47 protein-coding genes (1 of these 47 running past the window's edge) are annotated in these 57,671 nt (G+C 68.3%); 25 read left to right on the top strand and 22 right to left on the bottom strand.

Annotated features, from left to right (window positions below):
* Together VED21_RS33920 and VED21_RS33915 are read left to right on the top strand one after the other, a co-directional pair.
* Positions 1–424, top strand: partial view of a hypothetical protein gene (locus VED21_RS33920; RefSeq protein WP_324890339.1) — the 3' portion only. Its footprint begins 6,968 nt before the window's first position; only the last 424 of its 7,392 coding nucleotides appear in the window; its start codon lies beyond the left edge, outside the window; the stop codon is at positions 422–424.
* Positions 425–776: 352 nt separating this feature from the next.
* Entirely contained in the window at positions 777–1,796 is a 1,020-nt protein-coding gene (locus tag VED21_RS33915; RefSeq protein WP_324890338.1) for an NAD-dependent epimerase/dehydratase family protein, read from the top strand.
* Between the two features lie 7 nt (positions 1,797–1,803).
* Here VED21_RS33915 and VED21_RS33910 read toward each other — a convergent pair whose 3' ends face one another.
* The gene (locus tag VED21_RS33910) at positions 1,804–2,805 is read right to left on the bottom strand and encodes a class I SAM-dependent methyltransferase (protein WP_324890337.1); all 1,002 of its coding nucleotides are present in this window, start codon (positions 2,803–2,805) and stop codon (positions 1,804–1,806) included.
* Between the two features lie 254 nt (positions 2,806–3,059).
* Between VED21_RS33910 and VED21_RS33905 the strand changes: the two genes are divergently transcribed.
* The 13 genes from VED21_RS33905 to VED21_RS33845 all read left to right on the top strand — a co-directional run bounded on the left by VED21_RS33905 (position 3,060) and on the right by VED21_RS33845 (position 18,225).
* Complete coding sequence (locus VED21_RS33905; RefSeq protein WP_324890336.1) at positions 3,060–4,172, top strand: CgeB family protein; 1,113 nt, start codon at positions 3,060–3,062, stop codon at positions 4,170–4,172.
* Positions 4,173–4,207: 35 nt separating this feature from the next.
* Positions 4,208–5,245, top strand: a complete 1,038-nt coding sequence (locus VED21_RS33900) for a Gfo/Idh/MocA family oxidoreductase (RefSeq protein ID WP_324890335.1) — start codon at positions 4,208–4,210, stop codon at positions 5,243–5,245.
* Positions 5,246–5,258: 13 nt separating this feature from the next.
* The gene (locus VED21_RS33895; RefSeq protein WP_324890334.1) at positions 5,259–5,750 is read left to right on the top strand and encodes an acyltransferase; all 492 of its coding nucleotides are present in this window, start codon (positions 5,259–5,261) and stop codon (positions 5,748–5,750) included.
* A gap of 53 nt (positions 5,751–5,803) precedes the next feature.
* Complete coding sequence (locus VED21_RS33890; protein WP_324890333.1) at positions 5,804–6,895, top strand: DegT/DnrJ/EryC1/StrS family aminotransferase; 1,092 nt, start codon at positions 5,804–5,806, stop codon at positions 6,893–6,895.
* A 14-nt stretch (positions 6,896–6,909) separates the two neighbouring features.
* Positions 6,910–7,641: a hypothetical protein gene (locus VED21_RS33885; RefSeq protein ID WP_324890332.1), complete on the top strand. Its 732-nt coding sequence runs from the start codon at positions 6,910–6,912 to the stop codon at positions 7,639–7,641.
* A gap of 10 nt (positions 7,642–7,651) precedes the next feature.
* Positions 7,652–9,229 carry a hypothetical protein gene (locus VED21_RS33880; RefSeq protein ID WP_324890331.1) on the top strand — a complete coding sequence of 526 codons (1,578 nt, stop codon included), beginning with the start codon at positions 7,652–7,654 and terminating at the stop codon, positions 9,227–9,229.
* 158 nt (positions 9,230–9,387) lie between these two features.
* The gene (locus VED21_RS33875) at positions 9,388–10,536 is read left to right on the top strand and encodes a radical SAM protein (RefSeq protein ID WP_324890330.1); all 1,149 of its coding nucleotides are present in this window, start codon (positions 9,388–9,390) and stop codon (positions 10,534–10,536) included.
* Between the two features lie 7 nt (positions 10,537–10,543).
* Positions 10,544–11,395, top strand: coding sequence for an NAD(P)-dependent oxidoreductase (locus VED21_RS33870; RefSeq protein WP_324890329.1), 852 nt, complete (start codon positions 10,544–10,546; stop codon positions 11,393–11,395).
* Positions 11,396–11,420: 25 nt separating this feature from the next.
* Positions 11,421–12,602, top strand: coding sequence for a methyltransferase domain-containing protein (locus VED21_RS33865; RefSeq protein ID WP_324890328.1), 1,182 nt, complete (start codon positions 11,421–11,423; stop codon positions 12,600–12,602).
* 247 nt (positions 12,603–12,849) lie between these two features.
* On the top strand, positions 12,850–14,478 hold the full coding sequence (locus VED21_RS33860) for a radical SAM protein (protein WP_324890327.1): 1,629 nt from the start codon (positions 12,850–12,852) through the stop codon (positions 14,476–14,478).
* A gap of 5 nt (positions 14,479–14,483) precedes the next feature.
* A complete protein-coding gene (locus VED21_RS33855; RefSeq protein WP_324890326.1) occupies positions 14,484–15,344 on the top strand; it encodes a hypothetical protein in 861 nt (286 codons plus the stop codon).
* An 8-nt stretch (positions 15,345–15,352) separates the two neighbouring features.
* Complete coding sequence (locus VED21_RS33850) at positions 15,353–17,083, top strand: hypothetical protein (RefSeq protein ID WP_324890325.1); 1,731 nt, start codon at positions 15,353–15,355, stop codon at positions 17,081–17,083.
* Positions 17,080–18,225 (top strand): NADH:flavin oxidoreductase, encoded by a 1,146-nt coding sequence (locus VED21_RS33845; RefSeq protein WP_324890324.1) that lies wholly within the window; start codon positions 17,080–17,082, stop codon positions 18,223–18,225. Before VED21_RS33850 ends, VED21_RS33845 begins: the two co-directional genes overlap by 4 nt.
* On the opposite strand, the gene VED21_RS33840 is transcribed toward VED21_RS33845, so the two are convergent.
* From VED21_RS33840 to VED21_RS33795, 10 genes are all read right to left on the bottom strand, one after another.
* Positions 18,210–19,157 (bottom strand): transketolase family protein, encoded by a 948-nt coding sequence (locus tag VED21_RS33840; RefSeq protein ID WP_324890323.1) that lies wholly within the window; start codon positions 19,155–19,157, stop codon positions 18,210–18,212. The genes VED21_RS33845 and VED21_RS33840 overlap by 16 nt on opposite strands.
* Positions 19,148–20,008 (bottom strand): transketolase, encoded by an 861-nt coding sequence (locus VED21_RS33835; RefSeq protein ID WP_324890322.1) that lies wholly within the window; start codon positions 20,006–20,008, stop codon positions 19,148–19,150. The genes VED21_RS33840 and VED21_RS33835 overlap by 10 nt, the downstream gene beginning before the upstream one ends.
* On the bottom strand, positions 19,998–21,017 hold the full coding sequence (locus tag VED21_RS33830; RefSeq protein ID WP_324890321.1) for a hypothetical protein: 1,020 nt from the start codon (positions 21,015–21,017) through the stop codon (positions 19,998–20,000). Before VED21_RS33830 ends, VED21_RS33835 begins: the two co-directional genes overlap by 11 nt.
* On the bottom strand, positions 21,001–21,609 hold the full coding sequence (locus VED21_RS33825) for a hypothetical protein (protein ID WP_324890320.1): 609 nt from the start codon (positions 21,607–21,609) through the stop codon (positions 21,001–21,003). The genes VED21_RS33830 and VED21_RS33825 overlap by 17 nt, the downstream gene beginning before the upstream one ends.
* 18 nt (positions 21,610–21,627) lie before the next feature.
* Positions 21,628–22,635 carry an NAD-dependent epimerase/dehydratase family protein gene (locus tag VED21_RS33820; RefSeq protein ID WP_324890319.1) on the bottom strand — a complete coding sequence of 336 codons (1,008 nt, stop codon included), beginning with the start codon at positions 22,633–22,635 and terminating at the stop codon, positions 21,628–21,630.
* Between the two features lie 5 nt (positions 22,636–22,640).
* Complete coding sequence (locus VED21_RS33815) at positions 22,641–23,255, bottom strand: SIS domain-containing protein (protein ID WP_324890318.1); 615 nt, start codon at positions 23,253–23,255, stop codon at positions 22,641–22,643.
* A gap of 13 nt (positions 23,256–23,268) precedes the next feature.
* Entirely contained in the window at positions 23,269–24,834 is a 1,566-nt protein-coding gene (locus VED21_RS33810) for a PfkB family carbohydrate kinase (RefSeq protein WP_324890317.1), read from the bottom strand.
* A 40-nt stretch (positions 24,835–24,874) separates the two neighbouring features.
* Entirely contained in the window at positions 24,875–25,864 is a 990-nt protein-coding gene (locus VED21_RS33805; protein WP_324890316.1) for an SDR family oxidoreductase, read from the bottom strand.
* A 99-nt stretch (positions 25,865–25,963) separates the two neighbouring features.
* Positions 25,964–27,433 carry a hypothetical protein gene (locus VED21_RS33800; RefSeq protein WP_324890315.1) on the bottom strand — a complete coding sequence of 490 codons (1,470 nt, stop codon included), beginning with the start codon at positions 27,431–27,433 and terminating at the stop codon, positions 25,964–25,966.
* Positions 27,430–28,554 carry a DegT/DnrJ/EryC1/StrS family aminotransferase gene (locus VED21_RS33795; protein ID WP_324890314.1) on the bottom strand — a complete coding sequence of 375 codons (1,125 nt, stop codon included), beginning with the start codon at positions 28,552–28,554 and terminating at the stop codon, positions 27,430–27,432. Before VED21_RS33795 ends, VED21_RS33800 begins: the two co-directional genes overlap by 4 nt.
* A 230-nt stretch (positions 28,555–28,784) precedes the next feature.
* Between VED21_RS33795 and VED21_RS33790 the strand changes: the two genes are divergently transcribed.
* A complete protein-coding gene (locus tag VED21_RS33790) occupies positions 28,785–29,501 on the top strand; it encodes a methyltransferase, TIGR04325 family (protein ID WP_324890313.1) in 717 nt (238 codons plus the stop codon).
* Between the two features lie 17 nt (positions 29,502–29,518).
* Here VED21_RS33790 and VED21_RS33785 read toward each other — a convergent pair whose 3' ends face one another.
* Positions 29,519–30,520, bottom strand: a complete 1,002-nt coding sequence (locus VED21_RS33785) for a replication initiator protein A (protein ID WP_324890312.1) — start codon at positions 30,518–30,520, stop codon at positions 29,519–29,521.
* A gap of 985 nt (positions 30,521–31,505) precedes the next feature.
* On the opposite strand from VED21_RS33785, the gene flaF reads away from it, so the two are divergent.
* Complete coding sequence (flaF, locus tag VED21_RS33780; RefSeq protein ID WP_324890311.1) at positions 31,506–31,937, top strand: flagellar biosynthesis regulator FlaF; 432 nt, start codon at positions 31,506–31,508, stop codon at positions 31,935–31,937.
* 74 nt (positions 31,938–32,011) lie between these two features.
* Here flaF and VED21_RS33775 read toward each other — a convergent pair whose 3' ends face one another.
* Together VED21_RS33775 and VED21_RS33770 are read right to left on the bottom strand one after the other, a co-directional pair.
* Positions 32,012–32,200: a hypothetical protein gene (locus VED21_RS33775; protein WP_324890310.1), complete on the bottom strand. Its 189-nt coding sequence runs from the start codon at positions 32,198–32,200 to the stop codon at positions 32,012–32,014.
* 26 nt (positions 32,201–32,226) lie between these two features.
* The gene (locus tag VED21_RS33770) at positions 32,227–32,682 is read right to left on the bottom strand and encodes a hypothetical protein (RefSeq protein WP_324890309.1); all 456 of its coding nucleotides are present in this window, start codon (positions 32,680–32,682) and stop codon (positions 32,227–32,229) included.
* Between the two features lie 182 nt (positions 32,683–32,864).
* Here VED21_RS33770 and VED21_RS33765 point away from each other — a divergent pair, with 182 nt between their 5' ends.
* A complete protein-coding gene (locus tag VED21_RS33765) occupies positions 32,865–34,022 on the top strand; it encodes an exo-alpha-sialidase (protein ID WP_324890308.1) in 1,158 nt (385 codons plus the stop codon).
* Here the strand turns inward: VED21_RS33765 and VED21_RS33760 are convergent.
* Complete coding sequence (locus tag VED21_RS33760) at positions 34,006–35,253, bottom strand: tetratricopeptide repeat protein (protein WP_324890307.1); 1,248 nt, start codon at positions 35,251–35,253, stop codon at positions 34,006–34,008. The genes VED21_RS33765 and VED21_RS33760 overlap by 17 nt on opposite strands.
* Before the next feature lie 205 nt (positions 35,254–35,458).
* Here VED21_RS33760 and VED21_RS33755 point away from each other — a divergent pair, with 205 nt between their 5' ends.
* Positions 35,459–36,403: a UDP-glucuronic acid decarboxylase family protein gene (locus tag VED21_RS33755; RefSeq protein ID WP_324890306.1), complete on the top strand. Its 945-nt coding sequence runs from the start codon at positions 35,459–35,461 to the stop codon at positions 36,401–36,403.
* Positions 36,404–36,689: 286 nt separating this feature from the next.
* Here the strand turns inward: VED21_RS33755 and VED21_RS33750 are convergent, their stop codons facing one another.
* From VED21_RS33750 to pseC, 3 genes are all read right to left on the bottom strand, one after another.
* On the bottom strand, positions 36,690–37,262 hold the full coding sequence (locus VED21_RS33750) for an SIS domain-containing protein (protein WP_324890305.1): 573 nt from the start codon (positions 37,260–37,262) through the stop codon (positions 36,690–36,692).
* A gap of 11 nt (positions 37,263–37,273) precedes the next feature.
* A complete protein-coding gene (gene fcl, locus VED21_RS33745) occupies positions 37,274–38,230 on the bottom strand; it encodes a GDP-L-fucose synthase (protein ID WP_324890304.1) in 957 nt (318 codons plus the stop codon).
* Positions 38,231–38,316: 86 nt separating this feature from the next.
* A complete protein-coding gene (gene pseC / locus VED21_RS33740; protein ID WP_324890303.1) occupies positions 38,317–39,462 on the bottom strand; it encodes a UDP-4-amino-4,6-dideoxy-N-acetyl-beta-L-altrosamine transaminase in 1,146 nt (381 codons plus the stop codon).
* 161 nt (positions 39,463–39,623) lie between these two features.
* Between pseC and VED21_RS33735 the strand changes: the two genes are divergently transcribed.
* Entirely contained in the window at positions 39,624–40,895 is a 1,272-nt protein-coding gene (locus VED21_RS33735) for a tetratricopeptide repeat-containing glycosyltransferase family protein (RefSeq protein ID WP_324890302.1), read from the top strand.
* Between the two features lie 6 nt (positions 40,896–40,901).
* Positions 40,902–41,288 (top strand): DUF6165 family protein, encoded by a 387-nt coding sequence (locus tag VED21_RS33730; protein WP_324890301.1) that lies wholly within the window; start codon positions 40,902–40,904, stop codon positions 41,286–41,288.
* A 23-nt stretch (positions 41,289–41,311) separates the two neighbouring features.
* Here VED21_RS33730 and VED21_RS33725 read toward each other — a convergent pair whose 3' ends face one another.
* Positions 41,312–43,324, bottom strand: coding sequence for a tetratricopeptide repeat protein (locus VED21_RS33725; protein ID WP_324890300.1), 2,013 nt, complete (start codon positions 43,322–43,324; stop codon positions 41,312–41,314).
* 122 nt (positions 43,325–43,446) lie between these two features.
* Here VED21_RS33725 and VED21_RS33720 point away from each other — a divergent pair, with 122 nt between their 5' ends.
* The 3 genes from VED21_RS33720 to VED21_RS33710 all read left to right on the top strand — a co-directional run bounded on the left by VED21_RS33720 (position 43,447) and on the right by VED21_RS33710 (position 48,181).
* Positions 43,447–44,466 (top strand): AAA family ATPase, encoded by a 1,020-nt coding sequence (locus VED21_RS33720; RefSeq protein WP_324890299.1) that lies wholly within the window; start codon positions 43,447–43,449, stop codon positions 44,464–44,466.
* The gene (locus VED21_RS33715; RefSeq protein WP_324890298.1) at positions 44,456–45,370 is read left to right on the top strand and encodes a ParB/RepB/Spo0J family partition protein; all 915 of its coding nucleotides are present in this window, start codon (positions 44,456–44,458) and stop codon (positions 45,368–45,370) included. Before VED21_RS33720 ends, VED21_RS33715 begins: the two co-directional genes overlap by 11 nt.
* A gap of 213 nt (positions 45,371–45,583) precedes the next feature.
* On the top strand, positions 45,584–48,181 hold the full coding sequence (locus tag VED21_RS33710) for a tetratricopeptide repeat protein (RefSeq protein ID WP_324890297.1): 2,598 nt from the start codon (positions 45,584–45,586) through the stop codon (positions 48,179–48,181).
* A gap of 2 nt (positions 48,182–48,183) precedes the next feature.
* Here the strand turns inward: VED21_RS33710 and VED21_RS33705 are convergent, their stop codons facing one another.
* From VED21_RS33705 to VED21_RS33695, 3 genes are read right to left on the bottom strand one after another with little or no spacing between them, the layout of a single operon-like run.
* On the bottom strand, positions 48,184–49,533 hold the full coding sequence (locus VED21_RS33705) for a Calx-beta domain-containing protein (RefSeq protein ID WP_324890296.1): 1,350 nt from the start codon (positions 49,531–49,533) through the stop codon (positions 48,184–48,186).
* A gap of 6 nt (positions 49,534–49,539) precedes the next feature.
* Positions 49,540–50,868, bottom strand: a complete 1,329-nt coding sequence (locus VED21_RS33700; RefSeq protein ID WP_324890295.1) for an HlyD family type I secretion periplasmic adaptor subunit — start codon at positions 50,866–50,868, stop codon at positions 49,540–49,542.
* Between the two features lie 7 nt (positions 50,869–50,875).
* The gene (locus VED21_RS33695) at positions 50,876–52,612 is read right to left on the bottom strand and encodes a type I secretion system permease/ATPase (RefSeq protein WP_324890294.1); all 1,737 of its coding nucleotides are present in this window, start codon (positions 52,610–52,612) and stop codon (positions 50,876–50,878) included.
* Between the two features lie 393 nt (positions 52,613–53,005).
* Here VED21_RS33695 and VED21_RS33690 point away from each other — a divergent pair.
* A partial coding sequence (locus tag VED21_RS33690) for a hypothetical protein (protein ID WP_324890293.1) occupies positions 53,006–57,671 on the top strand: 4,666 nt, incomplete at its 3' end.

Raw genomic sequence — 57,671 nt, 5'->3', positions numbered from 1 at the left:
GTTCGCCCTAAGCGACAATGCCAATCTCGACGTGTATGGCGGCACCACGGTGAAGTATGCCGAGGGCACCTGGAGCGGTACGGCCTTCACCATCACCGAGGCCAGCGGCAGCGGTTTGGCGGCGGGGCAGAGCTACACCTCCGCCTCACTGGACGCCAACGTCATCGTCATCACCGATATGGTCGGCACGGCAACTTGGACCGGGGCCACGGTGGTTGATGGTGCCCTTACGAACTTCGTGAGCCCCTCGGCGACGACTGGTGTTCTCGTGGTCTTCCACTCGACTACCGGTGGCGATTACGAGGTGGTGTTCGATATTGAGGCCGGCGCGAGCAATGGCTCCAGCGACATCTTCCACCTCACGACGCTGAAGGATAAGAGCGCCATCACGTCGCTCACGGCGAGCAACTTCATCATCTTCTGATCATCTTCTGATCATCTTCTGATCAAGTTCTGATCAAGGGGGGGCGGTTCACAGGGACCGCCCCCGCTTTTTATCGGCTTGGGCGCGGCGCTTCCAATGGGAGCGCCGCGCTCGTCGTTGATGGCGTTGTCACCAGAGGGACCAGGCGGGCGGGGAACCGGCGGATTTTCGGCACCGCCAGCGGCAAGAGGTCGGCCGTAGCACCTTCCGCCTTCTTCTGGCTCAACTGACGACACGCCCTGGCGAAGAGGGCGGGATCGTGCTTTCGGCCCAGAAAAGTGCCGTGTTCACCTCAACTGATAGTGTTAACCTTTTCGGTGGGAAAACTTACGAGAGGAAGGATATCCCTGCCATGACGGATGCGACGCCACGGCACGAGGACCGCCTCGCTCTGCGCCCGGACTGGCAGAAGCGACGGGTGCTGATCACCGGAGGGCTGGGGTTTATCGGGGCCTCTCTGGCTCACCGTCTGGTTGCCTTGGGCGCCGACGTGCTGTTGGTGGACAGCCTGGTGCCGGAATACGGTGGCAACCCCTTCAATGTTCAGGAGATCGCGTCACGGGTTCGCATCAATATTTCCGATATCCGCGATCCCTACAGCATGCGGCATATGATCGAGGGGCGCGAGGTGATCTTCAACCTTGCGGGTCAGACCTCGCATATGGATTCGATGACCGACCCGTTCAACGATCTTGAGATCAACGGCCTTGCCCAGTTGCGCCTGCTGGAGATCTGCCGCCACCACAATCCCGGTGTGCATATCGTCTTTGCCAGCACTCGCCAGATCTACGGCAAGCCCGACTACCTGCCGGTGGACGAGAGGCATCGCCTCAATCCGGTCGACGTCAACGGCGTCAACAAGGTGGCCGGCGAGCACTATCACATTCTCTACAACAATGTGTACGGCCTGCGCTCCAGCGTGCTGCGGCTGACCAACACCTACGGGCCGCGCATGCGCGTCAAGGATGCCCGCCAGACCTTCTTGGGCGTCTGGGTGCGGGCCGTGGTCGAAGGTCGGCCCTTCGAGGTGTGGGGCGGAGCGCAGCTGCGCGACTTCACCTATGTCGACGACGCGGTGGACGCGCTGCTGGCGCTGGCGGAAACCGACGGGGTGGACGGGCAGGCGTTCAACCTGGGCGGCGACTGCGTCATCAGCCTGCGCGACACCGCCGCCCTGCTGGCCGAAGCCGGCAACAGCCGCTTCGAGATCCGGGAGTTCCCCGCCGACCGCAAGCGCATCGACATCGGCGACTATTACGCCGACGACTCCCTGTTTCGCCGGCTGTCAGGCTGGCAGCCCCGTGTGCCGCTGGCCGAGGGACTGCGCCGGACGGTCGCCTTCTACCGCGACCATCTCCGGCACTATCTGTGAACGACGATCAGTAGGCGATGCCGATGCCGCCGCCGGGATACCAGTGATCGCGCGGTTCCTCCCGGTAGAACAGGAAGCGCCGGCCGGTGACCTGGGCAAACTCCATGAGGGCCGGCGAATGGCCGCTGTTGTCGCCCAGGATCATCGACCCGGGCGCCAGCTTCGACTGGATGGTCGCATACTCGCGCCGCTCATACTCGACACTGTGGTCGCTGTCGTTGATGAAGATGTCGATCGGCTGCTCCAGGCGGATCAGGCTTTGGATCGAATCGCCATAGAGGATGCGGCCATGCTCGGCATAGGGCGCGGTCAGCAGGTAGCCCGCCGCCGGATTGATGTCCGTGCCGTAGTAGACGCCCGCCCGGCCCTCGGCGGCGTTGCGGCGCAGGGCGGCGCACAGCAGCACCGACCCCATCCCCTTATCGACGCCGGTTTCGACCAGAACGGCGGGCTTGCGGGCGCGGACGATGGCGTACCAGCCGAGACGGCGGCCGAACTGCGGCCGGTCGTCGGCGCACCAGCGCAATGAATGGGCGGTGGTCAGGCGATGAAGATGGTCGAGCAGTTCCGCATCGGCCAGCGGCTCCTTGATGTAGGCCAGGGCGGTCGGCTGGTCGATACCGGCGGTGACGGCCACGACATGCGACAGGTATCCCAGGCTGATGTCGGTCAGGCCGTAGGTGAAGTTGGTGGTTTCGCGCGAGGAAACCAGCCAGCCGGCGATCCGCTGCAGGCGCTCGGTGTAGTAGGACATGGCCAGCTTCAGCCGCACCGGCATGGCCCGGAAGTGGACGGTGCCGATATCGTCGGTCGAAACCGGCTGGCTGGCCCGGGCGGCGGCATCGATCCGGTGCAGATACGCCTCGGTGAAGTCGTCGACGGCCCCGAAGTCGGAGACGCAGTTCACTTCGATCCGCTTGGCCGCGTCCCGGAACGTCACGGAAACGGTTCGGGCCTGCACATCGACTTGGACCTTCACGCCGTCATCGGCGGTATTGATGCTGATCATCCGGGACCTTGACCGTTGGTGCCGCGACCGGGGCGGAGCGGCCCACCCTTTCCCGTATGTATCGGGCATGTGGGAGAGTGGTGCAAGAGAACTCCTTCGCCGGCCGTCGAGATCCAGTACTGACTGTTGCTTGTCACACAAGCTGTCCCTGATTCGTCCTTTTGTCTTGAAATTTCCCCGTGCCGCCAATCGATAGGGCGGATATCATTCGTTGCGGCTGCCCGCTTCAGCCGGCCCGGCTTTGGAGATTTCCGGTGCGTTTTCTAGTCGTCGACACGATCTATGAAGGCTTCCTGCACTGGCTTTACCAGCAGCGGGAGCCGGGGCTGGCCGGCAAGTCGTTCCAGGAACAGTACGAGACTCAGGAAAAGGCGTTCTTCCACAGCGCCAGCGCGTGGGCCGCGCCCCTGCGCGCCTTGGGGCACGAGGTGCTGGATGTCAGCGCCAACAACGCGGCGATGCAGGTCCGCTGGATGGTCGAGAACGGCCTGGCCGACGAGCTGCGCCGTTGCGCCGACACTTTCCAGTTCGGCGGTTTCCAGGTACGCCAGCAGGTCGCCCTGGGCAACTGGCAGCGCGCCATCGTCGCCGCGCAGGTCCGCGCGTTTCGGCCCGACGTGCTGCTGTGCGCCAATCTCTACATGTTCGAGGACAGTTTTCTGGACAGCGTGAAGGGGTTCTACGGCAAGGCGGTGGGGCAGCACGCCGCCCCCATGCCGAAGACCAGCCTCAGCCGCTACGACCTCATTATTTCCGCCGGCCCCGCCCAGATCCAGGAATTCCGCGCCCGTGGCCTGCGCTGCGAGAAGGTGGCGCTGGCCTTCGACGAGCGCCTGCTCCCCCATCTTGAGGAGCGCGGCAAGCGCTACGAGGTCGGCTTCACCGGCCAGCTGTCGGCGGCCCACAGCGAACGGGTCCGCCTGATCGTCGAGTTGGCGCGGGCGGTGCCGATCGACCTGTGGGGCGAGGTGGCGTGGCCCGAGGGGTTCGACGCCGCCAGCCTCAAGCTGACCGTCCGCCCGCCGGTCTGGGGCCTGGACATGTATCAGGCCCTCAAGGATTGCCGGATGGCGCTGAACAAGCACATCGACGTCGCCGGCCCCTACGCCGTCAACTTGCGAATGTACGAGGTCACCGGCGTCGGCAGCCTCCTGGTAACCGACAACAAGTCCGACATCCGCGAATACTTCCAGCCGGATGAGGAAATCGTCGTCTACGACGATGTCCGAGACGGCGTGGCCAAGATCCGCGACCTGATGAGCCGCCCCGAGGACGTGGCCCGGCTTGCCGCCGCCGGCCAGCGGGCGACCCTGACGCGCCATTCCTACCGGCATCGGGTGCAAGACCTGCTGGCGCTTGCCGCCTGATCCCGCCGGCAACGTTTTTTCCGGGAGAGTTCGTCATGACGGTGGTTGGTCAGATCGGCTGCGGTTACTGGGGGCCGAACCTGTTGCGCAACCTTTCCGCGCAGCCCGACTGCCGGGTCAAGTGGGTCGCCGACGCCAGCGAGGCGCGCCGGCAATTCGTCGGCCAGAATTTTCCCCGCACCGAGGCAACGCCCGACTGGCGGACGGTGCTGGACGATCCGGAGGTGGAGGCCGTGGTGATCGCCACCCCTGCCTCTACCCATTTCGAGCTGGCCCGCAACGCCCTGTTTGCCGGCAAGCATGCCCTGGTCGAAAAGCCGCTGGCCATGACCCGCACCGAGGCGGAGGATTTGCGGCGGCTGGCCGCTGAAACCGGCCGGGTGTTGATGGTCGGCCACACCTTCCTGTACAACTCCGCCGTCCATTACATGAAAAAGCTGGTGGACGACGGCGCGCTGGGCGACCTTTTCTACATCTATGGCCAGCGCCTCAACCTGGGCCAGGTGCGCACCGACGTGAACGCCTGGTGGAACCTGGCGCCGCACGACGTCAGCATCCTGCTGCACCTGATGAACGGCGAGATGCCGGTGCGGGTGGCGGCGCAAGGCGCGGCCTTCATCCAGAAGGGCATCGAGGACGTGGTGTTCGCCACGCTCACCTGGAAGAGCGGCATCGTCGGCCACGTCCACGTCAGCTGGCTCGACCCGGGCAAGGTGCGGCGCTTCACGGTGGTCGGCAGCCGCAAGATGGTGATCTACGACGACGTCAACGACGACAAGATCGCCATCTACGACAAGGGGGTGGACCGGGTGCCCCGCATCGGCGAGCGGATGGACTTCGACGATCCCCGCACCTTCCAGTTCCTGCACCGCGCCGGCGACATCCTGCTGCCGCGCGTCAAGCTGGTCGAGCCGCTGAAGGCCGAGGTGGAGCACTTCCTGGACTGCGTGCGCCGCGGCGCCACCCCGATAACCGGCCCGGATCACGCCGTCGCCGTGGTAACGGTGATGGCGGCCGTCCAGACCGCGCTCAAGACCGGTCAGGTCCAGACGATCGAGCCGATGACCGCCTGAAGGAGAGAGAGTGATGACGGAGAGTTTGCCGGCATCCCCCGGCCATGCCCCGACCATCCGCCAAAGCGGCATCGTCGATGTCACCTTCGGCCCGGATGTCACCGTCGTCGCGCCCGTCAACCTGTACGGCTGCGCCATCGGCGGGGGCACCTTTATCGGCCCCTTCGTCGAAATCCAGCGGGGGGCGGTGATCGGAGCCCGTTGCCGCGTCCAGTCGCACAGCTTCATCTGCGATTTGGTCGAGATCGGCGACGATTGCTTCATCGGTCACGGCGTCATGTTCATCAACGACCCCTTTCGGGTCGGCGGTCCGGCCCGTGGCCGCAAGGAGCTGTGGCAGGCCACCCGGATCGGGGATAACGTCAGCATCGGCTCCAACGCCACCATCATGCCGGTCAGCATCTGTGACCGGGCGGTCATCGGCGCCGGCGCCGTGGTCACCCGCGACATCGCCGAACCCGGCGTCTATGCCGGTAACCCGGCCCGGCTTTTGCGTCGGTTGTGACGGATCACGGCTCCTTTTCCACGATTACTCCCATCAAACGCGCCGAGTGCTCCATGAACATCCCCTTCGTCGATCTCAAAGCCCAGTACCGCGCCATCAAGGCCGAGATTGATCCGGCCATCGCCCGCGTTCTGGAGAGCACAGCCTTCATCGGCGGTGAGGAGTTGAAGCGGTTCGAGGCCGAGTTCGCCGCTTACTGCGGCACCGCCGACTGCGTGGGCTGCGGCAACGGCACCGACGCCCTGTACATCGCCCTGCGCGCGCTGGGCATCGGCGCGGGGGACGAGGTGATCACGGTGTCCCACACCTTCATCGCCACCGCCGAGGCCATCAGCCAGACCGGGGCGCGGCCGGTGTTCGTCGACATCCGGCCCGACACCATGCTGATGGACGCCGACGCCTTGGAAAAGGCCGTCACGCCGCGCACCAAGGCCGTCATCCCGGTGCATCTCTACGGCCAGGTCTGCGATATGGACCGCATCCTGGAGGTGGCGCGCCGCCATAACCTCAAGGTGGTGGAGGACTGCGCCCAAGCCCACGGCGCGCGCTGGCACGGCCGCAAGGCCGGCACCTTCGGCGACCTTGCCAGCTTCAGCTTCTATCCCGGCAAGAACCTGGGCGCCTACGGCGACGGCGGCGCCATCGTCGGCGATGATCCCCAGGTGATGCGGCGGGTACGCATGCTGGCCAACCATGGCCGGCTGGAGAAGTATACCCACGAGCTCGAGGGGGTGAACAGCCGTCTCGACGGGCTGCAGGCCGCCATTTTGCGCGTCAAGCTGCGTCACCTCGACGCCTGGAACGCCGGCCGCCGCCGTGCCGCCGACCTTTACCGGGAGAATCTGGCGGGCCTCGATCTCGTACCGCCGACCGTCCGCCCCGAGGCCGAGCCGGTCTGGCACCTGTTCGTGATCCGTGTCAAGGACCGCACCGCCGTGGAGAGCACGCTCAAGGCGGCGGGGATATCGACCGGCGTGCACTATCCCATCCCGCTGCACCGCCAGCCCGCCTACGCCCACCTGGGGATGGCGGAGGGAAGCCTGCCGGTGACCGAGGCGGCGGCGGCGGAAATCCTCAGCCTGCCGATGTTCCCGGAACTGGCCGAGGCGCAGATCAAGGTGGTGGCGGCGGCGCTGCGGAACTGATTCAAGAGCTCTAGATGCTGCTAATGGAAGATGTAAAAGGGGTTGAAATGCTGACGCGCCGGGACTGGAATGGAGAAAAGCAGAATATCATCGATAATCTGCGGTCGTTTGTTGAGATTTATCAAAAGCGTCCCTTCGAAAACAGCGGCGGCGTGGGAGCTAGCGCGGCTTTTCACCTTTATTACTTCCTGAAGGAGCTTAATCCAGACGCCGTTATCGAGTCCGGCATCTGGCGGGGGTTTTCCACCTGGGTCATCGGGCAAAGCGTCCCCAAGGCCAAGATCATCTGCCTTGACCCGGTGATCGCCCTGCACGAGCACATCGCGCCGGAAAGCTACAACCCCTTCTATCGCCATCCCGGCGCCGCCTACAGCCACCAGGACTTTTCGTCGACGCGCTTCGGCCCGTTCGATCCCGAGAAGGTCTGCGTGATCTTCGACGACCACAACAACAAGTTCGAAAGGCTCTTGCTGGCGCGGTCGCGCGGCATCCGCCACGTCATCTTCGATGACAACATGCCCTACCCCTACACCCACCATACCCTGGAAATGATGGTGAAGCAGGGGGGAGAGGCCACCCTGTCGCAGATCGTCGAGCGCTACGACCTGTTCCCCGCGCTGTGGGACATGGTGAAGGAAGGGACATTCTGCCCCGGTCTGAACCTGCCGGAGCTTGAGGATTTGAAAGAGCAGTTCCCCTGGGCCGAAACCTATTCGTGGATGACCTATGTCCGCCTCAAGGGATGACGCCGGGGCCATGACCACCACCCTGTCCCTTGAGCAGGCCTTCGCCCTGTCCGTGCAGCACCAGCAGGCCGGGCGGCCGGCGGAGGCCGAGGCGCTGTTGCGCCGGATTCTCCAGGCGGTGCCGGAGCATCCGTTCGCCCTGCATCATCTCGGGGTGGCGTTGCACCAGCTTGGCCGTGGCGACGAGGGGGTGCCGTTCATTGTCCGCTCGCTGGCCCTCCAGCCCGGGGCGGCCGAATGGCACGTCAATGCGGCGACGGTGCTGGCAGACCTCAAGCGGCGCGACGAGGCGGCGGAGCATCTCCGGCGCGCCCTGGCGTTCAAGCCCGATCTGGCGGTGGCGCGGGAGCGTCTGGCGGACCTGGAGCGGCCCGTGGCGGCGGCGCCGGCCGCCCCGCCGCCGCCCGGCATCCCGCTCGTTCCCGAACTGGCGGCCCTGTGCCGGCAAGCCTTCAGCCGGCCGCGCCGCCACGATCTGGTGGTCTTTGTCGCCAACAATCCCTTCGGGCGGGTGGCGAAGGCCGCCCTGGCCCTGCGCGCCCAGGGGATATCGACAGTCCTCCTCCACCACCAGCCGCCCAAGTTCAACGCCGCGCGCTACTTCGTCGAAACCCACGCCTACCGCTCGCCGCAAGAGGCCGTGGCCCTGGCCTGCCGCTACGCGCCGCTGGCCTACCATCTGTTCGTCAGCTGGGAACACGTCACCCCGGCCTTCTTCATCCGGCATCGGCCGGGGCCGGTGGTGTTCGACGATTACGACGTGCTGGCCGGCATCCTCCAGCCGACCCACCCGGCGGCGGCCGTCATCCCGCTGGAGCGGTTTTCCCTGGAAAACGCCGATGGCCTGTGCTGCCGGTCGCTGGAAGCCCAAGTCGCCAAGCGGCACCTCGGCTACCGCCTCAAGGGGCCGAGCCTTCTGTTCCTTGACGGCTGCTGGAACCGGAGCGACCTGCCGGAGCGTCCCCGGCGCGATCCGGCGGAAATCCACATCGCCTATTGCGGCAACTTCGGCGTCGAGAAGCTGGCGGCCAACGACGCCACCGCCATCCATCTGGGGCTGGCCCGCCAGTGGGCGACGCAGCGCATCCACTATCACCTCTATCCGGCCCCGATGGGACAGCAGACGGCCTTCGAGGAGGTCTACTCCGATTATCTGGCGCTGGAAGCGGCCACCCCCTACTTCCACCTGCACCGCCCCGTCCCGGCCGAGCGGCTGCTTGAGGAACTCAGCCAGTACGATTACGGCATCCACCTGTCCTCCCGGAAGCTGGATACCCTGGCCGACGACGCCTATAACGAGCACAAGCACCCATATTGCACAACCAACAAGCTGTTCGACTACTTCGATGCCGGCCTGCCTGTGCTGGGTCCGTCAACCGGCTTCATCTCCTTTGTCGCCAACCGTTACGGCGCCGGCGTGATGCTGACGCCCGCCCATCTTCCCCGCCTGCGCCGCTTCCTGGAGGCGCTGTCCCACGAGAACTTGCGCCGACGGGCGCTGGAGACGCGGGCGCGGTACGCGGTAGCGGCGCACGGCGGCCGTCTGGCCCGGTTTTACGAGAAGGTGGCGGCCTCGGCGCTTCCTTAAAATGATCCAGAAGGGGGGGAGATGGCGCGATTGAACCCCTTCGGAAAGGGTTCTAAGTTGCTGGATGATGAATGGATCCACCCCTATCTCGCGGCAAGGTCACGGCGGGTTGGGGCTGGATCGGGTGTTGCCGTCAACCAGCCGGAAAGTGGGCGCCGATGACAGACGAGGCCAAGCCGGAACTCTCCGCCGCTCCGCCGGCAGCCGAGACCGCTCCCCGCGACAGGTACAACATGGATGGCCACAAGCTGTTCTGGCACCTCGACCGCGTCGTCGAGTGGCAGCAGGGCCGGCGCATCGCGCCCTTGCACATCGACATGGGCATCACTACCGGCTGCAACATGGCCTGCACCTATTGCTACGGGGTGATCCAGGGGCGGTCGGGTTACGGTACCGACAAGAAGGGCCGCTTCAACATGCCCAAGGAGGCGGTGATGCGCACCTTCTCCGACGCCAAGACGATCGGCGTGCGCTCCATCGCCCTGATCGGCGAGGGCGAGAATACCCTGCACCCCGATTTCCACGAGATTCTGGCGCACGCCCGCACCATCGGGCTGGACATCAGCCTCGCCACCAACGGCATCCGCATCGACCGCGAGCCCGACAAGCTGGAGAACATGCTGACGGCGCTGAAGTGGCTGCGCGTCAACATCTCCGCCGCCTCGGATGAGTCGTTCCAGAAGATCCATCAGGTGCCGCAGTTCGAGCGGGTGATCGGCAACGTCGAGGCCCTGGTCGCCGCCAAGCGCCGGGGCGGTTTCCCCTGCACCATCGGCCTGCAAATGGTGGTGACCAAGGAGAACATGGGCGAGATCGTGCCGCTGGCAAAGCTCGGGCGCGATCTCGGCGTCGACTATCTTGTGGTCAAGTCCTGCTCCGACACCTACGACGGCCTGCTCGACGGCCCGCGCGAGGAGTACAAGGACATCACCGGCCTGTTCAAGGAGGCTGAATCCTACGGCACGGCCGACTACACCGTGTCGATCAAATGGCACAAGCTGACCAACGCCGGCTGGAAGGACTACGGCACCTGCTTCGGCACCCAGTTCCTGCTGGCGATTTCCGGCAACGGCGGCGTCTTCCCCTGCGGCCACTGGTTCGACGTGCGGCGCGACGAGTTCCGCATGGGCAACGTCATCGAGCAGTCATTCCGCGACATCGTCGAGAGTGAACGCTACTGGGAGGTCCAGAAGCGGGTGCAGACGGTCAACGTCAACCACGACTGCGAAAGCAACTGCCGCCAGCACTACATCAACCGCTTCCTGTGGCAGGTCAACCAGACGCCGACCCACATGAATTTCATCTGAGGCCCGCATGAAGGTACTGCTGTTCGGCGCCACCGGCTGCTTCGGCACCGAGTTTGAAACCGCCTGCGCCCGGCGTAACGTGACGTTGGTCGGCCTGTCGCACCAGGACATCGACATCACCGACCATGGCGCCGTGCGGCGGGCCATCGCCGGCCATGCCCCCGACGCGGTGGTCAACGCGGTGGCGCTGATCGGCATCAACCTGTGCGAGGAACAGCCCGACCGCAGCTTCGCCGTCAACGCCTCGGCGGTGCTGCCGATGGCCAAGACCTGCGCCGGGCGCGGCATCGTCCTGGTCCAGGCCAGCACCCACGCGGTGTTCGACGGCGCCAGGATCGAGCCCTATACCGAGGCCGACGCGGCCAACCCGGGCAACATCTACGGCATCTCCAAGCTGGCCTCGGAACTGATCGCCGCCCACCAGTGCCCGAAGCACTACGTCGTGCGCTTTCCCACCATGTTCGGCCGGCGGCGCAACAACGCGCCGGGCTTCGTCGACAAGATGATCGAACGTCTGCGGCAAGGGCTGGAGGTGAGGGTCGCCGACGATAAGATCGACAGCCCGACCTACGCGCTCGACGCCGCCGACGCCGTGCTCGGCCTGCTGCTCGACCGGCGCCCTTACGGCCTCTACCACGTCGCCAACGCCGGGGAGGTCGGCTACTTCGAGCTGATTGCCGCGCTGAAGGCGATGCTGGGCTCGACCAGTCCGCTGGTCGCCGCCAAGGACGCCGATTTCCCCACCCTGGCGCCCAAGGCCCAGCGCACCGCCATGCGCTCCGTGAAGCTGCCGCCGTTGCGTCCATGGCGCGAGGCGCTCCAGGACTACGTCGACAACGGCCTCCAGGCGCCGGCCTGAAGCCTCCCCATTCCGGAATCCCGCCATGGACATTCTTCCCCGTAAGACGCGCTGCTCGGTGTGCGGCGGCGGCAACCTCGAAACGGTTTTCGAGCTTCCTAACTTCCCCATCACCGGCATCTTCGTCGAACGGCCCGTCTCCGGCCCGGTTCAGGGATACGATCAGGCGCTGCTGTCGTGCCCCGACTGCGGCCATGCCCAGCTTCAGCGCACGGTGCCGCCGGCCCGGCTCTATGGCGAGGGCTATTCGCATCGCTCGACCATTTGCCACCTCATGCCGGCGGCCACCCGGTTCTTCATCGATTACGTCGATCGGCTGACCGGCGGGCGCGTGTTCGACTGTATCCTGGAGATCGGCTGCAACGACCTGATGCTGTTGAAGCGGATGGCGCCGCGCGGCCGTACGGTGGTGGGCATCGATCCCATCTGGAAGGGCCGCGATCACGAGGCGCCGACGCCGATCCATATGATCGGCAAGTTCATCGAGGAGGTGGATTTCGCCCGCGACCTGCCGGCCCGGCCGCAGCTCATCTTCTCCACCCACAACCTGGAGCACATCGACGAGCCGGCCGAGCAGTTCGCCCGGCTGATGGAGGCCGCCGCCGACGACGCGCTGTTCGTCATCGAGGTGCCCGACATCGACATCATGACGCGCAACCTGCGCTTCGATCAGGTGTTCCACCAGCACGTCCACTACTTCGGGCTGGCCTCGTTCATCGCGTTCATTGAGCGCATCGGCGGCCACTATGTCGACCACGCCTTCGATTACCGCAACTGGGGCGGCTCGCTGATCGTCGCCTTCCGCAAGGGGCAGGGCGAGCGTCCGGCGATCCAGGCGCCCCAGCCGACGCCGGCGCATCTGGCCGAGCACTACGGCATGTTCCGCCGCCGCATGGCCGACGTCATGCGCCAGGCCACCCGGTTCGACGGCCCGCTGTGGGGCTACGGCGCCGGCCAGATGGTGCCGGCGGTGGCCTACCACCTGGACTCCGACCTGTCGTTCCTTGAGGGCGTGTTCGACGACAACCCGCAACGGGCCGGGCTGGTGTGGCCGCACCTCGCCCCGGTGATCCGGACGCCGGCCGAGGACACCCGGCTGGACGACGCGGGCGCGATGATTCTGGCGCTGGACGGGGTGCGGCCGATCATGAACCGGCTGCGGGCCTTGAACCCGCGCCAGATCTTCGTGCCGATCAACGCCTTCTGATCCAAAGGGAGGCACCGTGGCGACGGTCCTGCTCATCGGCGCCGGCCTGGGGCGGGCGGCCCCCGCCGTCACCTTCGTCGAGCAGACCGGCGACGGCTGCGGCAAGACTTCGGCCCCCAAGTCCTTACCGCCTATGAAGCCTTCCTGCCGGCCATGGCCCGCTGGTATGGCGAGAGATGATGGATCACGATATCTTAGGTGGTAGCCGTCCCACGCGGTGGGCCGGCTTTTTAAGGAAGATCGAGCGATGGCTCACATTCAGCTGATCGGGATCGTCGAGCCCAAATGCGAAGACGGGAAGATCTGGAAATTCCCCTACGCCTTCCCGGTGATCATCCGCGAGCTTCAGAAAACCTCCCATACTTTCGATCTGGTCGACACGCACCTGCACAAGAAGACCCGCCGGGAGCTTCTGGATCATCTCGCCGCCTGCGAGGCCAAGGTCTACGGGATCAGCGCCTACTCCGAGGGCTACAAGTTCGCCAAGGAAACCGCCCAGGCCATCCGGGCCAGGCATCCCGATGCCGTCATCATCGCCGGAGGGCTGCTGGCCAAGTCGGACGAGACGCTGCTGAAGTGCACCGAGATCGACATCGCGGTCACGGCGGCGGACGGCCAGTTCGTCCTGCCGGAACTGCTCGACGCGCTTGACCGGGGACCCGACGCCGACTTGTCCGGCATCACCGGTATCTCCTACCGGCGGGACGGGCAGGTGATCCGGACGCCCGTGCGTCCGACCATGTCCAAGGAGGAATACCAGAACAGCGAGCGGCCGGCGTACGAGTACTTCGACAAGGAACTGACCGAACTGGCCCGCAACGTCGCCAGTCTGGACGGGATTCCGGTCAAGGGCTTCCCGCTGCTGGTGACGCGCGGCTGCCCGTTCGAATGCACCTTCTGCGGCCACATGTACGGGCGCAAGTTCCTGCGCCGCAAGTGGGACGACTTCTTCGACGAGGTCGAATTCCTGGTGAAGCGCTATGGCCTGGAAGGCGTCTACAGCTACGACACCAACCTGTTTCTCAATGAACGGGAGGTGGAGGAATACTGCCGGACCTACCGCGAACGCGGCTGCACGTTCAAGATCGTCGCCGAGGTGCGGCCGACCTTCGGCAACCTTGAGATGTTCTGCAAGCTGAAGGAGCACGGGGTCGAGGTCATCATCTTCGGCTGGGAGTCGGGCAGCCGCAAGATGCTGAACGTGATGCGCAAGAAGACCGACATCGACACGGTCCTGCGGGTCGCCCGCGACGCCGCCGCCGCCGGCATCGTCATCTACGGCAACTTCCTGTTCGGCATGCCCGGAGAGAGCAAGGAAACCATCCGCGACACCCGGCGCTTCATGTTCGAACTGGATAAGGTCATCACCCGGCAGGAGGCCGACTTCCGCGCCCGCGGCATCCACTACACCGCCGCGTCGGGCTACAGCTACAGCGTGCTGATGGCGCTGCCCACCTCGGAGGTCTTCGACCGCATCGTCGAAAAGGGTCTCATCCCCGACATGGACCTGTACCTGTCGCGCCTGGATCGCGAGGCCTATTCCCATTACTTCCTGAAGAACCATTCCAAGCACCACGGCTCGGACATCAACCTCACCGACTTTTCCTCCAAGGATGCCTTGCGGGCGTTCATCCGCTACAGCATGGCGCTGACCAAGGTGAGGGCGTGGTGGCTGAGCCCCGGCCTGTCGGGCCGCAAGCTGGGCGAGCTTGGCCGCCAGCTGCGCGACACGGCAGTCAACGGCCTGGGCTATGTCCTGCTGGCCGCGCGTGACCGCGTGCTGGGCGTTCCCGGCGCCATACCGCGGGACCAGCGGCACGCCCTGGCCGCCATGCTGGCCAAGCAGTCCGAGATGAAGGGCAGCCTGCTCCACTGACCGCGATGCCCGCTCCCCTCCTTTGCGCCGGTCGATCCGTCCTGCTGGTGGCCGGCGGCGGGCCGGCGGCCTCTGCCGCCCTCGGCCTTGGCGACCTCCTGCGTGTGGTGATGATGGTGCCGGTGCTGGGCGCCCGCGCCGTGGCCTGGTGCTCGGACCCGGCGCTGTTCGCGCTGGTGCGCGACTGCGCCTTCCTGTCGGAGATGATCCCGGGCGGCGAACTGACCGCCGCCCTGTCCCGCTTCGAGCGGATCATCAACCTGACCTTCGCCGACTTGCCGGGAGCGCCGCCGGAGCAAACGGTCGAGATCCGCGCCCTGCTGGCCGGCAACGGCACGATGAAGGAGCGCACCTTCGACCTGCCCGGCCTGCTGGCCGGGCGTCTTGGCATCGGCACGGTGGAACCGCTTCCGGTCGCCCGGGCGGGAGCGGCGCGTTGCGACATCGGCTTCAACCTGCGCCTGCCGCCGGCCTGGGGCATCAAGGCTCTGCCGCCCGAACACTGGCAGGACGTGGCGCGGCGGCTGCCCCCCGGCGTAACGGTGACGTGGCAGCCCGAGGACGGCGGCCTCGACGCCTATGTGGCATGGGTCAAGGGCTGCCGGGTGCTGGTGTCGGTGGTCGGCCTTGGCTGCCATATCGCCATGTTGTACGGCCGGTCGCTGGTGATGCTGTCCGGTCCCACGGATTTCGCGGAAATTCACCACTACGCGCGCGCGCGCGTGCTCTACCCTCCCGTTCCCTGCCCGTACCGTCCGTGCCAGCAGTCTGCCGGGGTCGAGGATTGCGGCGGCTGCATGCCGCATTTCCGGCCGCAGGACATCGCCGCCGCCGCCCTGGCGCTGCTGGAGCGCGCCGACCTGTGAGGATCGTCATGACGCAAGACGCCGCCGCAACCTACGTGGATTTCGCCGAGTTCCGGGACGGGCTGAGCGAGGCCGACCGCGAGACCTTGCGGCGGACCCGCGTGCTGTTCTGCTATCCCGTGCTGAGCGCCAACGAGTACGAACTGGCCGAGCATCCGGTGTCGCAACGCCTGCTGATGGCGGTGGCCCGCGCCGTCGGTTGCGCCGTGGACAGCGGGATGGCCCAGGTGGTGGACGGCACCGCCGTCTTCTCCGCCGAACCGAAGATGGCACCGGACGTCGTGGTGATCCACCCGATGATCAACCTCCTGGAACATCTGCCGACCCTGGTGGCGGCGTACAAGGCGCGGTTTCCCGGCTGCCGGGTGGTGATGCAGAACTCCGACCAGCACCAGCACGAAAAGCTGGTGGGCGGCCCGCGCAGCGCCGAGCTGGCCCGCGCCCTGATGGCGCGGGTGCCGGGAGTGGACTGGGTAGTGCGCGGCTTCGCCGAGCACGCGCTGCTGGCGCTGCTGCTCGGCCGCCCCAACGACGCCACCGAGGGCCGCGCCGGTCCGGGGGGGGAGCCCGCCCGCTTCTTCACCATGGCCTCGCTGCCCCCGGCCGAGCCGCCATCGGGCGGCATCAACCGCGACCGCTCCATCCGGGTGCAGCGGGCGCGCGGCTGCCTGTCGTCCTGCACCTATTGCATCGAAGGCCAGGCCAACAAGGCGACCACCGCCGAGCGCAGCTGGGACGGCATGCCGGTGGAGCGGTTCGTCGATCAGCTCGCCGATCTGGCCGCCCAGGGGTATTTCTTCATCAACGTCATCGATTCCAGCTTCGAGGACCCGGGGCGCAAGGGGCTGGCCGATCTCGGGAAATTCTGCCGGCTGGTGGTCGAGCGTGGGCTGAGGCTGTCGTTCAAGCTGCACCTGCGCGCCGAGAACGCGTTGCGCCTGACCCCGGACGAGCTGCGCACCATGAAGGCCGCCGGCGTCGACGTGCTGGTGGTCGGCCTGGAATCGGGCAGTCAGGTGGAGTTGGACTTCTTCCGCAAGATCGCGGCCAAGGAGGTGTCGCGCGCCGCCTTCAACCACATCGAGGCGCCGCGCCTGTTCTGCAATATCCTCGGCTACATGATGTTCTCGCCGATCTCCACCGTGGACATTCTGCGCGAGAAGGTGGAGTTCCTGCGCGACATCAACCGCGGCTGGGACTTCCTCAACCTGACCAACCGGGTGCTGGTGTTCTGGGGCACGGCGATCCACCGCCAACTGATCGACGCCGGTCTGGCCGACGACGGGCCGACCCAGCTCGGCTACGCCCCCTATCGCTTCCGCGACGGGCGGGTGGCCGTCATCGACCGCGCCGTCAACACGCTGAAGCGCGAGCGCCCGGCCCTGGCGCGCCTCAACAACCTGATCTACGACGCGATGAACCTGGAATCGCGGATGCTCAATCCGGCCAACGCCGCCTATCTGGAAAAGGCCGGGGCGGCGTTCACCGGCTTCCGCGACCGACTGGAGGAGCGCAAGGCCAGGCTGAGCGGGCTGTACTGCGACGGCTTCCAGTCCCTGCTCGACAACCCCGCCGCGCGTTTCCTGCCCGGTTTCGATGGCGAGGCCGAAATCCAGGCGCAGCAGGCGGAAATCCGCGCCTGCCTGTCGTTCGTCGAGAACCTGCCGGAACCACCGACCACCTTGTACCTTCACACTTGGCTGTCGGTGGTCAACCGCTTCGGGGTCAAGGCGTCGTGAGCGCCGCCGACCGCCTGCCCTCCCCCACCGAAGGGCCGCGGCCGCGCCGGGTATTCGAGCCCGTCGCGGTGGGCGGCCTGACCTTGCGCAACCGCATCGTCGGCTCTCCCGTCTCCACCAACATGGCCGAGGAGGACGGCACCGTCACGCCCGAGGTGCTGCACTTCTACACCGCCATGGGCCGCAGCGGCGCCGGAATGGTGACCATCGGCGCTACCGCCGTGACCGCCGAGGGCGGCTCGACCGCCAATGGCATGCACATCGGCGAGAGGCGTCACGCGCCGGGCCTTCGCCAACTGGCGGCGGCGGTCAAGGCGACCGGGGCGGCGGTGTCGTTGCAGGTCTTCCATGTCGGCGCCCAGGGCAATTCCGACTACACCGGCCAGCCGGTGCTGGGACCCTCGCCCTATGTCTGTCCCGGCATCGGTATCGAGGCGCGCGAATTGACCGTCGCCGAGATCGCGCGGATCGAGGATGGCTTCGCCGACGCCGTCATCGCCGGGCTGGGCTACGGCTTCGACTTCGTCGAACTGCATGTGGCGCACGGCTATCTCCTGCACCAGTTCCTGTCGCCGTTCTTCAACCGCCGCACCGATGCCTACGGCGGCTCGGCGGAAAACCGGCTGCGCATCCTGCGCAACATCGCCGACAAGATCGCCGCCCGCGACGGGCAAGCGTTCCGGCGGGTGGGGGCACGCATCTCCGGTCACGACTTCCAGGATGACGGCTTGACCATCACGGTGAACCGGCCGCTGGTCGAGCTGTTCGACGCCTGCGGCATCGCCTATTGGGTGGTGTCGGCCGGCGTCTACGAGACGGCGAAGCAGAAATACGTCCACATGAAGCTGGGCGACTACTGGCGCTATGCCGGGGAGCTGAAGGCGATCACCCGCGCACCCGTGGTGGCGCAGGGCGGCATCCGTACCCTGCGTCAGGGCGAGGCGGTGCTGAAGGCCGGTCAGGGCGATTTGATCGGCATGGCGCAGGCGCTGATCGCCGACCCGCGCCTGATCGAGAAGACGCGGGCCGGCGAGGAAACCCGTATTTCCCTATGCACCGAATGCCGCCGCTGCCGCTACATCCGCCGGCGCGACCTCAGCTTCGACTGCCTGTTGCCGGAAGGCTATCACCCGCCGGGGTGAAGCGTCTCCCGTACCAGGGCGGCGATCGGTTCCGGTTTGATGCCGAAGCTTTGCAGCAGGTGGTCCTGGCTGCCGTAGTCATGGACGAAGGCATCGGGAATGCCGACGCGGCGGATGCGCGGCACGGCGCCGTCCAGCCGCTCGACCAGCGCGTCGGTCACCGCGCTGCCCAGGCCGCCGATCACCGTGTGCTCCTCCACCGTCACCACCAGCCGCGCCCCTTTCGCCAGTCCGGTCAGCGCCGCGACGTCCAGCGGCTTGACGGTGGGCATGTGCAGGACGTGGCAGGGAATGCCGTCGGCCTCCAGCCGCTCCGCCGCCCCCAGGGCCTGGGTGGTGCCGACGCCGGTGCCGACCAGCAGCACCGGAGCGCCCCGCCCGCCGGCGGCCTCGCGCAGCCGGATGGCCTTGCCGATGGCGAAGCCGTCCGGCGCCCGCGTCACCACCGGATCGCCGCCCTTGGCGAGGCGGATATAGATGGGGTGCGGCCAGTCGAGGGTGGTGTCCATGACGCGCGTCATCTCCTCGGCGTCGGCCGGAGCGACGATGGTCATGTTGGGCAGCGCCCGCATGATGGCGATGTCCTCCACCGCCAGATGGGTCGGCCCCAGCGGGGCGTAGACCACGCCGCCGCCGTTGCCGATCAGGCGGACCGGCAGATCGTGCAGGCAGACGTCGATGGCCACCTGCTCGTAGCAGCGGCGGGTGATGAAGGTGGCGATGGTGTTGACGTAGGGCATGTAGCCCTCCATCGCCAGACCGGCGGCCAGGCCGATGATGTTGGCCTCGGCCACCCCTTCCATGTAGTGGCGGTCGGGAAACTCCTCCTTCATCCCGGACAGAAGGCCCGGGCTGAGATCGGAGCCGACGAACACCACGCGCTCGTCCCGCCGCGCCAGATCGTGGATGCGGTTGATGCAGGTCAGGCGCATGGGTAGGCCTCCAGCGCGGCGTAGAGCTTGTCGGCCATGTCGGCGGGAACCTTCGACTTGTGGTGCCAGTTGGGATCGTGCTCGGCGAACGCGATGCCCTTGCCCTTGACGGTATGGGCGATCACCGCCGTGGGCTTGCCGGTGTCCAGCGGCAGCCGGGCGAACCGGTCGCGCAAGCCCGCCACGTCGTGGCCGCCCACCTCGGCCACGGCGAAACCGAAGGCCCGCCACTTGTCGGCCAGCGGCTCCAGTTCCTGGATTTCGGCGGTGGCGCCGGCCGACTGGATCTTGTTGTAGTCGACGATGGCGACGAGGTTGGACAGCCGGTGCTTGCCGGCACACATCGCCGCCTCCCACACCGAGCCCTCGTTGATCTCGCCGTCGCCCATGATGACGAAGACGCGGCTGTCGCGCCGCTGCATGCGCGCCGCCAGCGCCATGCCGACGCCGATCGACAGGCCGTGGCCCAGCGCGCCGGTGGAGGCCTCCACTCCCGGCACCTTGCCGGCTTCGGGGTGGCCGCCCAGGAAGGCGCCGGCGCGGCAGAAAGTCTTCAGCGCGTCGGCCGGGAAGAAACCCTTGTCGGCCAGAAGCGCGTAAAGCGCCAGACAGCCGTGCCCCTTGGACAGGATGCAGCGGTCACGCGCCGGCCAGCGCGGGGCGTCGGCGCGGTAGCGCAGCACATCGTCGTACAGCACGCGCAGGATCTCGATCAGCGACATCGAGGAGCCGACGTGGCCCCGGCCGCCGCCGGCCAGGGCGTCGAGGACCAGACGGCGCAGCTGCCGCGAGCGGGCGTCCAGGGGCAGGCTGGCGGGGCTGCGCGCCAGGGCGATGGGATCAGCCGCCATGCAACATTCCTTCGATGATAGGGACGGTGTCGAGCATGGAGATCACCTTGGCGATCTGTCCGGTCAGCACGCCCCGGTGGTCGGCCGACTGACCGGAGCGCACCCGGCGCTCCCAGCGCTCGGGCAGGAACTCGTTCAACAGGATCATGCACCAGCGCAGGCCATAAAGCATAAGCCGCGCCTTCAGTCGACGGGCAAAATCCCGGTCGTCGCCGTAGAGCGCGTCACAACCCGCCAGGAAGCGCCGCCGGTCGGTGCCGGTCAGACGCATGCCGGGATGCAGCACGAAGTCGGCCGCCAGCTTCACCGGATCGTCCCAGCCGAAGTATTCGAAATCGAGGAAGGCCAGCGTGCCGCCGGGGCGGCGCAGCGCGTTGTGGAACCCGAAGTCGGACGGGCTGAGGGTGCGGGCGTCGGGCGGCACCGCGCCCACCGTGTCGAGAGCGACGGTCGCGAGGGCCGGGGCCAGCGCCGGCGCCACCCGCCGGTCGAGCAGGTCCCGCAGGTCGTCGTGCCGCGTGGCGGCCTCGCGCAGGCGGTCCAGGCGGCGCTCGATCTGGCCGGCAAGCTCGGCGAGCGACAGACAGGCTTCCGAAGCCAGGGGCAGGGCCGCCGCCCCCTCGGCCCGGCGCAGGCGGTGCAGCGTGCCGGCGAAGGCCAGGGCGGCGTCGATGTCGTCCGGCAAGGGGGCTTCGACGGGGCGGCCGTCGATCCACTCGTACAGCGCCACGCGGCGCTCCCGGTCGGCGGCGAGGGCGCGCGGCGCGCGGCGGTCGCCGTGGCGGGCGAGGAAGGCCAGGGCGGCCCATTCGGTGCCCAGCCGGTCGCGCGGATCGCCGGCCGTGTCGGGGTAGAGCTTGAGGGCGAAGCGGCCGCCCGGCGTGTCCATCCGGTAGACCCGGCTGTTGCCGCCCCGGCGGATGTGGGTGAAGTCGGCCCGCGCGGTGCCGGCCAGGGCGCGGCCCACCTCCAGACGATCGGCGATGGCGGCGTCAGCCGAGGATGGCATGGGCGATGGCGCTCCAGTGCCGGTGGACGGTGAAGGGACCCGGCGGCGGGTCGGCATCGGGGGCGAACAGGTGACGGCGCGTCGCCGCCGGGAAGGCCGGGTCGCCCAGCACCTCCTCCAGGTCGTCGATGAAGTGGTCGCAGGCCAGGGCGGCGATGCGGGCGATCTTGTCGGCCCGCGTGGCCTCGAAGAACACCGCGTCGCGCGGCAGGGCGAAGCCGTCGGCGCGAAAGAAGCCCCGCGCCTCCATCCAGGCGCGCGCCGCCTCGCGCAGGTTGACGCGGGCCGGGTCGAAGTGGCCGTGCTCGGTCTTGTGGCTGACCACGAAGACCGTGGCGCCGGCGGCGCGGGCACGGCGCAGGAACATCGCCACCCCGTCGATCAGCGCGGCGTGCGGCATCAGCCGGCCGTAGACCTGGCCCTGCAACCCCATCCACACCCGTTCGCCGTCGGGCCGGCGGCGGGCGGCGTCGCGCACCTGCCGCTTGGTCGTCGTCCCCTCCGCCGGCGCCAACCCCGCTTCGCGGGCGGCCAGGGCGAACACGGCGTCGTAGCCGGCGATGGTGTTGTCGAAGTCGATGCCGATGCGCATGGCCGCGCCCGCCCCGCCCTACTTCAAGTTCAGGGTCTGCATGGTCTTGATGTTGAAGTAGCGGTCGTCGGTCATCGAATTGGGCAGCTTGCCCGCCTGGAACGCCGCCACCAGGCCGCGCACCGCCTCCTCGATGGTGTGGGTGGCCTGGAAGCCCAGCTCGCGCCGGATCTTGTCGGAGTTGACGTGGTAGGAGCGGTTATCGTCGGTCGGTACCACGTCCAGCGCCACCGGGCGGCCCAGCGCCGCGCCGACGATGTCGCGCACCATCACGCCCAGCTGCATCACCGAGTGGTTCTCGTAGCCGGCGTTGAACACCTTGCCGTCGATGGCCGCGTCTTTCCACTGCAGGCATTGCAGGTAGAGGTCGGTCATGTCGGCGATGTGGATGTTGGGGCGCAGTTGCGCGCCGCCCAGCACCTTGAGGCGGCCGGTGTTGAGGGCGTGGTTGGTCAGGATGTTGACGATCACATCGAGCCGCTGGCGCGGCGCGTAGCCGCACACCGTGGCCGGGCGCAGCGTCAGCGTCACGAAGCCCGGCTCCCGCTCCTCGGCCAGCACGTCCTCGCACAGGGCCTTGTACTTGGAATAGTCGGTGAGCGGGTCGCGCCCGGTCTCCTCGGTGACGTCGCCGTCCTTGATGCCGTAGACCGAGGAGGAGGAGGCATAGATGAAGCGCTTCACCCCGGCCGCCTTGGCCGCCCGTACCAGGGGGCGGAAGCAGTCGTAGTTGATCGACTTGCCCAGCTCCGGGTCCAGCTCGAAGGACGGATCGTTGGAGATGCAGGCGAGGTGGATCACCGCGTCGCAGCCGGCCAACGCCCGTTCGACCGCCCGGGCGTCGCGCAGATCGCCCTCGACCTCGGTCAGGTTCGGGTGGCCGCGCACCCCGTCCAGCGCCTCCTTGCCATAGAGATAGAGGTCCAGCACCGTCACCTTATGGCCGGCGGCCAGCAGCTTGGGCACCAGGGCGGAACCGACGTAGCCGGCCCCGCCGGTCACCATCACATTCCAGGTCTTGCTCATCGGGATCACTCGCTTGCGGCGGGGGTGTCTTCGTCGGCGTGGACCTGCCCCTGCCAGCCCATGGCCATGTCGAGGATGGCGTGGATCAGGGACTGGTGGGTCAGTTCGACGAAACCGTACTGGTCGGAGGCGACGTAGAGGTTGACGTCGCCGGTCGAGCGCAGGGGGTTGGCGCGGCAAAAGCCGCTCAGCGTCAGCACGCCGCAGCCCCGGCCGCGCGCAGCGTCGACGGCGCGCAGGATGTTGAGCGAACGGCCGGAGCTGGAGAGGGCGATCAGCAGGTCGCCGGGCCGCGCGTGCATTTCGATCTGGCGGGAAAACACGCTGTCGTAGCCGTAGTCGTTGCCCAGGCAGGTCAGCGCCGCGCTGTCGTTGAAGGCCAGCGCCGGCATGGCGCCGTTCTTGGAATAGTCGATGGCCGAATGGCTGGCGATGCCGGCCGAACCGCCGTTGCCGATGAACATCAGCTTGTTGCCGGCCGCCGCCGTGGCGCGCAGGGCGGCAATCACCTCGGTGAAGGCCTGGCCCAGCGGCAAGGCAGCACCTCCCAGCCGCGTCGCCTCGGCCGCGGCGATCAGGCGCGACAGGGTCGCGGCGTATTGTGCGATCAGCCGGTCCACGCGCCGCCCACTCCTATTTCAACAGGGCCGTGACGAACTTGATGAGCGGCACCTTCTCCACCGAGGTGCGGTGGCCGACGATGCCGACCTTCATGGCGCCGGCGGCGTTGCCGACGAAGCCCACCACGTCCATGGGAACGTCGCGCGCCACCATGGGGGCGGTGATGGAGAAGAAGGCATCCCCCGCGCCGACGGTATCGACGATGGTGCTGGTCAGCGCCGGCACCCGGCACACGCCGTGGCGCCGGTCGTAGGCGATGCAGCCGTGCTTGCCCTGGGTTACGATGATGTTGGGGCAGTCGAGGGCGGCGGGCATCTGCCGGCCGACCAGATCGGCCATGTCGTTGAACTTGTCCTGCATGGCCAGCCGCGCCTCGTTGGCGTCGATCGAGACGTAGTCGGCGCGGCGGTATTTGGTGATCAGGTTGAAGCCGTGGTTGGCGCTGTTGGTCTGGGCGTTGACCGCCAGGAACCGCGCCTTGCGGTTCAACAGCCCGATGGTCGCCGGGCTGATCAGGCCGTGGCCGAAATCGGTGACCACCACGCCGTCGTATTCCTCCAGCCGCTCGTCCAGGAAGCGGCGCAGTTCCTCCTCCATCTCCGTCGGCAGGGAGGAGTCGTCCATGTGGTAGACTTCGAACAGCTTGCGCAACGAGTAGCCGTCGATGAAGCGGGCCTTGCGCGTGGTCGGCGCCCCGTCGCGCCACAGGCTGGTCAGCGAGACGTTGGGGCGCAGGCTGTCGCGGATCAGCGCCTCGTGGCCGTCGGTCGTGCCCAGGCCGGTGACGATATCCACCTTGGCGCAGAAGCTGGCGACGTGGTTGGCCGCGGCGAACACGCCGCCGGCGAACAGCTCGCGCCCCTGGAACAGGGTGGCGATCATGTTCTCCTTGGCCGACTTGCCCATCGGGTTGACGTAGTTGTACTCATCGACGATGGCGTCGCCGATGAACAGCAGCTTCATGTCCTTGACGGCCTCGATCGCCTCCAGCACCCGTTCCAGGCCGCCATTGGCGCGCATCGTCTCCAGATAGCCCTGGAGCGTCGGCTCGTAGATGTTGAGGTAGCGGTTGATCAGCGAGGACGAACTGAAGGTGATGTCCTCGGTAAAGACGATGCGGCCGCCATGGGCCTCCACCACCTCGCGCTCGGCGACGATCTTGCCGGTGACGTCGTCGCTGGCCGCCGCGTAGTCCGAGCCCTTGACGTAGACGTCGGGACGGAGACGGCGGATCAGATCCTCGGCGCTCGGCTGCTCGTTGACGGCAACATGGTCGACGTACTCCAGCGAGGCGACCATTTCGGTGCGCAGCTGCTCGGAGAACACCGGACGGCCGGGCCCCTTGTTGACGAAACGGTCGGCGGTCAGGGTGACCAGCAGGACATGCCCCTCGCGCCGCGCCGCCTCCAGGTGGCGGACGTGGCCGAGGTGCAGCAGGTCGAACACGCCGTGGGCCAGAACCACGGTCTTGCCGGCGGCGCGAGCCTGGGCGGCGATGCCCGCGAGGTCGGCGACCGTCGTGATCTTGGCGCGCGCCGGGCGGACCTTGGGGGAGACGGTATTGGCTTCGGTGTGCATCGGGGTTCTTTTTTTAATCTTTCCGTCGCGGAGGGCGGCTTTAGCGCCCGAGGTGCTTGAACCAGTCGCGGGTGGCGTCGGCGACCTTGTCCACCGTCCACACCGGAGCTTCGCGCCAGTAGTCGATCTCGGCCAACAGGCGGGCGACCCCCTCCTCGACCGGCACTTGCGGGCTCCAGCCGAAATCGCGGCGGGCGCGGGCGCTGTCGGCGTGGGTGCAGTCGGGCTCGCCCGGGCGCTTGGGGATATGCACCACCTCCGGCGCCTTCAGGAGGTCGATCAGGCGGTTGACACTGACCGGGTTGCCGGTGCCGATGTTGTAGACCTCGCCCACCCGGTCGCTCCGCGCCGCCATCAGGAAGGCGCGGGCCACGTCGGTGACGAAGGTGAAGTCGCGGGTCTGCGTGCCGTCGCCGACCACCGTCAGTGGCTTGCCGGCCAGAAGCTGCGCCAGGAACACCCCGAACACCGCGCCATAGGTGCCCGAGGTGCGCGAGCGCGGCCCATAGACGTTGAACAGGCGCAACGACAGGCAGGGCAACTGGTACAGCCGGCACCAATGCATCACGTACTGCTCGCCGACGTATTTGGTCAGGGCATAGGGATACATCGGCCGCGCCGGGGCGGTTTCCGGCGTGGGGTAGGCGTCGGGGATGCCGTAGCACGACGACGAGGCGGCGTAGACCAGCCGCTTCACCCCGGCGGCGCGCGCCGCCTCCAGCACCGCCACGGTGCCGTCGACGTTGGCGCGGTGATAGTCCACCGGCCTCTGGATCGACGGCACGATGTCGGCCAGCGCCGCCAGATGGAACACCCAGTCCACGCCGTCGAACAGCCCGTCGAGCGCGCCGGCGTCGGCGATGTCGGCGACGTGCAGGCGCAGGCCCGGCTGGCTCTCGAACACGGCGATGTTGGCCCGGCGCCCGGTGGACAGGTTGTCGATGACCGTAACGTCGTGGCCTTCGGCCAGCAGCAGTTCGGTGAGATGACTACCGATGAAACCGGCGCCGCCGGTCACCACACAGCGCATTCGCAGCCCCTCTGGCCTTACGGATAGGTCTTCTTTTGAAAGTTTTACGCCCAATTGGGGGACACAAAAACACAAATATCGGCGTGTCCCAAAGGTCGCTCAGGGCGCCGTCACGCGGGGAGATCTGCGGAAGAAGTAAAGGAAGCGCCCCTCGGGACCGTCCCTGTCCGCGGCCAGTTTCCAGGCAAGCGCCAGGCCGCCGGCCCGCGCGGCGGCGAGAAGGTCGGCCTCCCGCACCTCTTCCGCCCCCTCGCCCACCGTCAGCGGGCCGAGCAGCAGACCGCGTCCGGCGGCGGGAGCGATCTGGCGCAACACTTGGTCCACGGTGCCGGGCACGGTGTCGAGAAGGATCAGGTCGGGCTGGAAGGACTGCGCGGCCTGGGCATGGCCACCGGCCTCGGCGGGATGCTCCAGGACGGTGATGTCGAGGCGGTGGTCCGGCAGGACATGGGCGAGGCGCTGGGCCGGATCGCTCCGTCCGGCGGTCCAATGCAGCACGCGCAACCGGCTCTCGGCGGGAGAGCCCAGGCTGGCGGCGGCCAGGGCGGCGGCCATCACCGGAACTGGTTCGGCGGCGACCGGCGTGGCGACCGGCGGTGCTGCGACCGGCGGTGCTGCGCCGGGTTGGCCGTTGAAGGTCGCGGGATAACGGATTTCGGCGTTATCGATGGCGTTCAGCCCCAACCGCGTCAGGTGCGCCTGCATCTGGTTCAGGCGGCCGAGGTAGGGCTGGTACATTTCCGTGACCAGAAACGGGTTTTGAAACACGGTGGGATGGGTGCGCACGATCCACACACCGTTGTTGTCCAGACGCACGCCGTGGAAGTGGTAGAACACCACCCGTCGGCCGTTGACGTGGGGAGTCCCGCTCTCCTTGGAGAAGGCGAAGTTGTCGACGTTCCAGACCGCCACGTTGGCGCCGATGTTCTCGACGATGCACAGGTTGGCGTACCGCTCGGGCCAGTAGTTCAGGTACTTCTGGTCGGCGAAGCGGGTTTCCTCAAGCCGGTCGTAACACCAATCCAGGCATTGCCGGCGATAGTCGGCGAGGCAGCGGCGGCCGACGGCGTCGTTGCGCCAGGAAATCCAGCCGACGTTGTAGGTGCCGTACGGACGGCAGTTCTCGTAAACCGGCGAGAAGCGGTGCGGCACGATGGCGACGGAGCGGTCGCCGATCTCGTCGAACAGGATCTGCGGCGGGGCGTAGAAGAACAGGTCGGCATCCAGGTAGGTCAGGATGTCGATGTGCGGATAGCGCTCGAACAGATAGCTCGGGAAGCACGGCGTGCAGGTAAAATAAAACTCGATCAGCGAGCGGTTGGCCCGCGCCGCCGCCAGCTCGCGGTCGTGGGCTTCCACCTCGGCGACCGAAACCGGGACGATGACGTCGCTGCGCACGCGGCTGAGAAAATCGTACGCCTTCTGGTCCTGGCACAGGCAGAAGACGGTGGAGTTGGGCTCGAAGCGCGCGACGGAGTCGATCAGCACCATGGCCGGCGTCACGAAACGCTGGTCGAAGTAGGTGCAGTAATAGCGGCGCGGCGGCGCGGCGGGGGAGCTTGGGGTCATGCGCGGAAGAATTCCTGAACGGCGGTCGCCACGGCGGTCGCTTGCCCGGCCGTGATCTGCGGATACATCGGCAGGCTGAGGATGCGGTCGGCCAACGCCTCGGTACCGTGGAGCGGCCCGGCCACCGGCGCCATGCCGGCGAAGGCCGGCTGTCGGTGGACCGGCACGGGATAGTGGATGGCGGTGTGGACGCCGCGTTCGGCCATGAAGGCGGCCAGGGCGTCGCGGCGGTCGGTCTGGATGACGTACTGGTGATAGACCGGCTCCGCCCCCGACGTGGTCGCCGGCCGGGCCAGCGGCAGCCCGGCCAGCCCTTGGTCATAGGTGGCGGCCAGCGCCCGGCGGCGGGCGTTCAGGCTGTCGAGATGGCGCAGACTGACCCGCAGCATGGCGGCGTGGATCTCATCAAGCCGGCTGTTCAACCCCAGGGTGTCGCTGACATAGCGCTGCTTCCAGCCGTACTGGCGCAACTCGGCCAGCCGGGCGCGCAACGCCGCGTCGTCGGTGACGACGGCGCCGCCGTCGCCGAAGGCCGGCATGTTCTTGGTGGGATAGAAGCTGAAGGCGCCGATCGCGCCGAAGCCGCCGACGCGCCGCCCGGCGATGACGGCGCCGTGCGCCTGGGCGCAGTCCTCCACCAGGGCAAGGCCGTGGCGCCGGCACACGTCCATGATTGCCGGGATATCCACCGGGTTGCCGTAGAGATGGACGGCGATCACCGCCTTGAGACGGTTCTTGAAACCGGCGGCTCCGGCGGCGGCGATGGCCTGCTCCAGGCGCCCGGCGTCCATGACGGCGGTGGCCGGATCGACGTCCACCCACACCGGGGTGGCGCCGGTCGATACGACGGCCATGGCGGTGGCCACCGCCGTGTGCGACACGGTAAGGACAAGGTCGCCGGCCCCGATGCCCAGCGCCCGCAGGGCCAGCTCAATGGCTTGGGTGCCGTTGGCGACGCCCAGCGCGTGGCGGACGCCGGTATAGGCGGCGAACTCGTGCTCGAAGGTTTCGACCTCGCGGCCCAGAATATAAAAGCCCGCGTCCAGGGTCTGACGCAAAGCTGTGTCGTACTCGTCCCGGTATTCGTCGTAAGTCGATTTTGGGAAGGTCTGGAAGATCATGAGGCGCGGTCGTTAAAGTGGCGGCGAACCGGCGTAAACGGGCCGCGAGCAGGCGATTGGCACGGTATCCCTGGCCTGTCGGGCTTGTCAAACGTTACCCACGGCCCGTCTTGCGACAAGGAGAGGCAAGCGCCCCCTTCCCCTCCCCCCGTGTTGTTAATCAATTGACAGGACAAGCCTTGCTGCCGATAGCTTTTCCGCTGCCCTCGCCAAAGCAAGGAAGTCTCCCCATGCCGCAAGACACCGCCTCATACGAAGACAATGTCCTTGTCCGTTGCGTGATCGACAAGACCAAGAACTACCGTTCTTCGGTGAGCAACAGCCCGTGCGGCGGCGAGGCCGCTCCCTGGGTTGCCGGTCTGCTGGCGGCCTATGGCGAAGTGTGGCGCCCTCTTAACATTCTCGATTTCGGAGGGGCGGCGGGGGCGCATTATCACCAATTCGCTGGCAAGTTCCCGCATGTTCCGCTGAACTGGGCCGTAGTGGAAACGCCGGCCATGGCGTCATATTGCGCTGCCGATCCGGCGTTGCGGCCGGTCCGGTTCTACGACAGCGTCGCGTCGGCGACCCAAGCCCTCGGCACGGTGGACGTGGTGATCGCCTCCAGTTCGCTACAGTACACCCCGGACCCGATGGCGGCCCTGGCCGAACTCCTCGGCCTGAAAGCCCGCTGGCTGGGGATCACCCGCATGCCTTTGTGGGACGGCCCGGTGATCCGGTGCATGCAGCGCTCCACGCTGAGCGCGAACGGTCCCGGACCCTTGCCGCCGGGCTTCGAGGACCGCATGGTGGAGTATCCGCTCGTGCTTCCCAACATCGCGGCCTTCCAGAACAGCCTGGAAAGCCAAGGCTATGTGCGGGTGCTTCAGACGGGCGAGCAGCCGGCCGGCATCACCATCAACGGCCAGCCGATCCTCCAGTACCAGTGGCTGTTCCGGCGGGCGTAAGCCCGCCTTTTCCCACCCTACTCCACCATCTCGAAGCCGTCGAAGTTCCAGCCGTCGGCGGCCTTGATGCCGCCTTCCTCGAAGTAGCGCTTCTTGTTCCAGAAGACGACCAGCACCTGGGCGTTCTTCGGCCGGCGCTTCAGCGCGCCGGACTCAAGCGCCTTCTTCACCTCGGGCGAGGACGGGTCGTTCTTGAGGATAATGCCGTACTCGGGGATGCGCCCCGATTCCGCGATCTTCTTCAAATCGTACTTGAAGCGGCGCAGGTCGCTTTCGACGCCGACGCGCAGGCGCAGCTTCTCCAGGTTCATGCGGAAACCGCGCTGGTGGCCGCAGTGCGCCCGCGCGATCTCGTAGATGCGCCGTTCCAGGGGCGTCAGTTCGAAGTACTTGCGGTCGTAGGTCAGCACCCGGTTGTCCTTGAGGATCGCCCGGTGCAGCCAGTCGCACAGCTCGACCGTAACCGACTTCAGCATGCGCTTGCCCGACGTGGTGCGGCGGTAGTCGAGCCGCGCCGTCTTGATCCACGAGAACCACTCGTCGCGGCCTTCGCCGCCGGTTTCGATGTTGGTGCGGACCTGGGTGCCCTGGAGCCGCTCCAGGGCACCCTTGATGCGCTCGTAGGCCGTGCCGGCGGCGGCGGTGCCGCAGACGCGGAAGAAATCATGGGCGGTGAAAGTGAAGTTCTGTCCCGGCGTCTCGCCCCGGTTCATCTTCTCCACCATCAAGGACGCGATGTAGATCAGCAGTTCCTTGTCGGCCATCGTCGCCATGCCCATGGGGCCGGCGCGCACCTCGATGGCGACGTCGCTGTCCTGGTAGCGGATGGTCTCGGTGCGCGAGCGCGAGGTGTCGAGCGAGAAGAAGTTCCACACCATCATCCGGCGGTCGTTCTTGACCCCGCCGTGCAGCGGGCTGTCGAACAGGTCGGACTGGTCGGACGATACCTGGCGCTCCATGACCGGCTGCTCGGCGCCGGCAGCCTCGACGAGGGACAGGTCCAACACAGTCTGTTCCATAGTCTTGAAGCTCCTCGCCCTTTTTCTTCACGTCGCGAGGTCACGATAGCAGGCGCGCCTGCATCGTCACGCGTCAAACGTGGTATGTCGCCCAACCCTCGAACATCCGCGCCTCCAAGGAGGCAGCCCGATCGGGAGTGGCGCGCCTCGGCGCGGTGAATGTCGCCCATCCCTCGACTCTGGGGCTCTTGACTCGCGAAGAATCCGGACCGGCCCGGCCAGCCGCTGGGAGCATTCGAGGTCCGGGGGACGCTGAATCGAGGGTGGGGCGACGTTTTCGCCGTTGTCGCCCCACCCTCGGGCATTTCTGTGGATAACTCGTCCGATTCAAGGAGGGTGCTGGGCGGCCGTCGGTCGAGGCTGGGCGGACGCTTTCGGCGCGGTCGAGGTTCGGGCGACGTTTTTTCGAGGTCCGGCGAACGGAACCCCGGTACCGGAATCGGGTTCCTGCCGACACTTCATCGAGGGGCGGGCGACGAAACATCCGGTAACCAATTGAAAAATAAAAGCTATTTCCAGCCATAACGCTTTAACAAAATCCATTTTAACTGAATAACAGATTCACCCCATTGCCACCTTCCAGTCGACCGGCAGACCCCACACCCCATAACCACAAACACCCCGCTTCACCCAACCCCGCCCGTCGACCCAAAATGCTCGCCAAAGGCGAGGTGGCGCGGGGGAAGGCAAAAAGGCGCGGCCGTCTTCGTGGCCTCCGTATCCCCTCCCGGCCCTGTTTCGGCGCATCGCCCGGGAGGCCAAATTCGACGGTGCGGGAAAAGGTTCCGCGACCGTTTCGGGGGCGCTTGGGGCGGGTTTGCCCTTTACCGTCGCGTTTGCTGTGTAGAACACGGCGACCGGCGGCCGGCAAAAATTCCCTTTATGGTGGGAAAGTTGACAAACTACTTTCCATCGCCGAGTATTGGCGGACCACCTGCCTGGGGCACCTGACACGACGACGGCGGAGACGGCGGAGAGAACGGCGATGAAACAGGCGACGCGGTACGTGAACCGGCCGCTTTCGGACGATCCCCGGGATACGGAAGCCTGGGCGCTGACAGAGGCGGCGCGCCGGTTGGTCGATGCGGCACGCGCCCCTGAAAACAGCGCGGCGCTTCAGGCCGCGCTGCAATTGAACCAGCGCCTGTGGACCATTTTCCAGGCGGCGATCACCGAGCCCGACTGCACCCTGCCCCGGGATCTGCGCGAGAATATCGCCGCCTTGTCGTTGCTGGTCGATCGTCAGACCGTCGCCCGGCTGGCCGATCTCGACAGCACCAAACTCGATACCCTGATCCAGATCAACCGTTCGGTCGCCGCCGGCTTGGCCCAGAAGGTCGGTGGGCCGGAAGCGCGGGCGCCGGAGCCCAAGCGCCTGGACATGCCGCCGCCGGAGCCGTTGCGCATTTCCATCTGATACGGATGACGCCTCGCCAAACGGCGAAGCCCCGGGTCAGCGCCCGGGGCTTCGCCGTTTGGCGTCCGTAAAGATCAGACCAGCAGGTCGACGGTTTGGCCGCGCCCTTCGGAAGGCGGTGCGGCCGCTTTCACCGACGTCTCCAGCTCGCTTATCACGGCGGCCTGCCGCTGGGCATCCTGGCGCAGAGCCGAAACCATGAAATCCTGGCGGGCCCGGGTCTGGCTTGCCGCCACAGCGGCCGTCTGGGTGTCGATGTTCATGGCGCGGCCTTTACGGGGGGCACGTCCTAGACCCGAACGTCCAGCCGTTCCGCGCCGCTCTCGGCCGACGGGGTGAAGGTCGGGGAGGCGGCCGCCGGTTCGCCGCCGGGCTTGGCGGTGGGGGGCGCCGCGATGACGATGTCAACCGCCTTGTAGCCGGGCTCGCCGCCCTGAGCGTCGCCGAAGCCGGTTTCGGGCGTTTTGACGGCTCGCGGCTCGCTGCGGGCCAGTTCCTGGTACATCCGCAACGCCACCTTGGAGGGAACCTGGTTCTCGGTTTCGCCGGTGACGGGGCTGCGGATCAGCATCACCAGCCGTGACGCGGGCTGGTTGTAGGTGAAGGTCAGGCTGGGGTAGCGGCCGAGCAGGGTTTCGCTTCCTTCCATCGGCTTGGCGCCGGCAAAGTCCCGCGCCGCATCGGCGGGGCCGATGCGATAGCCTGCCGCGGCGGGCGACGCCAGACTGGTTGCGGTTGCCATCATGGTTTGCGACCTCGGTTCCGGCCTCAAAAAGGCCACTCCCATAATGGTAAACATAGCGCGATACGGGAAATTCGTAAAGAGGTGGGAGTCCTTTTGCGGACAGGCTCCGGCAGGGGCAGGGCGGAGGTGCAAGGGAATCTTGAATCCGCTATGGTCCTGCCCCCAACGATAAGATGGTAGCCATGCTGAAAAAGCTCGCCGATCGGGTGCTTTACCGCGATTCGCGCCATTACGCCGCTTTCCCGGCCCTGGTGGTGTCGCGCGACGGCGACATCCTGGTGCTGTTCCGCCGGGCCCGCGATCATCGTTGGTTGGGGCGCGGGGTGGCCGGGGCGGATGCCGCCGCCTTGGATCGGGTGGACCATGTCGATCCCCGGTCGCATCTGGCGCTCCTGCGCCTGTCCGCCGACCTGACCCCCCGGGGCGAGCCCGAGATCCTGCCGCCGGACATCGAGGCGGCGGACCAGGATGCCAATCTTCTGGTGTTGCGCGACGGTCGCCTGTTGCAGGCCGGGTTCGGCTGGTATCCCTTTCCGCCGGGCCACGCCGACACCATCCGGGGCTGGGGCGGCGGCTGGATCGGTTCGACGGAGGACACCGGCTGCCTGTTCCTGTTCTGGGGCGGCTACACCCGGTTGTCCGTCGACGGCGGGCGAAGCTGGAGCCCGCGCCGCTGGCTGCCCGGCCTGCCCGGCCATGCCGATCTGGTGCCGGGCAAGCGGCCGCTGCACGGCGGTGCGGTGCGCGGTCGGGCGGTGGAGGCGGCGGACGGCACGATCCTGCTGGCGACCTACGCCACCCACCCCAAGGCCGGCGGCCGCCACGCCTGCCACCTGTTCGCCTCCCCCGACGGCGGCGAGGCCTGGGAATACCGCAGCCTGATCGCGTTGGACGCCGACGGCGACGCCGGCTACGTCGAACCGTCGCTGCATCTGGCCGCCGACGGCTTGCTGACGGCTTACGTGCGCACCTTCGCCCTGAAAGACCGGCTGGTCACCGTCGTTTCGCGCGATCTCGGGCGCACCTGGTCGGCTCCCCGGCTGCACGAGGGCATCAAGGGCCACCCCTGGGACGTCACCGACCTGCCCGACGGCCGCCGTCTGGCCGTCTGCGGCTGGCGGCATGATCCCTGTGGCATCCGCGGCTGGCTGTGGGACCCGGCCACCCAGGAAATCGATCAGGCCGCGCCGGTGGTGATCCGCGACGACGCGCCCACCCGCGACGTCGGCTACCCCTGGGCGGCGGTGCTGCCCGACGGGCGGCTGGCGGTGGCCTACTATTTCTGCGACGGCGAGGGTGTCCGCCATGTGGCGGCCAGCCTGCTCAGCCTCGATCCCTGACCGCCAGCACCAGGAAGCCCTCCACGGGGCGGCCGCTTTCCCGGCGCATGATTTCGCGCGAAACGCGACGCGCGGCGAGGCCGGCGGCGGCCAGACGGCGGCGCACGTAATTTTCCGCGTGGGCATAGCGGCCGTGCGGCCGCAGGACGACGTCGTCGCCGTCAGCCCGTTCCAGCGTGAAGGCCAGCCGCCCCCCGGGGGTCAGCGCGCCGGCCAGCCGCGCCATGATTTCATCGAGCTGGCCGAAATAGCACAGCACGTCGGCGGCGGCGATGACGTCCAGGACCGGGCATTGCGGGGCGGCCAGCCACGCCGTGAGGTCGGCCTCCTCCAGGCGGTCGTAGAGGCCGCGTTCGGCGGCCCGCGCCAGCATGCCGGGAGAGAGGTCGAGGCCGATCAGGGTGCGGGCGTAGGGGCGCAGGCCCAGCCCGCTGAGCCCGGTGCCGCAGCCGGCGTCGAGGATGGCGAGATCGCCCGCCGCTCTCGGCAATTCGGCGCCCAGGGCCTCGGCGATCAACGCCGGAGCGCGGTAGTCGAGGCCGGTCAGCCGCGCGTCGAACTCCTCGGCGAAGCGGTCGAAGGTCTGGCGGACATAGTCCTCCGAGGCGCGCGGCGGGGCGCCCGCCTGCCCCAACGCCGCCGCCGTGTGGCGGGCCAGCGGGTTGTCGGGCGCCAGCTCCACCCAGCGGGCGACCCGTTCGCGGGCCATCGCCTCCTGTCCCGCCTCGTGCAGCAGGTAGAGCACGGGGGGGAGATTGCTGTGGGCGGCCGGATGGTCGGGGCGGGCCGTCAGCGCCGCCAGATAGGCGTCGGCCGCCGCCTCGTTGTGGTGCAGGTCGCGCAAGGCATTGCCGAGATTGTTGAAGGCGTCGGCGTAGGCAGGGTCGAGCTCCAGGGCGCGGACATAGCCGGCGACCGCCTCGTCGAGGCGGTCCAGCCCCTTCAGCAGGTTGGCCCGGTTGTAGTGGACGACGGGATGGTCCAGCCCAAGGGCGAGCGCCCGGTCGTAGTGATCGAGCGCCTCGTCGCCCCGCCCGAGTGCCGACAGGACGTTGGCGAGGTTGTTGTGAACCTCCGGCGCGCCGGGGGCGCGGTCGATCGTGCGGCGGTAGGCTTGCGCCGCCTCGCCGAGCCGCCCCTGCCCGGCCAGCCGGTTGGCCAGTTCATAGAGATCATCGGCCGTCTCATCGGTCCGCCCGGGGGGCACGGCGGAAGGGGGGATGTTCGCCATGCCTCCGTTTTAGACCAGGACGCGGGAAAAGGCGAACCCTGCCGGAGCGTTGCGGGGCGACTGATCGCGCGCTTGTCACCGGGGGGGCGCGCGCGTGTTCGCTACCATCGAAAGCGGTGCCACCTCTTTGGGGGAAGGTGCTATCGTGCGGAGGGCGGGAAATTCCCGACCGCTGTCTTCAACCTTGACGGACGGATCGCGTCAGATGGCTTCAGGGGCTCGGATTTTGGTTACCGGGGGCGCCGGCTTCATTGGCTCCCACCTGTGCGAGCGGTTGCTGGCGGAGGGGCACGACGTGCTGTGCGCCGACAATTTCTACACCGGCACCAAGGCCAACGTCGCCCATCTCATGGGCAATCCCTATTTCGAGCTGTTGCGCCACGACGTGACCTTCCCGCTCTACGTCGAGGTCGACCTGATCTACAATCTGGCGTGCCCGGCCTCGCCCGTGCATTACCAGCGCGATCCGGTGCAGACCATGAAGACCAGCGTGCTGGGCATCATCAACATGCTGGGGCTGGCCAAGCGGCGTCAGGCCAAGCTGTTGCAGGCCTCCACCAGCGAGGTCTACGGCGATCCGGAAATCCATCCCCAGCACGAAGGCTACGTCGGCCACGTCAACATGCTCGGGCCGCGCGCCTGCTACGACGAGGGCAAGCGCGCCGCCGAAACCCTGTGCGCCGACTACCGCCGCCAGCATCGGGTGGACGCCAAGCTCATTCGCATCTTCAACACCTACGGCCCGCGCATGCACCCCAACGACGGTCGCGTGGTGTCGAACTTCATCGTCCAGGCGCTGAAAGGCGAGGAGATCACCCTCTACGGCGACGGCAACCAGACCCGGTCGTTCTGCTTCGTCAATGATCTGGTGGAGGGCATGACGCGGGTGATGAACTCGGATTCCGACTTCTCCGGTCCCGTCAACCTCGGCAACCCGCACGAGATCACCGTGCGCGAGCTGGCCGAGCGGGTGGTCGCCATGACCGGATCGGCGTCGAGGATCGTCTACCGGCCGCTGCCCGAGAACGATCCCAAGCGCCGCAAGCCCGACATCGGCCTTGCCCAAAAGACCTTCGGCTGGGAGCCGCGCGTGCCGCTGGAGGAGGGTCTGGCGCAGACCATCGACTACTTCCGCCGCGCCCTGGGGTGAGGGCGCGTAAGCGGCAAAGCGGCAACGGATCGACGTGCCTCGACTTCGCTCGGCGTGAGATTTGGAAACCCTCCCGCCGCCCGGCTTCCCGTTACCGGGGCGATGGCGCAAGCCCCCTTATACCGGCGAGCCCCTGAAGGGACTCGCCTTTGCCCTCAAACGCCGGGCGCACGCCTCCGCGCGCTTGGCTTTCGCGCCCACGCGGGCGCGCCGCCGCGGTCGCGGCGACCGACGAGCGATTGAAAAGTCATTTCAATCGCTCGTCGGTATTACTTTTTTTCTGCCCTCAGCCCGCCTCGGCCAGTCGCGCCTCCACCCGTTCACACAGGTAGTGGTACAGGCAGATGTGCGCCTGCTGGATCAGCGGCGTGCGCCTGGACGGCACCGCCAGCAGCACGTCGCTCAAGGATGCCAGCTTGCCGCCGCCCTCGCCGGTCAGCGCCACGGTGGTCATCCCCATGGCGCGGGCCTGCTCGAAGGCCGCCACCACGTTGGGCGAGTTGCCCGAGGTGGACAGGCCCAGCATCACCCCGCCGGCCTCGCCGAAGGCTTCGACCTGACGGGAGAAGATGGTGTCATACGAGTAGTCGTTGCCCCAGGCGGTGATCACCGCCGGGTTGGACGACAGGCAGATGGCCTTCAGGCCGCGGCGCTCCTTCAGGAAGCGTCCCACCAGTTCGCCGGTGATGTGCATGGCGTCGGAGGCCGAACCGCCGTTGCCGCACACCAGCAGCGCCCGGTTGGCGCCCAGCGCCTGGGCGGTACGGTCGATGGCGGCCTCCATCGCGGCGGCGTCCACGGTCTCCAGCGTGCGCCGCAGAACGGCGATGGAGTCTTCCATGTAGGCGGCAAACGACATATCCGGTTCCTTCAGCGCGCGATGTGGTCGAGATACCAGCGGTAGGCGTGGGCGATGCCGTCCTCCAACCCGATTGAGGCGCGCCAGCCCAGCGTGTTGATTTTGCTGGTGTCCGACAGCTTGCGCGGTGTGCCGTCGGGCTTGGAAGTGTCAAAAACGAAGCCGCCGGCGAAGCCGACGACGCGGGCGATGGCTTCGGCCAGCGCGCGGATGCTCACCTCCCGGCCCGAACCGATGTTGTGCGGCACGTCGCCCGAATAGCGGCGCATCAGGAAGACGCAGGCGTCGGCCAGATCGTCGACGTGCAGGAACTCGCGCAACGGCGTGCCGGTGCCCCACAGCGTGACCGTGGCCGCCCCGGTAATCTTGGCGTGGTGGATCTTGGCGATCAGCGCCGGCAGCACATGGCTCGATTGCAGGTCGTAGGTGTCGCCGGGGCCGTAGAGGTTGGTCGGCATCGCCGAGATGAAGTCCGCGCCGTGCTGGCGCCGATACGCCTGACACAGCTTGATGCCGGCAATCTTGGCGATGGCGTACCACTCGTTGGTCGGCTCCAGGGGGCCGGTCAGCAGCGCCTCCTCGCAGACCGGCTGCGGCGCCAGACGGGGGTAGATGCAGGTCGAGCCCAGGAACAGCAGCTTTTCCACCCCGGCCTTGTGGGCGCCGTCGATGACGTTGGCCTCGATCACCAGGTTGTCGTAGAGGAACTCGGCCGGTCGGGTCGAATTGGCCAGGATGCCGCCCACGGTGGCGGCGGCGACGATCACCGCGTCGGGCTTCTCGGCCGCCATCCACGCCTCGACCTCGGCTTGGCGGCGCAGGTCCACCCGCTCGCGGCCGACGGTCAGGATGGCGCAGTCCTCGCGCTCCAGGCGGCGCACCAGGGCCGAGCCGACCATGCCGCGATGTCCGGCGACCCACACCCGCTTGCCGGTAAGGTTGAACAGCGGTTCCGTTGCCGAGGTCATCGGGAATGTCTCTCAAAAAATGGTGGCCGGCTGGGCCGGCAGATTAGGCGGGAGGGCGGCTTCCGTTCAAGCCCGGGGCTGCGCCTTCACCCGATGACCCCGGCCAGTGCCGAAACCACCCGGTCGATGTCGGCGTCGGCCATGGCCGGGAACAGCGGCAGCGACAGGGTGGCCGCGTGATACCTCTCCGCCCCGGGCAGGGCCGGCGCGCCGTACCGCTCCCGGTAATAGGGCTGGGTGTGGACGGGGATGTAGTGGACCTGGGTGCCGATGCCGCGTTCGCGCAAGCCTGCCATCACGGCCGCGCGGTCGCGGCCGATGGCGGGGAAGTCCAGACGGGCGGCGTAGAGATGCCAGCCCGACCGCCCCGACACCCGGGCGGGCGGGCGCACGCGCGGCGCCAGCGGTGCCAGCATCCGGTCGTAGAGGTCGGCCAAGTGGCGGCGCCGCGCCAGGAAACGGTCGAGCTTGGACAGTTGCGAGGCGGCCAGCGCGCACTGGATGTCGGTCAGGCGGTAGTTGAACCCCGGCTCGGCCATGGCGTAGCGGGAGGGATCGGCGGCGTCGCGCGTCATGCCGTGGTTGCGCAGGCGCTTGAGGCGTTCGGCCAGGGCGGCGTCGCCGGTGGTCACCGCCCCGCCTTCGCCGGCGGCGATGGCCTTCACGGGGTGGAAGGAGAAGCAGGCCGGGTGACGGCCATCGCCCACCGGGCGGCCGTCGGCGTATTCCGCGCCCAGCGCGTGGCAGGCATCCTCGACCACGGCGAGGCCGCGTTCGGCCGCCAGCCGCCCGATGTCCGCCATGTCTGCCGTCTGCCCCGTCAGATGGACCGGGAACACGGCGCGCGGCCGCCAGCCGGCCCGCTCCGCCCGGGCCAGCGCCGCTTCCAGGTGCTCCGCTCGCATCAGGCCGGTGGCCGCGTCGACATCGGCGAAGGCGACCTCGGCCCCGGCATGGCGGATCGCGTTGGCGGTGGCGAGAAAGGTGAGCGACGGCACCACCACGGCATCACCGGGCGCAAGGTCCAGGGCCAGCGCCGCCAGATGCAGGGCCGCCGTACCGGAGGAGCAGGCGACCGCGTGGGCGGCTTGTAAGCGGTCGGCCAGCCGGCGCTCGAAGTTCTCGACCGCCGGCCCCTGGGTCAGCCAGTCGCCGCGCAGCACGGCGGTGACGGCGGCGATGTCGTCGTCGTCCAGGCATTGGCGGCCGTAGGGCAGGAAAGGGTATGTCATGGCGCCATTTGGCCACGGCGGCGGGTGGGCATCAAGAGCGGCGCATTCCCGCTAGAGAGGAGGAGGCGCATGGGTGTAGGGTGCGCCGAAGCGATCATCGATCATCGTCACGGCATGGGATGAGTTTCGAGCAGAGCAGGGAAGAGCCGGTTACGGCCGGGATGTTGCTGGGGATCGGCCTGGGCCATTACGAGCACCAGGAGCCCGCGCGCGCCGCCGAGGCGTTTCGGGCGGCGATCCGGCTCGCTCCCGGGCTGACCGCCGCCCATTCCAACCTCGGCGTGGTCTTGCGCCACCTCGGCCGCTTCGAGGAGTCCCTGGCCGCCTACGCCCAGGCCCTGGCGTTGCGGCCGGACGCGGCCGACGTCCTCTACAACAGCGGTTTCGCGCTGGTGGGCCTGGGCCGGCTGGCCGAGGCCGAGGCGGTATACCGCCGGGTGACGGAACTCGACCCCGCCGGGGCCGGCGCCCACCACCAGTTGGGCCAACTGCTGCTGCTGCGCGGCGCCATGGCGGAAGGGGCGGCCGAGTTCGAATGGCGCGCCAACAACGTGTTCTTCCGCGACCGGCCGGAAACCCGGCACCATGTGCCGGTGTGGGACGGGCGCCCTCTGCCGGATAGCACCTTGTGGTTGCAGGCGGAGGGCGGGATCGGCGACGCCATCCAGTTCATCCGCTACGTGCCCCGGCTGCTCGACCGCGTGGGGCGGGTGGCGCTCAGCTACCGTCCCGACCTCGCCCATCTGTTCCGCACGCTGGCCGGCGGCGACCGGGTGCTGCACAATCCCACAAGCATCACGCGGGTCGGCGGCTGCGCCATGTTCTTGAGCCTGCCGCATCTGGCGGGCACCACGCTCGATACCGTGCCGGCCGACACTCCCTACCTGAAGGCCGATCCGGGGCTTGTCGATCACTGGCGCCGGGTGCTGGCCGACGTGCCGGGCCTCAAGGTTGGGCTGGCCTGGGAGTCGCGCGGCGACCGGGTGCGCTCGGTCGCCGTGGCCGAGCTGCTGGCGGCGCTGGGGTCGATCCCCGGCGTCAGCCTGATCAGCCTGCAAAAGGGCTTGGGCGCCGAGGAGCTGGCGGCGCTGCCGGAGGAGCAACGCGCCCGCATCCGCTGCTATGCCCTCGACGAGGGGGGCGAGGTGTTCGCCGATACCGCCGCCATCATGACGGTGGTCGATCTGGTGATCACCATCGACACGGCGGTGGCGCATCTGGCCGGCGCGCTCGGGGTGGCGACGTGGGTGCTGCTGGCCCACCTGCCCGAATGGCGCTGGCTCATGGACCGTGAGGACAGCCCGTGGTATCCGACCCTGCGGCTGTTCCGGCAACGGACCGCCGGCGACTGGGCGCCGCCGCTGGCCGAGGCGGCCGGTTTGCTGCGGTGGATGGCGGCGGTCGCCTCGGTGCGTTCCAATCCAAGCCAGTGAGGTTCCATGTCCCTTCTCGTTCCCGTGTCCTGGGGTGAGCTGATCGACAAGATCACCATTCTTGAGATCAAGGCGGAGCGGATCACCGATCCGGCCAAGCTGGTCAACGTGCGCCGCGAACTGGGCGCGCTGGTCGCGGTGCGCGACGCCGGCGGCGGCGTACCGGCCGGTCTGGCGCCCGTGGTCGCCGACCTCAAGGCGGTGAACGAGACGCTGTGGGAGGTCGAGGACGACATCCGCGACTGCGAGCGCAACAAGGACTTCGGCACCCGCTTCGTCGAGCTGGCCCGCGCCGTCTACGTCACCAACGACCGCCGCGCCCAGCTGAAGCGCGTGCTGAACGACGGCCTGGGTTCGGAGTTGGTCGAAGAGAAGTCGTATCAGGCCTACTGATACGGGATGCGGTTAACGCATGGTCATCCGTCAACCGCAGAACACCACTCCCGCCACATCCGCCGATACGCCGCCTCCATCTCGGCGGCGAAGCGGCGGCCGTCGCACAGCGGCGAGGCGCGCATCCGCTCGCGCAGATCCGCCCGCGCCGCCGCCAGCCGCTCGGGATCGCCGGCCAGCGCCGCCGCGCGGGCGACATAGTCCGCCACGTCGGATGCTGTCAGCTCGCTCAAACCCACGCGGGTCAGCAGGTCGGCGCCGACGCGGGCGGCGTGGCGGTCGCCCCTCAGGCTGACCACCGGCACGCCCATCCACAGCGCCTCGCAGGTCGTCGTCGTGCCGTTGTAGGGGAAGGTGTCCAGCGCGATGTCCATTCCGGCGTAAAGCATCAGATGATGGGCCGGCTGCAAGGTCCAGACGGCCAGCGTGATGCGCTCGGGCGGAATGGCGTGGCGGGCGAAACGGGCGAGGAACCGCCGCCCGGTGTCGGGATCGGCCAGTTGTTTGCTTTTCAGCAGCAGCCGGGCGCCCGGCACCCGATGCAGGATGGCGGCCCAGGCGGCGACCGTCGGTTCGGTCAGCTTGGCGAGGTTGTTGAACGAGCCGAAGGTCACATGACCGTGTGTCAGACAGGGGGCGGGCGCCACCTCGGGCGCGTCGGGCTGCGGCGAGTAGCACAGGAAGCCGCCCGGCAGCCGCGCCAGCCGCTCGGTGTGGAAGGCTTCCGCGCCGTCGGGGTCGGCAAGGCTGTCGGTGATGCGCCAGTCCATGGCCGCCAGCCCGGTGGTGTTGGGATAGCCCAGCCATGTCACCTGCACCGGCGCCGGTTTCAGGGCGAAGACGCCCAGACGGTTGCCGCCGGTGTGCCCGGCCAGATCGACCAGGATGTCGATGCCGTCGGCCCGGATCAGCTCCGCCATCGCCGCGTGGGACAGGCCGACGGTGAAGCGCCAGTGGTCGGCCCGCTCCTTCAGGCGCAAGGTGGTCGGGCTGGGGGTGGCCACCTCGGCGTAGCCGTAGACCTCCACCGCCGCGCGGTCGTGGTGGATGGCCAGCGGCTCGAAGAAATAGGCGACCGAGTGGGTGCGGAAATCGGGGGAGACGTAGCCCACCTTCAGCCGCCGCTCGGGCCGGCGCGGGTTGGCGAAGACCGGCGGCGCCGACGGGGCGGCGGCGTGCCGCCGGCCCCAGGCGGCGTGCGCCGCGCCGATGGCGGCCTCGCTCGCCTCGGGCAGGTAGTTCAGCAGGAAGATCAGGTTGGAGCGTGCCGTCGCGAAGCCCGGGTCCAGGGTGGTGGCGCGGGAAAAGGCCTGGACCGCCTCGGCGTGGCGGGCCTGATCCTTCAGCGCGCTGCCCAGGTTCGACCAGGCTTGCGCGTGATCCGGCCGCAGCGCGATGGCGGTCTGGAACGCGGCGGTCGCCTCGCCGATGCGGCCCACGTCCTTCAGCGCGTGGCCCAGGTTGGACCAGATCTCGGGCAGGTCGGGCGCGGCGGCCAGCGCCTGGGTGTAGGCGTCGATCGCCGCGCCGTACCAGCATTGCAGCAACCGCACGTTGCCGAAAGCGCACAGCACCTTGGCCGAGGCCGGCGCCAGGGCGAGGGCGCAATGATAGGCCTGCACCGCCTCGTCCAGGCGCCCGGCGGCGGCGAGCGCGTTGCCCAGCGCCTCGTGCGGGCCGGGCGATCCGGGATGAAGGGCGGCCGCGTGGCGGAACGCCGCGATGGCGTCCTGCGTCCGGTCCTGGCTCTGCAGCACGCACCCCAGATTGGTCCACGGCTCCGCCCAATCGGGGGCGGCGGCGATGGTCTGCGCCAGGAACGAGCGCGCCTGACCCTTGTCGCCCTGGTGGAAGGTGATGACGCCCAGGAGGTGGAGGATGGCGGCGTGGGCGGGGCGCGCCCGCAGGATGTCCGTGCCGATCGCCGCCGCCCCGGCGAAGTCGCCGCCCTGGTAACGGTCGAAGGCCAGCCGGACGGCCTCGTCCAGGGTGACGGCGCGCGGCGCGGGCGGGAGAGGGGCGGTATCGGTCGGCATGGCGCGAGATTAGCATGGCAAACGGCGCGATGCGTACCCGATCCCTGCCTTTTCGCTTGTTCGAAAAGGGGAGCGCGGGTAGGGTTTGCGTGCGGCTACGCAATCGAAAGGGATACCGCCTCATGGCCGACAAGACCGTCACCGATGTCGCCAAGGCTTTCGGGGCGATGGGCGGAAAGGCCCGCGCCCGCAAGCTGTCGGCCGAAGAGCGCAGCGCCTCGGCGCGCAAGGCGGCCGCCGCCCGCTGGAACGGCGTGCCCGGGTCCGAACCGGCCGCCGGCCCTGTCCCCGACCGCGCCGTCGGCCCGCGGCCGCCGGCCAAGGTGGTGGCGGTGGCCAACCAGAAGGGCGGTGTCGGCAAGACGACGACATCCGTCAATCTCAGCGCGGCCCTGGCCGCCGAGGGGTGCCGCGTCATGCTGCTGGACGCCGATCCCCAGGCCAACGCCACCATCCATATGGGCGTCAATCCCTTCGCGCTGGAGCAGAACCAGGCCACGCTCTACCACGTCCTGCACGAGGGGCGGGGCGGGCAAGGCGGGGGGCGGCCGGCGGCGCTCGCCGACATCGTCGTCGCGGTGGGCACGCCCGCCTTCGATCTGGTGCCGGCGTGCATCTCCTTGTCGGCGGCCGAGACGGAGCTGACCGCCCAGCCGCTGGGGGCGCTGGCGCTGAAGGAGAAGCTGGCGGCGGCGCGCGACCAGTACGACGCCATCATCATCGATTGCCCGCCGCATCTGGGCATGATGACCATCAACGCCCTGTCGGCGGCCGACTACGTGCTGATCCCCGTGGAAACCGAGCCGTTCGCCGCCATGGGCATCTCCTATCTGCTCGACACGGTGACGACCATCCAGCGGCGCGGCAACCCGTCCTTGAGCCTGTTGGGCCTGTTGCCGACCAAGTTCAAAGGACGGCTGAACCAGGACAAGAGCACGCTGGCCGACCTGGAGGCGCAGTTGGGGCCAGCCATCCGGGTGTTCGCGCCGATCACCTCGGCCACGATCTACCCGCAGTCCCAGGCGGCGGGCCGCGCCACCGTCGAGGTGGCCGGTGCCAACCCCAGCGTGGCGGCCTACCGCACGCTGGCGCGCGAGCTGCTGCCGGTCCTGACCGGCCGGGAGGTGAGCCATGGCGCCTAAGCTTGGCCGCAACAACATGAATCTGGTCCTCCAGCCGGTGGGGACCGCCGCCGCCGCCGGGGTGGAACTGGCCCGCCCGCCGGCGCTCAAGACCTCGGCGGACTTTCCCTTGCTGATGGAGGTGGAACTCGACCGCGTCATGGTCGGCGGGCCGCATCAGCCGCGCCGCCATTTCGACCCGGACAAGCTGCGCTCGCTCGCCGACTCCATCGCCCAGCACGGGTTGAAGCAGCCGGTGCTGGTGATCGACCAAGGCGACGGGCGCTTCGTGCTGGCCGCCGGCGAGCGCCGCTACCGCGCCCACCAGCTTCTGGAAAAGCCCACCATCTTCGCCATCGTCACCAAGGGCGACGCCTCGGAACTGGCGCTGATCGAGAACCTTCAGCGCGAGGATCTCGACGCGCTGGAGGTGGCGGACGGGCTGGCCCGGCTGGCGCAGGAAAAGGGCTATACGACGGTGGCGCTGGCCGGGGTCATCGGCCGCAGCCAGGCCGAGGTCAGCCGCATCCTGTCGCTGACCCGCCTGCCGGCCAAGGTCCGCGACGAGTATACGACGTCGTATAGGACGGTGCCGAAATCCATCTTGATGGAAATCGCCGCCGTCGCCGATCCCGACCGGCAACTGGCGCTGTGGGAGGAGGCCAAGGCGGGGCTGACCGTCAAGGCCATGCGCGACGCCAAGAAGGCGGCGACCCCGGTCAAAGGTCATGACCGGCACCGGGAGGGCGACGGCCTGCCCAAGGTCGAGCGTGATCTGGTCGCCGGCCTGGATCAGGTCGCCCGCGCCCTGTCCGGCGTCCGCCACCGTCGCCACACCCTGTCCGACGACAGCCTGGAGCAGCTTTTGGCGGTGCGCGACCAGATTGACGAGACGCTGGCCGCTCCCGCCGATGACGCGCCCTGATACGGGCGGCAGGCGCCGCCCGTATCACCCTTTCACACATTGCGTGGCAATGTGCTGTCGGGGGCTCGGCGAAGCTTTGCTTCGCCTGATTTATACGACGTCGTATAGGATGGCGGGGCTGAGGCGGCGGGTGCGCCTGCCCCCTTGCCTTTTGCCCCCCGTTTCTGGTCCAAAACGGGCGACCGGTGCCCGCCTTGAAAGAGACTGCACGCCATGACCCCCGAAACCTCGACTTCCATGACCCTCGCCGACGCGATGAAGCTTGCCCTTGAGCACCACTCCGCCGGCCGGTTGGCCGAAGCGGAGGGCGTGTGCCGGCAGGTGCTCCAGGCCAAGCCGGACCACGCCGGCGCCCTTCAGCTCCTGGGTCTGATCGCCAGTCAGGTCGGCCGGCACCAGACGGCGGCCGACCTTTTGGGGCGGGCGCTGGCCGTCGAACCCGACAACGGGCTGCTGGTCGGGCGCCACGGCATGGTTTTGCGCCGGCTGGGCCGATCGGACGAGGCGGTTGCGGCGTTGCGCCGGGCGGTAGACTTGCGCGAGGACTACGCCGACGCCTGGTTCGAGCTGGGCGCCATGCTGGTGGAGCAGGGCGAGACGGCCGAGGCCGTCGATGCCCTGAAGCGGGTGACCGCACTCAAGCCGGCGCATCCCGTGGCCTGGACCGGTCTGGCCCGCGTCCTTCTGATAGCCGGGCAGCGGGAGGCGGCGGCCGGGGCGGCGGCCGAGGCCCTGCGCCTCAACCCCGATGTCCGGGACGCGCAAGCCATCCTCGACGCCCTTGCTTCGGAACCGGAAGCCGCCGAACCGGAAGCCGCCGAACCGGAAACCCCCGAAGCCGTAACACCCGCTATCCTTATGAACGGCGACGCCGAAGCCGCTGACCCGCCGCCGGTCCCGTTGTCCGTGGAGGACCGGCTCGCCTTGGCGCGGGAGGTGGCGGTGCGCTATCCCGAGCAGGCCGAAGCGCATCTGGAGGTGGCGCGCCTTCTCGACGAGACGGGGGCGGTGACGGACGCCGCCGCCGCCTGCCGCCGCGTCCTGGCGCTGGAGCCGGAGCACGCCGAGGCCACCCGCCGTCTGGCGGACCTGCTGCGCACGCTCGGCCGGCTCGACGAGGCGGCGACGCTCTACCGGGCGGCCCTGAGCCGGCTGCCGGACGACAGCGCGTTGCGGGTTGCGCTGGCCCGCGTGCTGGCCGGTCTCGGCCGCCTGGAGGAGGCGGTCGCGGCGTTCGACGCGGTTGTCGGGAAGACCCCGGACGACGCCGGGGTCCTGCTCGACTTGAGCGAGGCCCTGTTCAAGCTGGGCCGGCTCGAAGCCGCCGAGGCCACGTTCCGCCAGGTCGCGGCGCGCGATGAGGCGTCGGCGCGGGCCCATGCCGGTCTGGGCGCCGTGCTGCACGCCCAGGGACGGCTTGACGAGGCGCTCGCCAGCCTGCGCCGGGCATTGGAGCTGGAGCCGGAGCGGCCGGCGCTGTTGTCCGCCCTGCTGTATTGTCTCAACGACCAGTCGGCCCTGTCGGCGTCGGAGCTGGGCGGTTCCCATCGGCTGTACGAGGAGCGGGTGGGGCGGCCGGCGGCCGGGTTGCGCCGGCCCCACGACAACGCGCCCGAGCCCGACCGCGTCCTCAGGGTCGGCTATCTGTCGCCGGACTTCCGCCAGCATCCGCTGGTGTCCTTCTTCGAACCCGTGCTGACGGCCCATGATCGCAAGCGGGTGCGGGCCTTCTGCTACGCCAGCCTCAACGGCTCCGACGCCGTGACCGCGCGGCTGCGTGGCCGGTCGGACGGCTGGCACGATGTCGGCGGGCTCGACGACGCGGCGGTGGCCGATCTCATCCGGGCCGACGGCATCGACATCCTGGTCGATCTCGCCGGCCATGGCCCGGGCAACCGCCTGGCCGTCTTCGCCGCCAAGCCGGCGCCGGTGCAGGCGACGTGGCTGGGCTACGCCAACACCACCGGGCTGGCGGCCATGGACTGGCGGCTGACCGACGCCGTCGCCGATCCGGCCATCGCCGGTGCCGACACGGACGCCTGCGGCACCGAGCGGCTGGCGCGGCTGCCGTTCGGCGTCTTGTGCTACCACCCGCCGGCCGACGCCCCGGACATCCCGCCGCCGCCGGCCGAGACGGCGGGGCACATCACTTTCGGCGCCTTCGCGCCCTTGTCGCGGATCGGCGCCGACACCCTGGCCGCCTGGGCCGGCATCCTCGACCGCGTGCCGGGGGCGCGGCTGGTGCTGGGTGGGCCGTCGCTGACCGACGAGCCGGCGATCCGGCGGCGCTTCCTCGATCTGGCGGCGGGACAGGGGCTCGACGCCGGGCGGGTCGACCTTGTGCCGTGGTCGGTGGCGACGGGCGAGGCGCTGGCCCGGTATGGCCGCGTCGACGTCATGCTCGACACCTTCCCATGTTCGGCGGCCGATACCGTCTGCGGCGCCTTGTGGATGGGGGTGCCGGTGGTCACGCTGCGGGGCGACCGCCACGCCGGCCGTCTGGGCGCCAGCATCCTGGCCCAGGCCGGTCTGTCCGATCTCGTTGCCGGCACCGCCGAGGACTACGTCGAGCGGGCGGCGGCCATCGCCGCCGACGGCGAGCGGCGGACGTGGTTGCGCGCCAAGCTCCGCACCCGCCTGCGTCTGTCGCCGCTGTGCGACGCCAAGGCGTTCGTCCGCTCGCTGGAGGATGTCTACCGCGACCTGTGGCGGCAGTGGTGCGGGACGGTGCGGCCGGAGGATCGCTCCCGCGGCCCGGCCCTGACGGATCGCGCCGCCCCGGCGCTGCGTCCGCTGGGGCGGACTTCCTGATGTCAGGTTTGCGTATGAAGGGAAGACAGGGCGGCCAACAGGCCGCCCTTCTTTTTGGACGTCCCCAGGCTGGGTGACCCCGGCCCGGAAAGATCGGACAACGGAGCGGCGGCCAGCAGCCGCCGAGCGGTGTCGGCGAAGGCGGCGCTTCCGCCACCGCTGCCCCCGTCGTCGTCGATGATGGTGCGCTGGGCGCTCAGCACCGTCTGGCCGCCCGCAAAGCCGCCGCCCACCGGGTTGGAGATTTCCAGGAAGAAGGTTTCGTCGCCTTCGCTCTCGCCGTCCCCCTTGATCTCGACCGGGATGACGGCGCGGGTCTGGCCGGGGCGCAGCACCAGCCGGCCGCTGACGGCGAGGTAGTCCTGCCCGGCGGTGGCCGTGCCGTCGACGGTGCGGTAATCGACGCTGGCCGCTTCGCTGCCGGCGGGCGCCAGTTGCACCAGGAAATAGGCCAACGACAGGCCGCTCGTCCCCTCGGGAAGGCGCGTCACCACCTCGGTCGGCGTGGTGGGGGCCTGCGGCAGGCTTTCCTGGATCGTCGCGTCGATCCAGGGCGCGAAGGCGGAGACGCGCTGGAACGACGCCAACTCGCCGAATGAGCTGTTGCCGGTCGCGTCCACGTCCGAGGACACGCCGTCCCGAGCCAGCCGGAAGGTGTAGCTGGCGATACCGGCGATCCGGCCGTCGATGAAGGCGGGGCCGCCGCTGTCGCCCGGGCTGGTCAGCCCTTCACCCGCTCCCAGGCCCAGATCGGGCAGGGAAAGAAGGCTGCCGCCCGCGTCGTGGGCCGAGGTTCCGTCATCGAAATCTGTTAGGAATTGGGTCCCATCGCGAACTTCCCAGTTCACGCCCAGTTCGTCGTGGCCGTTGATGACGTCGGTCAGGGCGTCGACGCGGTTTTCGGCGGCGCGCCTGGTTGCCGGTGTCGCCGTCGCCGACACGCCCGCAGCCCCGGTTGCCGCGGCACCGTAGCCGACGATGCGCAGGGTCCGGCCCAGCTCGTCCGGGTCGCGATGCAGGGTGTAGCGCTCCGCCGTCGTCGGGGCGGGCTGGCGCAACCGCAGCACGGCGACGTCGGCGTTGGCGCTCGGGCTGGCGTAGCCGGGGTTGATGAAGACGCTGTCGACCGCGACGCTCTCGACCCGGCCGGCGATGGTGAAATGCACGGTGAGGGTGGCGGGATCGAGGCCGCTGACGACGTGGGCGGCGGTGACGAGATGGAGGCCCGTCCACAGCAGGCTGCCGGTGCCGTAGGTGGTGCCGTTGCTGATGCGGACGACGCCATCGAAGCCCGCGCCGTCGGCGACGACGTAGCCGGGGGAGCGCGGGTCGGAAACGGGGATGGAAACCATGGTGTCCTACTTCTCCCGGAAGGCTCCGGCGAGCTGCCGCTTGAGCGGCCAGATCAGGTAGTTGAGCACGGTCCGCTGCGCCCCGGGAATCAGCACCGAAACCGGCATGCCCGGTTGCAGGCGCAGGTTCAGGTGGCGGAAGTGTTCCGTGTCCTCGACCTCCACCCGCGCCTTATAATAAGGGGTGCCGGTGCGCGGGTCGGTGGTCCGGTCGGCCGACACCCGCGACACGGTGCCGTCCACCTCGGGCAGGGTGATGTCCTTGAAGGCCAGCAGATGCACCTCGGCGCGCATGCCGGGATGGACATCCTCGATGTCGTCGGGCCGCACGCGCACCTCCAGGGTCAAGGTGTCGGCCGCCGGCACGATGTCCATCACCTTCTCGCCGGCGGCGATGACGTTGCCGGAGGTGGCGACGGTCAGCCCCATGACGTGGCCTCGCACCGGGGCGGTCAGCACCGCCCCCGCCAGCCGCTCCTTCAGGGCGGTGATGCGGGGGGCGATCTCGGCGATCTTCTGGCGGGTGTCCTTCAACTCGCCCACGGTTTCCTCGGCGCGGCGCTTGTCCAGCTGAAGCCGCTCCTTCTCGGTGGTGCGGATTTCCTCCTCGGTGCGGGCGATGAGCGCCTGTGATTCGGACACCCCGCCCTCCAGCCCGGCCAAGGCCCGCTGCAACTCGTAAAGCCGGGTCTTGCGGGCATAGCCCTTGTCGAACAGCTCCATCTGGCCGTCGAGCTCGCGGCGGATCAGGTCGAGCTGGCGGCGGCGCGAGGCCAGTTGCGCCTCGGTTCCCGCCACTTCGCCGCGCAGTTGCGCCACTTTCTGGAGGTTGAGGTCCTGTTCGCCCTGGAAGGCGGCGCGGCGCACCTGGAACAGGCGGCTTTCCTCACTGACGGCGGCGGCGATGGTGGGTTCGCCCAGCCGGGCGGCGATCGCCTCGGGCCACGCGAGGGTTGCGGCCCCCGACGATTCGGCGGCCAGCCGCGCCTCGCGCGCCGCAAGCCCGTCCATCTGGGCCGCCAGCACGGCCAGCGACGCCTGCTCCTCGGTGGTGTCCAGGCGCAGCAGCGCCTGCCCCTTTTCCACCAGATCGCCTTCGCGCACCAGCAGCTCGCGGACGGTGCCGCCGTCGCGGTGCTGGACCGCCTGACGGTTGCCCTCGGCCACCACCTCGCCGTCGGCCATCACCGCGCTTTGCAGGGTGGCGACGGCGGTCCAGCCGCCGAAGCCCAGGAAGAACAGGGCGATCAGGGCCAGCCCGGCCAGGACGAGGCCGCGGGCGTCGTCGGTGACCGGAGCCTCGGTCGCGGGGGAGAATCGGCTGAGCAGCATCATGGAGCCTTCAGGTGACCGGCGCGCCTTTGCCCGGGCCGCCGAAGGCCAGCGGGCGGACGATCTTCTGATAGTTCTTCAACACGTCCTCGCGCGGCCCGAAGGCCTCGATCTGGCCGTCGCGCAGCACCAGCACCTGATCGACGACCTGGAGCACCGCCGGGCGGTGGGAGATCACCACGATGGTCGCCCCCCGGCTTTTTAGTTCGACCAGCGCCGCCAGCAGCGCCTGCTCGCCCTCGTTGTCGAGGTTGGAGTTCGGCTCGTCCAGCACCAGCAGCCGCGGATCGCCGAACAGGGCACGGGCCAGCCCCAGCCGCTGGCGCTCGCCGCCCGACAGGATGCCGGCCAGCGCCTGGATTTCGGTGTCGTAGCCCTGGGGCAGGCGCAAGATCATCTCATGCACCCCGGCGCGGCGGGCGGCGTCCACCACCTCGGCCGGATCGGCCTGGGAGAATCGGTCGATGTTGTCGCGCACGGTGCCGGCGAACAGCTCGATGTCTTGCGGCAGATAGCCGACGTGCGGGCCGAAATCCTCGCGGTCCCAGGCCCAGACGTCGGCGCCGTCGAGCCGCACCGTGCCCGAGGTGGGCTTGAGCGAGCCCACCAGATGGCGGGCCAGCGTCGACTTGCCGGCGCCCGACGGCCCGATCAGGCCCAGCACCTGTCCGGCGCCGACCGCGAAGCTGACGCTCTTCAGAATCGGCCGGTCGCCGCCCGGCGGGGCGTAGATCAGCCTTTCCACCGACAGATGCCCTTCGGGCCGCGGCAGGGGCATGGCGCGGGGCCGCGCGGGAGCGATCAGGAACACTTCGTTGACCCGGCGGAAGGCGTAGCGGGCCTGGGCGAAGGAGCGCCACGCCGCCACCGCCATGTCCACCGGCGCCAAGGCCCGGCCCAGCAGAATCACCACGGCGTACATGGCGCCCACCGGCAGATCGCTTCCCATCACCAGGAAGGCGCCCACCCCCAGCGAGCAGATCTGCAGGAACAGGCGCAGGAATCGGATGGTGGCGGTGATCCACACCGCCCCCTCGCTGGCCACCGTCTGGTACCAGATCAGGTCGTGGCGGCTTTTCTGCCAGACACGGGCGATTCCCGGGGCCATGCCCATGGCGCGGGCGACGTCGGCGTTGCGCAGGCAGGTGTCGGTAAATGCGTAGTTCTGCGCCGCCCGGTCGTTGGCGGCCTCCAGCGGGCGGCGGGTGATCAGCTCGTTCACAATGGCCAGCGCGACCATCAGGGCCGCCGCCGCCAGGGTGAACAGCCCGACCGCCGGATGAATGAACCAGACGGCGATGATGCTAAGCGGAATCCACGGCACCTCGAACAGGGCGTGGATGCCCTGGGAGGTGACGAACTGCCGGAAGGTGTCGAGGTCGCGCAGCACCTGGCCGCGCCCGGCTTCGGGCTGGCGGGCGGCGGCGTCCAGCGCGGTCAGGAACACCGGCAGACTTAAACGACGGTCCAGGCGGAGGCTGGAACGGACCAGAAGCCGCATGCGGATGACGTCGAGCCCGGCATAGGTGACGCAGGCCAGCCCGGCAATCAGCGTCAGGAACAGCAACGACGCCTCGCTGCGGCCCGGCAGCACCCGGTTATACACCTGCATCATGTATATCGGGTACGTCATGAACAAAATATTGATAACAAACGAGAATCCGAAGGTTGCCCCAAAATGCGGCAGACAGGCGCGCAAGCCGGCCGCCAGCTCCGGCGCAAGTCCTCGAAGAAATCCCTGCTGCATCGATAACGTCCCGCGGGTAAGAAGCCGCTGTTGAATACCTCTTTCGCAAGGGTAGCAGAGATAAAGCGGGCTTGGCTGCGTCAAACTTCGCGCGCGCAAAGGGGGCGCTATTGGCCGCCGGCCGGCGAACACAACGCGTCACGGGCGTTCGGCCCGGCGCGCCGCCCGCCCGGCACGCCGGCCAACCCCTTGATATCGCTTGCCCCGCCCGCGCCACGACTTAAGACGGTTTCGCGGGCAAGAGCCGTAACTGACTAAGTTGCAACACTTTTAGGCTTGGCTACTCCGATCGATTTTCCCCCCTTGAGTACGGGAGATCCATCGGTTAGGTTCGCTCAGATGCTTGCAGCCTTGTATGCAGGTTAGTCGATTTGCGCCTATTTGGGGGTTCACATGGCGATTAAGCGGGGCAATCCTACTTCTGGCAACGACAAGCTGACCGGCACGTCCGGCGCGAACTCGCTGAACGGTCTTGCTGGTAACGACACCCTGTATGGCCTTGGCGGTGTCGACTACCTGGTCGGCGGCACGGGCAATGACGTTATCATCGGCGGCGCGAACCAGCGCGGCACCATCGTCGGCGGCACGGGCTCCGATACGCTGCGCCTGGCCAACAGCGCGAACGCCGTCACCGTTTATCAGGTCGAGAACATTGTCGGCGGCACGGGTGCCGATCGCGTGATCGTCGGCGGTTCCGTCGCTGCGACCATCAGCAGCGGCGCGGGCAACGACACGATCGTCGGCGGCTCCGGCAACGACAAGATCATCGGCGGCACGGGCAACGATCTTGTCGTCGGCGGCTCGGGCGCCGACCGTCTGACCGGCGGTTCGGGCAACGATACCTTCATGTACAGCAAGGCTGCCCAGGCCGACGGTGACACCATCACCGACTTCGCCACGGGCGACCGGATCAACCTGCGCGCCATCCAGGTCGAGGGCGAGGCGCTGGTCTTCGGCGGCACCACCGCGACCGCGGGTGGCGTGTGGGCGACTGAGGGCGCCCTCAACATCGATACGGACGGCGACGCCGAAGCCGACGTCACCATCAATGTGACCGGCAAGGCCGCCGATTCCTGGTCGGTGAGCAACTTTGTCGGCGTCGAGGCTGCTCCGGCCCCGACCGGCCCGACCTTCACGCTCGCCCAGAGCGCGTCCGGCTCGGTGACCGAGGGTAGCTCCATCACCTACACGGTGAAGGCCAGCGCCGCCGTGACCGAAGACACGACCTTCACCTACAGCGTCTCCGGCGACAGCAAGGGCGGTCTGGTCGGTTCGGCGTCGACTTCCGACTACAGCCCGGCTTCCGGCACGGTGACCCTCAAGGCCGGTGAGACGTCGGCCACCTTCACCGTCACCCTCGCGGACGACGGCGTGACCGAGGGCGTGGAAGGCCTGAAGACCTCCGTTTTCGATGACGACTTCAACGTTGTCGGTTCCGTCACGGCGTTCATCTCCGACGGCAAGGAAGCCGGCCGCAACATCACCCTGACCACCGGTGTCGACTCCGGCGCGTCCTTCACCGGCGGTGAAGGCAGTGACACCTTCGTCGGTGTGGTTGGTACGGGCCTGGGCGCCACCGACGGCACCACCTTCAACCCCGGCGACAATCTGGCCGGCGGCGCCGGCAACGACGTGTTGCAGCTGTCGGTTTCGGGCACTCATGCCGCTGACATCACCGTCAGCGCGGTGACGCTGAACAGCATCGAGACGCTCAAGGTCGCCAACTTCGAATCGTCGACCAATGCGACGATCGTTAACCTGGCCACGGCCACCGGCGTCCAGACGATCTCGCAGACCTCCAGCAGCGCCAACGGCGACACGACCTTCAGCGCCGTGCAGAACCAGGTCGCTGCCGAGATGATGAACGGCTCGGGCGATCTGACGCTGACCTATGCCGACACCGTCGTCTCCGGAGCGGCTGACACCCAGACCCTGACCGTGTCGGGTGTGACGGCCGGCACCTTCACCGCCCAGGCGACGGCCACGGGCAGCATCGAGACGGTGGCGGTCACCGCTTCCGGCACCGTGGGCAACGTCCTGACCAACATCGCCGGCGGCACCACGCTGTCCAAGCTGACGGTGGCCGGCACCCAGTCGCTGGAAGTCACCGGCGCCCTGGCAGCGTCGATCAAGACCATCGACGCCAGCGCCAGCACCGGCGGCGTCAACCTGACCTTGAACACCAACGCCGACTACACCGTTCTCGGCGGCACGGGCAACGACACCATCAGCATCGGCACCGCCCAGACGACGGGTGGCTCGATCAACGGTGGCGAGGGCACCGATACCCTGGCGCTGACCGCCAACACGGTGGTCACCTCGACCGCGGAAGGTCAGAAGTTCGTCGGCTTCGAGACGCTGAACATCAGCCACACCGAGGCGCTGGCGGGTGACACCGACTGGACCGACCGCACCCAGGACGTGTCGTATGTGGCCGGCATCACCAAGATCGGCCTGACCAAGCTGTCGCTGAGCGATATCGTTGGCACGAACAACGCGGCCAACGCCAACGCCAGCGTGAGCTTCACCAAGCTGGGCGCCGCGGTCACCGATCTGGCCATCTCCGGTCTGAGCTACACGGATAAGAACGTCGCCGCGGATGACGGCAACGACGACGACGTCGAGCTGACCGTGTCGGCCGCCATGGCCACCGACACCGCCGCCGACGCCATCACCGTGACGCTGGGCACGCTGGGCACCACGACGGTTGCGGCCGCCGGGGCCGGCAACGTGGCGTCCGCGACCGCCACCGACGCGCTGACGTTGAACGTTACCCTGGCCGATCACGAAACCATCAGCCTCGTCTCGCAGGGTGCCGCCAACTACATCACCACTCTGACCGCCGGCGACCTGAAGACCCTGAACATCTCCGGGTCGAAGGCGCTGACCATCGACACTCTGTCGGGCAACACGCTGACGTCGATCATCGACGCCTCCACCAGCACCGGCAACGTGACGATTTCGGCCAACAACTCGACGACCGCCTCCTCCGTCCTCGGCGGCAGCGGCAACGACGTTCTGGCCGGCGGCTCCAAGAACGACACCATCGACGGTGGTGCGGGCAACGACATCCTGTCCGGCGGCGATGGCAATGACACCATCAGCGGTGGTGCCGGTGCCGACAGCCTGCTGGGTCAGGCCGGTGTCGACGTCATCCAGGGCGGTGACGGCAACGACCTCGTCCTGGTCGCCACCAACGCCCATTTCGCCGGCCTGACGGCGGCGGAAAGCATCGATGGCGGTGCCGGCAACGATACGCTGGAGTTCACCGAGAACAGCGCCCTGTCGCTGGTTGCCGCCGACTTCGCCGGCGTGACCAACGTCGAGGCCATCAAGTTCACCGGCAACGTCAGCGCCTCCGTCACCCTGGCCGACTCCAACTTCGGCACGGGCACGTCCCTGTCCATCGTCGACGGCCTTCGCACGGCCGGCACGCTGACGGTCACCGGCACGGCGCTCACCGCCGGTCACGACCTGACGGTCACCGCCAACAGCGCCACGGGCGTCCATGACGTGCTGCTGGGTGGTGCCGGCAACGACACCTTCAAGTTCGCCACGGTGGCTGGTCTTGAGACCGGCGACTCGGTCTACGGCGGTTCGGGCACCGACACCATCGAACTGGACGCCTCGGCGGCGGTGACGGTCAACCTGACCAGCGTGCGCCTGGTCGAGAAGATCGTCTCCACCGGTTCGGGCTCGGCCGATGCCGACGACATCACCGTCACCGTTGGCTCGGACAGCGTTCTGGCGGCGTCCACCACGCTGACCATCGACCTGTCCAGCCAGACCAACGCCACGCCGGACGCCTTCGTCGATGCCTCGGCGCTGACCACCAACACCAAGGTCGTCAACGTCACCACCGGTGCCGGCGATGACTCGGTGATCGGCGGCGCGGGTGTCGACCTCGTGTCCACCGGTGCCGGCATCGACAGTCTGGTCGGCGGCGGCGGTGCCGACAGCCTGTCGGGCGGCGACGGCAACGACGTCTTCGTCATCACGGCCTCCAGCGATCTCATCGGCCTGTCGACCGCCGAGACGATCGTGGGCGGCAGCGGCAACGACACCCTGCAGTTCAAGGCTGGGGCGTTCGCGGTCAACTCGACCGACCTCAACGCCATGTCGGGGATCGAGAAGGTCGAGTTCCTCGCCACCACGGAGAACGTGTCTCTGACCCTGACCGACGCGGTGTTCACCGTTAACGGCGCGACCACGATCACGGTCGATGCCTCGACGGTCACCACCGGTGACTTCAGCCTGAACGCCTCGGGCCTGTCCGCCGCCAACAGCGTGACGGTCGAGCGTGAGGACACCGGCGACGGCAACGCCGCGGGTTCGGGCGACAACATCCTTCTCGGCGCCGGCAACGACACCGCGAAGGTCGATCAGAAGCTGCTCGACAACGGCACCACCACGGTCGCTGGCGGCGCCGGCAACGACACGCTGACCCTGTCCTACGCCACCACTGAAACGGCCACGGCCACGACGCTGGCCAGCACCATCACCGGCTTCGAAGTCATCAACTTCGGTGAGAACGACGACTTCAACCTGACCACGGTGGACGGCAACGTCGCGTCCGGCGCCACCCTCACGGTGGACGGCACGGCGCTGGTCACCACCAACAGCCTCGTCTTCAACGGCGCGGCCGAGAACGACGGCATCTTCAACATCACCGGCGGCACGGCGGCCGACACCCTGACCGGCGGTGCCGGGGCGGACGTCATCCGCGGCGGCGCGGGTGCCGATGTCATCACCGGCGGCGGCGGTATCGACTCGCTGACCGGCGGCAACGGTGCGGACATCTTCTCCTACACCAGCGCGAACGTCTCGCATTCGGCCGGCACCGGTGCCGACTACATCGTCGACTTCGCGTCCGGTTCCGACACGATCGCAGTCACGCTCGACTACAGCACCCAGGCGGCGGGCATCGACGTCAACACCAACTCGGTGTCGGCGGTGTCCAACCTGTCGGCCAAGCGCGGCGAGTTCGTCTACGACACGTCGGCGTCCAAGCTGTACGTCAACGTCAACAACGACAACCTCGTCACCACGCTCGACTTCA

Source organism: Azospirillum sp. (genome assembly GCF_035627195.1).
In the GTDB taxonomy this organism is placed as follows: Bacteria; Pseudomonadota; Alphaproteobacteria; order Azospirillales; family Azospirillaceae; genus Azospirillum.
The sequence above is the reverse complement of the archived record's forward strand: the minus strand, read 5'-3'. Positions and strand labels throughout refer to the sequence as shown.

Coding starts and splice junctions, on each gene's coding strand:
- VED21_RS33760 (WP_324890307.1), bottom strand. CDS start 35,253: ATGGCGAACATCCCCCCTTCCGCCGTGCCCCCCGGGCGGACCGATGAG.
- VED21_RS33895 (WP_324890334.1), top strand. CDS start 5,259: ATGACGGAGAGTTTGCCGGCATCCCCCGGCCATGCCCCGACCATCCGC.
- pseC (WP_324890303.1), bottom strand. CDS start 39,462: ATGACATACCCTTTCCTGCCCTACGGCCGCCAATGCCTGGACGACGAC.
- VED21_RS33750 (WP_324890305.1), bottom strand. CDS start 37,262: ATGTCGTTTGCCGCCTACATGGAAGACTCCATCGCCGTTCTGCGGCGC.
- VED21_RS33915 (WP_324890338.1), top strand. CDS start 777: ATGACGGATGCGACGCCACGGCACGAGGACCGCCTCGCTCTGCGCCCG.
- VED21_RS33765 (WP_324890308.1), top strand. CDS start 32,865: ATGCTGAAAAAGCTCGCCGATCGGGTGCTTTACCGCGATTCGCGCCAT.
- VED21_RS33825 (WP_324890320.1), bottom strand. CDS start 21,609: ATGCGCATCGGCATCGACTTCGACAACACCATCGCCGGCTACGACGCC.
- VED21_RS33755 (WP_324890306.1), top strand. CDS start 35,459: ATGGCTTCAGGGGCTCGGATTTTGGTTACCGGGGGCGCCGGCTTCATT.
- VED21_RS33810 (WP_324890317.1), bottom strand. CDS start 24,834: ATGCACACCGAAGCCAATACCGTCTCCCCCAAGGTCCGCCCGGCGCGC.
- VED21_RS33900 (WP_324890335.1), top strand. CDS start 4,208: ATGACGGTGGTTGGTCAGATCGGCTGCGGTTACTGGGGGCCGAACCTG.
- VED21_RS33730 (WP_324890301.1), top strand. CDS start 40,902: ATGTCCCTTCTCGTTCCCGTGTCCTGGGGTGAGCTGATCGACAAGATC.
- VED21_RS33785 (WP_324890312.1), bottom strand. CDS start 30,520: ATGGAACAGACTGTGTTGGACCTGTCCCTCGTCGAGGCTGCCGGCGCC.
- VED21_RS33700 (WP_324890295.1), bottom strand. CDS start 50,868: ATGATGCTGCTCAGCCGATTCTCCCCCGCGACCGAGGCTCCGGTCACC.
- VED21_RS33875 (WP_324890330.1), top strand. CDS start 9,388: ATGACAGACGAGGCCAAGCCGGAACTCTCCGCCGCTCCGCCGGCAGCC.
- flaF (WP_324890311.1), top strand. CDS start 31,506: ATGAAACAGGCGACGCGGTACGTGAACCGGCCGCTTTCGGACGATCCC.
- VED21_RS33835 (WP_324890322.1), bottom strand. CDS start 20,008: ATGGCGGCTGATCCCATCGCCCTGGCGCGCAGCCCCGCCAGCCTGCCC.
- VED21_RS33735 (WP_324890302.1), top strand. CDS start 39,624: ATGTTGCTGGGGATCGGCCTGGGCCATTACGAGCACCAGGAGCCCGCG.
- VED21_RS33880 (WP_324890331.1), top strand. CDS start 7,652: ATGACCACCACCCTGTCCCTTGAGCAGGCCTTCGCCCTGTCCGTGCAG.
- VED21_RS33770 (WP_324890309.1), bottom strand. CDS start 32,682: ATGATGGCAACCGCAACCAGTCTGGCGTCGCCCGCCGCGGCAGGCTAT.
- VED21_RS33855 (WP_324890326.1), top strand. CDS start 14,484: ATGCCCGCTCCCCTCCTTTGCGCCGGTCGATCCGTCCTGCTGGTGGCC.
- VED21_RS33800 (WP_324890315.1), bottom strand. CDS start 27,433: ATGACCCCAAGCTCCCCCGCCGCGCCGCCGCGCCGCTATTACTGCACC.
- VED21_RS33795 (WP_324890314.1), bottom strand. CDS start 28,554: ATGATCTTCCAGACCTTCCCAAAATCGACTTACGACGAATACCGGGAC.
- VED21_RS33805 (WP_324890316.1), bottom strand. CDS start 25,864: ATGCGCTGTGTGGTGACCGGCGGCGCCGGTTTCATCGGTAGTCATCTC.
- VED21_RS33870 (WP_324890329.1), top strand. CDS start 10,544: ATGAAGGTACTGCTGTTCGGCGCCACCGGCTGCTTCGGCACCGAGTTT.
- VED21_RS33890 (WP_324890333.1), top strand. CDS start 5,804: ATGAACATCCCCTTCGTCGATCTCAAAGCCCAGTACCGCGCCATCAAG.
- VED21_RS33885 (WP_324890332.1), top strand. CDS start 6,910: ATGCTGCTAATGGAAGATGTAAAAGGGGTTGAAATGCTGACGCGCCGG.
- VED21_RS33720 (WP_324890299.1), top strand. CDS start 43,447: ATGGCCGACAAGACCGTCACCGATGTCGCCAAGGCTTTCGGGGCGATG.
- VED21_RS33830 (WP_324890321.1), bottom strand. CDS start 21,017: ATGCCATCCTCGGCTGACGCCGCCATCGCCGATCGTCTGGAGGTGGGC.
- VED21_RS33775 (WP_324890310.1), bottom strand. CDS start 32,200: ATGAACATCGACACCCAGACGGCCGCTGTGGCGGCAAGCCAGACCCGG.
- VED21_RS33790 (WP_324890313.1), top strand. CDS start 28,785: ATGCCGCAAGACACCGCCTCATACGAAGACAATGTCCTTGTCCGTTGC.
- VED21_RS33710 (WP_324890297.1), top strand. CDS start 45,584: ATGACCCCCGAAACCTCGACTTCCATGACCCTCGCCGACGCGATGAAG.
- fcl (WP_324890304.1), bottom strand. CDS start 38,230: ATGACCTCGGCAACGGAACCGCTGTTCAACCTTACCGGCAAGCGGGTG.
- VED21_RS33850 (WP_324890325.1), top strand. CDS start 15,353: ATGACGCAAGACGCCGCCGCAACCTACGTGGATTTCGCCGAGTTCCGG.
- VED21_RS33695 (WP_324890294.1), bottom strand. CDS start 52,612: ATGCAGCAGGGATTTCTTCGAGGACTTGCGCCGGAGCTGGCGGCCGGC.
- VED21_RS33840 (WP_324890323.1), bottom strand. CDS start 19,157: ATGCGCCTGACCTGCATCAACCGCATCCACGATCTGGCGCGGCGGGAC.
- VED21_RS33860 (WP_324890327.1), top strand. CDS start 12,850: ATGGCTCACATTCAGCTGATCGGGATCGTCGAGCCCAAATGCGAAGAC.
- VED21_RS33865 (WP_324890328.1), top strand. CDS start 11,421: ATGGACATTCTTCCCCGTAAGACGCGCTGCTCGGTGTGCGGCGGCGGC.
- VED21_RS33820 (WP_324890319.1), bottom strand. CDS start 22,635: ATGAGCAAGACCTGGAATGTGATGGTGACCGGCGGGGCCGGCTACGTC.
- VED21_RS33705 (WP_324890296.1), bottom strand. CDS start 49,533: ATGGTTTCCATCCCCGTTTCCGACCCGCGCTCCCCCGGCTACGTCGTC.
- VED21_RS33725 (WP_324890300.1), bottom strand. CDS start 43,324: ATGCCGACCGATACCGCCCCTCTCCCGCCCGCGCCGCGCGCCGTCACC.
- VED21_RS33715 (WP_324890298.1), top strand. CDS start 44,456: ATGGCGCCTAAGCTTGGCCGCAACAACATGAATCTGGTCCTCCAGCCG.
- VED21_RS33910 (WP_324890337.1), bottom strand. CDS start 2,805: ATGATCAGCATCAATACCGCCGATGACGGCGTGAAGGTCCAAGTCGAT.